Source organism: Corallococcus sp. AB018 (genome assembly GCF_003986945.1).
GTDB lineage: Bacteria > Myxococcota > Myxococcia > Myxococcales > Myxococcaceae > Corallococcus > Corallococcus exiguus.
In genome coordinates this window covers 1-55,878 of record NZ_RAWR01000031.1, presented here as the reverse complement: position 1 = coordinate 55,878, position 55,878 = coordinate 1, and the positions used below count along the sequence as shown (strand labels likewise).

The window sequence follows — 55,878 nt, the reverse complement described above, 5'->3', positions numbered from 1 at the left end:
AGCCGTAGAAGTCGTAGACGAGCGGCGGAGCGGCCATCGCCGTGACGTGCACGCGCGCGTCCGTCTCCCAGTGCGCGGACACCACCACCAGCGCCTTCACCGCGCCCACGCCGTCACCGAAGCGCTTGAGCGCCTGGGGATACTCGTCCGCGTCCAGCGCCGTCATGGGCGAGCCGTGCGAGACGAACAGCGCCGGCGCCACCTGCCGGACGACCGAGGGCCCAGGCCCCATCACTCCCGCCACCCCGGCGGCCGCCACGCCCTGCAGCACCTCGCGTCTGTCCACCCCGGTAGGCATCGTGGCGGCTTGTACTGCAACCCCAGGACCAACGCAGCCGACACGGCAACCACTGATAATTGCTCGACATCCCATTCCAGCGCTGTGAAACGACTCTCAGATTGATAGAGATGCACCTCAGACTGAAACACCTGGGAGAGACGTCGTGGCGGGTCTGGAAGGTTTGGACTTGAAGGAGCTCCTGGCGCTCGAGCCGAAGGGCGGAGTCATCCGCTTCGCCGGGCAGCGGGCTCTGTTGATGGATCCGGTGGCGCTGGGCCTCCTGCGCAAGGAGCTCATCGGGATGCTGGGGATGACGGCCGCGCGCGGCATCTTCACGCGGCTGGGCTACGCGCACGGCTGGCGCACCGCGGAGGCGATGAAGACCGCGGTGCCGTGGACGGATGAAGCGGAGTGGCGCCGCTCGGGTGGCCGGCTGCACACGCTGATGGGCCAGGTGCGCGTGGAGCGCATCGAGCGCACGGACAAGGACGGACCGGAGCCCTTCGCGGAAGCGCAGTGGAGCGACTCCTATGAGGCCGAGCAGCACCTGCTCCACCTGGGCCAGGCCGAGGAGCCCGTGTGCTGGAGCCTCACCGGCTTCGCGTCCGGCTACCTGAGCTACTGCAACAACAAGCCCATCTACTGCGCGGAACTCAAGTGCGTGGGCAAGGGCGACGCGTTCTGCCACATCGTGGGCCGCCCGGAGGCGGAGTGGAGCGCCGAGTGCACGGAGTTCCTGCGCTTCTATGAAACGCAGTGCATGGAGGGCGTGCTCGGGCAGGTGACGGAGGCGCTGCGGCAGGCGGAGCGCAAGCTGCGCGCGAAGCGTCAGTCGCTGGCGCGCGTGTCCGGCGTGACGGAGGACCCGACGGGCATGGTGGCGCGCTCGGAGTCCATGCAGCGCGTGCTCAACCTGGCGCGCAGGTCCGCCAAGGTGGACACCACGGTGCTCGTCACCGGCGAGAGCGGCGTGGGCAAGGAGAGAATCGCCCGGCTCATCCACGACGAGTCCGGCCGCGCGCACAAGGCCTTCATCGCCGTGAACTGCGCCGCGGTGACGGAGAGCCTCCTGGAGAGCGAGCTGTTCGGCCACGCGAAGGGCGCCTTCACCGGCGCCACGCACGACCGGCCCGGCCTCTTCGAGGCGGCGCACGGCGGCACCCTCTTCCTGGATGAAGTGGGCGAGGTGCCTCCCGCCATGCAGGCCAAGCTCCTGCGCGCCCTCCAGGAGCGCGAGGTGCGCCGCGTGGGGGAGAACACCAGCCGCAAGGTGGACGTGCGCGTGGTGGCCGCCACCAACCGCGAGCTGGCCGAGGAGGTCCGCCTGGGCCGCTTCCGCCAGGACCTCTTCTACCGCCTGCGCGTCATCGAGCTGCGCATCCCGCCCCTGCGCGAACGCCGTGAGGACATCCTCCCCCTGGCGCGGCTGCTGCTGGCGGAGACCGGCGAGAGGCTGGGCCGCCGCGTGAATGGCCTGGCCCCGGACGCGGCGGATCAACTGCTGCGCTACACCTGGCCGGGCAACGTGCGCGAGCTGGGCAACGCCGTCGAGCGCGCGGTGGCGCTGAGCGAAGGCCCGCGAATGGAGCGCGACGACTTGCCGGAAGAGGTGCGCGCCGCGCCGCCCAGCCTGGTCCCCACCGGCAACCCGCGCCGGCTGGAGGACATGGAGAAGGAATACATCCTCGCGGTGCTGGCGCAGAACGGCGGCAACCGCTCACGCACCGCGGAGCAGTTGGACATCGGCGTGGCCACGCTCTACCGGAAGCTCAAGCAGTACGGCCACCCGGAGGCCGCGCACTGAAGGCGCGCGGCCTTCAGGCCTTCAGTTGAGGAACTGGTCGCGGTCCGACGGGCGGTCGCGGTCCACCACGCGCAGGTGCTTGGAGCGGTCGCGCAGCTGCCGCTGCAGGCGCCAGTGCTGCAACTGGAGCATCAGCCGCTTGGGGCTCGCGCCGCGCACGTACACGAACACCAGCACCAGGCCGAAGATCTCCGGCGCCACCGCGCGCCAGGAGCCCGCGGTCAGCATGTTCAGCACCGTGAAGCCCGCGCCAATGGCCGCGAACCAGTTGCCCGTCAGCGGGATGCCCCAGAAGTTCGCCTGCCCCTTGCCGATGACGAGCCCGTACGCCACCCACATCACCGCCGTCATCACGGAGCCGCCCGCGTAGATGCTCATGGGCATCACCAGGGCCAGCGCCGTGGTGATGAGGCCCGCGACGAACGGGATGCCCACCGCGACCAGCAAGAGCCGCTTGCCGCCCCAGGTGGACTCCAGGAAGCCACCGATGGACCAGATGATGAGGCCGCCGAAGAGGATGCCCAGCGGGCCCGTGGCCACGAAGGCGTAGGTGACCAGCTCCCAGACGCGGAAGCGCAGAATCACGTCCGCCGGGTTGAGCAGCAGCAGCCCGCCCTGCCCGCGTGAGGTCGCCAGGAACAGGGCGGAGATGCCCACGAACGCGATGGCAAGCTTGGCGGCCATCGAATCCAGGCTCGGGAACATGTCGCCGAAACCGCCGCCGCCTCGATTGAAGCCCCGCATGGGTCGCATAGAGGCCCAAAGGTGGTGGAACCCCGCCCGGTCCGCAACCCCAAATCCAGAAACGATGAAGGGCGCCCCACCCTGGTGTCACCAGGGAGAAGCGCCCTCGCATCCCACGCCTTCGCTGTACCTGCCGGGCCGCTAGACCTTGTGGCGGTAGAAGAGCGTGATGGTCAGACAGTGAAACTCCTTGTCCGAGGACTGCGTGACGATCTTGTCCACGATCTCCACGGCGGAGTTCTCCTTCAGCCACTTGGTGATGTTCTCACCCATGTTCTCGCGATCGCGCGCGAGCGTGGTGGAGAACACCTTGACTCCCGTGAAGCTGATAACGGCCATTCCACCCTCGTGTCACCAGAGATTACAAATGTTTACCCCGAGTCGGGGGCGCCATCAAGAAACGGGCCCGACAATCCGGCCTGGGAGCCGCCTCCCCCCTCGGGGAGTCCATCGGGGAGGGGGGCCCGCCCTCCGTCCACCCGCCGACAGTGCGGCGGGGGGCGTGGGCGCATGGCCCCGGCTTTCAGCGACCGGCGGCGGCGCGCCGGGCCTGACAGGTGACTTCATCCTTGCAGGCGGGACCGATGCCCTCCGGGTGGGCCGTCAGGGGCGTCTTGTCGCTCTCCTCCACACCGCACACCACGCAACGGCGCTTGCGGTTGCGGCGCTCGGCACGGCGCTGCTCGGCGATGGCCTTGGCCCGCTCGCGGGCCGTCTTCGCGTCCACCTCGTTGCTCATCTCACCACGTCCCGTCCGGATGTCGTCTGCCCCGTACCCCGTCGCCACGTGCGCTCCTAGAGCGCCTCGACCAGCACCGCGATGCCCTGGCCGCCACCGATGCAGGCGGACCCGATACCATAGCGGGCGCCCCGGCGCTTCAGCTCGTACGCCAGCGTCATGGTGATGCGGGCCCCGGAGGCGCCCAGCGGGTGGCCCACGGCGATGGCGCCGCCGTTGACGTTGGTGGCGTCGCGTGGCAGGCCCAGCTCCTTCTCCACCGCCAGGTACTGGGGCGCGAAGGCCTCGTTGACCTCGAAGAGGTCCACGTCCGACAGCTTCGCGTCCGCGCGCTGGAGCAGGTTGCGGATGGCCGGCGCGGGGCCAATGCCCATGATTTTCGGGTCGCAGCCGGACACGCCCCAGTTGACGAGCCGCGCCACGGGCTTGAGGCCGTGCTTCTCCACGAAGCTCCGGGTGGCCATGACCATGGAGCCCGCGCCGTCGCAGATGCCGCTGGCCGCGCCCGCGTGCACCACGCCGTCCTTCTTGAACACCTTGGGCAGCTTGCGCAGCCCCTCCACCGTGGTCTCCGGGCGGTTGTGCTCGTCCTTGGAAACCACCGTGTCGCCCTTCTTGCCCTTGAGCGTCACCGGCGCGATTTCATCCGCCAGCCGGCCCGCCTCCTGCGCCGCGGCGAAGCGCTTCTGGGTGAGCACCGCGTACTGGTCCACGTCGTCCTGCGTGAGGCCGTAGTCCACCGCCAGCTGCTCGGCGGTGAGCGCCATGGCCTGGCCGGTGTAGCTGTCCGTGAGGGCCGTCCAGAGCATGTCCTCCAGGCCGCCCTTGCCCAGGGGGATGCCCCAGCGCGCGCCGCGGATGACGTGGGGCGCCTGGCTCATGGACTCCGTGCCGCCCGCGAGGACGGCCTCCGCGCCGCCCGTCAGCATCATCTCCGCGGCCGTGACGAAGGCCTGGAAGCCGGAGCCGCACAGCCGGTTGACGCCCAGCGCGGGCACCGGCACCGGCACGCCCGTGCGCAGGCCCACGTGGCGCGGCAGGTAGATGGCGTCCGAGCTCGTCTGGACGACGTTGCCGTAGACGACATGCTCGATGAGCTCCGGGGAGACGCCCGCCTGGGCCAGGGCCGCCTTCGCGGACTCCACGGCCAGGTCGGTGGCGCTCAGGTCCTTGAGGCTGCCGCCGTAGGTACCGAACGGGGTGCGCTTGCCGGACAGGAAGTAGATTTCCTCGTTCTTGGACACGCTCTTCATGGTGCTCGTCTCCCTACTCTTCCGGGGCGCGCGGTGCACGCACGACGTGACGCGGAATAGCGTCCAGGGGGCCGTCAGCCCGCGCGCCGTCCCAGGAAGGCGCTGGCGACGATGGCAAGCGCGATGGCCGTCCACAACAGGCCCTGGAGGTTCTGGCGGCGGATTTCCTTGCGCCCCAGGCCCTGGTACCAGGCCCTGGCCGCCTGGACCCGCCCCTCCCAGGTGAAGCCCTCCGGACCCGCCGCTTCCAGGCCCTCCAGCCGTCGCACATGCGCGCGCAACAGGCGCTCCGGTGCGGCGTCCTCCAGCGACCCGGAGCGGTAGCCGGGCACGTCCAGCGCGGGGCGGCGGTAGCTGGCCGTCACCACGAAGCCCCCGGAGGCCAGGGGGGTGAGCAGGTAGAGCCGGGGCAGCAGGTCTCCCCCCTCGTGGAGGGTGGCGAAGACGCGCTCGCCCGGGTGCGCCCAGTCGTAGGAGCGGGTGGCCTTCTGGAGGAGCGGCTTCTCCTCGTGGCTGCCCACCGGCGTGAAGCCCAGCGCCTGGAGCTGGCCCGCCAGGGGGCTCAAGGAATCCGGCAGGTCCATCTGGTCCGCCGGGGCCTCCGGCTCCACCCGGACGGAGTGGGGGAAGAGGTAGAGCAGCGCGCGCCAGAAGTTGAGGAACAGGAGCACGCCGGCCAGCACCAGGCCGGCGACGGCCACTCCCAGCTGCCCGAGCACGTTCACGGGCGCGGCTTTCCGCCCTGGCGCCGGTCCGCGGTGGCGGGCAGGTGCTGCCACTTCGCCAGCTCCGCGGGGGTGAGCGGGTCGCGGCCCTCCAGGAAGCGCTCCAGGTGGCCCAGCGAGTCCACGCCCCAGAACATCTCGTCGTCCACCAGCACGGACGGCACGCCGAAGGCGCCCTGGGCGAGCGCCGCCTCTGTGTTCTTGCGCAGGCGGTCCTTCACCTCCGGCAGCTGGGCCCGCTCGAGCAGCGCCCGCGCGTCGAAGCCCGCGTCCGTCAGCACCGCGCCCACCTGCTCCGGCGTCTCGATGCCCCGGCCCTGCCCCCACGCGGCCGAGTAGAGCGCGGTGGTGAGCCGCGTGCGCTCCGCCACGTCGTCCACCGCCGCCGTCACGCGCAGGGACAACAGCGGGTTGAACGGGTGCGAGGGCGGCAGGGTGAAGGGCGCGCCCTGCTCATGCGCGATGCGGAACGTCTGCTTGAAGACGTAGACGCGCTTGGCGGGGATCTCCGCCGGCCCCACGGAGCCCACGGCGTTGAGCAGCCCCGCGAGCAGCACCGGCACGGGATCCAGCACCCGGCCGTGACGCTCCGCGATGGCGGGCATGCGCAGCCAGGCGAGGTAGGCGTACGGGGACAGGTAGTCCAGGCAGAAGCGCAGGGGGGAGGAGGCCATGCGCCCATCCTAAGCACGACCCGGCCGTCAGGCGCTCTGCTTCACGTCCTCGTGCTGGCGCGACAGCGGGCCGCGCAGCGACTGGGCAAGCTGTTGCAGGTGCGTGGCCCGGGCGGTGGTGAAGGCCCGCTCGGCGATCTCCAGCTCCCGCATCGCCTCTTCCGGCGTGCCGTGCCGCTCCGCGTGCTGCATGTACACAAGGCCCATCTGGAGCACGTTACCGGTGGACTCCGCCAGCAGGCGCGCGTGGCGCAGGTGCGCATCCCCCTCCTCCTGGGACACCAGCGGCGCCAGGGCGCGGCGGGCCAGGATTTCATCCCAGGGGTTGGCGAAGCGCGGGTCCAGCGCGCGCTCCAACGCGGCCTCGGCGGCGGCGAGCGCGGCGGGCAGCCGGCCCTGCTCCCTCTCGAAGCGCGACTGGTACACGCGCACCAGCGTCTCCATGCGCAGGCCGCCCTTCTGAGCGGCTTCCAGGGCGCGGGGCAGCGACTCGCGCGCGGCGGCCGCGTCCTCGAAGAGCACGTCGCGGCACGCCTGGTACACCTGCACGTGCGCGCGCAGCCAGCGGTCCTCGGGCAGCACGAGTGAGAGCGCCTCGCCGCGCGACACCACCGCGGCGACGAGCTCGTGCTCGCCTCGCTCCAGGTAGTACGGCGGCGTGAAGAGGGCCAGGTTGCGCTCCATCAACCGCGGACTGCCCAGCCGCCGGACGAGCTCCGTCTTCTGCGCGAGCGCGGACGCGAACGCGGCGCCGTCGCCGGTGAAGGCCGCGCGCGCCACCTGCGCGAAGAGGTGGTAGGCGCGCACGTCGGTGAAGCCCTGCGCTTCCGCCAGGTGCAGCCCGTCCTTCAGCAGCGCTTCGTCCAGCGGCTCGCCGCGCAGGGCCAGGTTCACGTTGAGCAGGTAGCCGCCCATGCCCAGCGCCCACGCCAGCCGCCGGGGCGGACGCCCCACCGCGTCGCGGAACGCGTGCAGCCGCTGCACCTGCTTGCGCTGCTCGGCCACCCCGCCCGCCCAGTGGCCGGTGTACGCGCACAGCGTCGAGCGCGCCACGGACAGCCCCGCCCGGTACGGCGAGTCCTCCGGGTGCTCGGCGGCCACGCCCGCGATGAGCGCCTCCAACTCATCCGTGCGCCCCAGGATGGCCAGCGCCATGCCCTGGAGGATTTGAAGCTCGGAGCGCTTCCAGAAGACGTCCACCGGCGTCATCCGCCCGTCCGCCGACACCTCGCGGAAGAGCGGGATGAGCAGCTCCTCGCGCTCCGCGGGCGTGGCCACGCGCGCGGACTCCAGCCGGGAGAGCGCCTCGCGCCGTCCGGCCTCCACGTCCACCGTGGCCGCCCAGTGCGCGAAGAGCCGCTCCGCGTACGCCACCGACGTCGGCGGGTCGCTGGAGTAGCCCACCTCCACCAGCGACACCCACGTGCGCAGCAACTGCTCCGAGCGGCCCGGGTAATCCGGCGCGGACTCCAGGAGCCCCGCCGCTTCCTTCAGCAGCAGCGTGGCCTCCAGCAGCGCCTCCGCCTCGATGGCTGCCTGGCCCGCCTCCAGCAGCGGCTGGATGGCCTCCGCGGGCGCGTCCGAGCGAGCGAAGTGCCAGCCCACCGCGCGCACCACGCCCGAGCGCCCCGAGGGCAGCGCCTGGAGCACCCGCGCCACCTGGCCGTGGTACGTCCGGCGCTCCGCCTCCGGCGTGCTGTCGTAGACGGCCTGGTGCACGGTGTCGTGCGTGAAGACGTACCGGCCCTCCACGTCCTGGAGGAACTGCCGCTCCACGATGCCGTCCAGCACGGCGAACAGCTCCGCCTCCGGCAGGCCGGACAGCGCGCGCAACAGCGGCAGGTCCAGCATCCGGCCCGCGGGCGCCAGCTTGCGCAACAGCGACACCTGCTCCGGCGGCGCGTTGGCCAGGCGCACCAGCACCGCCTCCTGGATGCTCGCGGGAAGCCTCCGCGTGCCCAGCCCTTCTTCCGCTTCCCAGCGCCCGCCCACGCGCTTGAGCGCGCCCGCCTCCACCAGCATGCGCAGGCATTCCGTGGCGAAGAAGGCGTTGCCGCCGGTGGTCTCGTGCAGCCGCTGCACGAAGCCCTCCGGCACGTCCAGCCCCGGCAGCACCAGCCCCACCAACTTCGCCACGTGCTCGGCGGACAGGGGCTCCAGGTCCATGCGGGACGTGAGCTTCTCGTCCACCGTCTGGAACGCGAGGCTCAGGCGCGACAGCTCCTGCGAGCGGAACGTGCCCACCACCACGCCGCGCGTGCCGTGCAGCGCGCGGATCAGGACGTTGAGCGCCTCCAGCGACGCGCTGTCCGCCCACTGCAGGTCCTCGAAGCAGAGCACGAAGGACTGCCGCCCGCCGAGCGTGTGGGTCCACTCCGTCAGCGCCTCGAAGAAGGCGGCCTTCTCCGCGGAGCCGTCGCGCGGCAGCTGTTCGTCCTGGTCGCCCTCCAGCACCTCCGGCGACAAGAGGCGCGCGAGCGGAGCCTTCACCCGCTCCATCAAGTCCGAGGGCGTTTGCGGCACCAGGCAGCGCAGGGCCTGCGCCACCGGCGCCAGCGGGGACAGCCCTTCCGCGCGGCACTGGCCCCGGCCGAAGGGCAGCTCCGCCAGCTTCGCCTGGAGCTCGAACTCCTGGAGCAGCCGCGTCTTGCCCACGCCCGCGGGGCCGCCCACCAGCATCGCGCGCGACTGGCCCCAGTCCGCCTCCGCCAGGCCGTTCATCAGCCCTTCCAGCTCCGCCTCGCGCCCCACCACCTCCGGCACGTGCAGGTAGCTGGCGCGCGCGGACAGCGGCTCCTCGGGGACGGGCTCGCCGCTGGCGTGGCAGAGCGCCTCCAGCAGCTCGCCCGCGTCCTGGAAGCGCTCGCGCGGGTCCTTCGCCATCAGGAGGAGGATGATCTCCTCCAGCTGCGGATCCACCGGGCAGAGCGTGGAGGGGCGCGGCGGCGGACGCGTCAGGTGATCCGCCAGCAGCACCGCGGGGCTGTTGCGCTTGAAGGGCAGCTTGCGGGTGGCCAGGTACCAGGCCATCACGCCCAGCGAGTACAGGTCCGCGCGCCCGTCGATGCTCGCGCCGCGCTGCCACTCCGGCGCCAGGTACTCCAGCGTGCCCTTCAGCTTGCCGGGGCTGGGCGTGCCCAGCTGGTGCATCACGCCGAAGTCCATCAGCTTCACCGCGCCGGACTCGGTGATGCGCACGTTGCTGGCCTTGATGTCGCAGTGCACGTACAGGCGCGAGTGGATGAACGCCAGCACCTGCGCCATCTGGATCAACACGCGATACAGCGTGCGCGTGTCCAGCGGCGCGTCCCGCACCAGCGTGCTCAGGTCCTTGCCGCCCACCACCTCCATGGTGATGAAGCGGTTGCCGGCCTCCGTCATGCCCCAGTCGAAGACCTTGAGCGTGGACGGGTGCTGGAGCTTCTTCATGGCGAAGAACTCGTGCCGGAACAGCAGCACCAGCTCCTCCACCTTCGCCGCGGACAGCTCCGCGGGGACGTGCATCTCCTTGAGCGCCACGCGCCGGCGCTCCTGCAGGTCGTCCGCCAGCCAGATGCGGCCCATGCCGCCTTCGCCCAGCAGCGACTCCACGCGGTAGCGCCCGGTGACGACGACGCCCGGAATCAGCGAGCGCCGCTCTCCGATGCCCGAGCCCGGCAACGTGATGGGCGTACGCGCCCGATCCCCCCAGGTGCTCGGAGGGCGGGTGCGTTCATCCAATACCGTTGTCTTCTCGTCGTCGCTCACGAGCCAAAGGGCTGGCCGTTTCGAGGCCTGGATCTGGATTCCAGAATCCAGACGTAGCGAGGAATAGCACGTTTCAGTGACACCGCCTCCGGGACATCCGAGCAGGTGCACGCTCTGCTGCCATTCTCTGTTTCACCGCCTCGCTGGAAGAAGACACGGAATCAAGCCCGGACGCCTGCTGGGGAGCCACTTCCCCACCCGCTCCCACGACACGCCCGCACGCGTGCACACCGTTCCTTCGAACCCCTGGGCCCGTCGCCCGGGGGAGGAGGGGGAAGCGGCATGCGTGCATGGAAGTGGGGCGGCGCCACGGTGGCACTCGCGGCCGTGAGCGCCTGGATGGCCTGCGGCCAGTCCGGCCCGGGCGAAACGCAAGGGTTGGAGAAGGCTGAAGCCGCGACGGTGACGCTGGGCGACGGACACTGCGCGGGCGTGGTGGTGGGCCAGGGCCGCCATGTCCTCACCGCAGCCCACTGCGTCGCACCGGACGCGGGCGAGGAGCGGACGAACTTCGAGGACGGCCGGCAGCTGAATGGCCGCTACGTGTTCGTGGATCGCGGCCGGGACATGGCGGTGCTGGAGCTGGAGGCGAAGGCGCCGGTGGCGCCGCTGGAGGTGGCGGAAGGGCTGCCCATCCCTGGCGCGATGCTCGTCTTCACCGGACGCCACGACCGGCCCGGTGAACCGCAGCGGGTGATGGTGGAGCGCTGGGGCCGCTGCCCTTCGCTGCCGGACGTGCCCAACGCGCTCTTCACCACGATGCACGGCGTGCCGGGGGACTCCGGCGCGCCGCTGGTGGACGAACAACTGCGCGTGGTGGGCCTGGTGCATGGCGGCGCGCGGTGCAGCATCGCCGCGCCCACCGGGGACGTGGCGCCAGAGGTCCAACGCCTGTCGCGAGAGGACACGCAGCCGCTGGCCCGACGGCCGACTTCCGCACCGCGCTGACGCGGCGGGACGGCGCACATCGCCCTTCCCGCACCTGGACGGCCAGGCAGGCGGCGTGCGCACGCGCCGTCATTGCCCCGTCGATCCGGTGCGGCCCACCTTCCCATCGGAGGTGGCACCATGGCTTCGGACAAGGGCTCCAAGAACTTCCAACCGCGCAACCGGGGGCAGATGGAGGACGCGCTGGACCGCGGCGCCGCCGAGCTGGCCCGCGAACGCTCCCAGGCCGCGACCCGCGAGGACGAGAACCCGGGCCCGCTGGAGGAGACGCGCTGGGAAGCGGAGGTGGAGCGCGGCGCGGAATGGCAGGACCAAGAGGTGCCCGAGCGTGAGGCGCGGGGCGACGAGGAGCCGGACTCCGAGGTTTCCCGGCGGGGGCTCGTGAATCCGCCGCCCGAGGGTTAGCGGCGTTGGCGGCAAACCCGTGAGGTGGAGGCTTTCGGGAATTCTCACGGGTGAAGGGGGGCCTCTTGCCCGGTGCGCACGGCGGGGGGATGCTGTGCGCGCCGTTCCCCCTTGCCGTTCGTCGTTGCCTCCCCAGGAGTCGATGCACCGTGAAGCCCAAGGTCCTCATCGTGGAGAACTCCTGGACCATGCGAGAGACGCTGAGGCTGCTCTTGTCGGGTGAGTTCGACTGCACGGTGGCCGCGGATGGAGAGACGGGGCTCGCGCACGCGCTGGCGCAGCCGCCAGACGTGCTCCTGTCGGACGTGAACATGGAGGGCATCGACGGCTACGAGCTGTGCCGCCGCGTGCGCGCGGAGCCCGCCCTGGCGCACCTGCCGGTGATGTTCGTCAGCGGCTACCCGCCCCGTACGGAGCTGGAGCCCGGGCAGCCCCAGCCTGACGCGTACCTGGTCAAGCCGGTGAAGCCGCCGTACCTCATCGCGCAGCTGCATGCCGTGCTGCAGCGCGCGAGGGGCGCCACCGCCAAGGCCGCGGGCGAGGGCTGAGCCGGACGCCCGCCGGGGCCTGGTGTCTCGGCGAGGACGCCGCACGCTTCTGTCACTGACCTGGGACACGGGGAGGGCTATACCTTGCCCGAACTTTCCATCCTCTCGTCCCGAGGTTCCCGCGTGCTCAACGCCACTCCCCGCGTCCCGGCTCCCAAGAACGAGCCCGTCCTCTCCTACGCTCCCGGCACTCCGGAGCGCGCGGAGCTCCAGTCCACCCTCAAGAGCATGAGCGGGGAGCGCATCGAGATCCCCGTCGTCATCGGTGGCAAGCACGTGAAGTCCGGCAAGACGGACACCGTGCGCATGCCGCACCGGCACCAGCACGTGCTGGCCACCCTGCACGAGGCCGACGCGGGCCACGTGGAGCAGGCCATCCAGAACGCCATGAGCGTGAAGGAGGACTGGGCGCGGATGCCCTTCCACGCTCGCGCGGCCATCTTCCTGCGCGCCGCGGAGCTGCTCGCCACGCGCTACCGCCCGCTGCTCAACGCGTCCTCCATGGCCGGCCAGTCGAAGACGGCGCACCAGGCGGAGATCGACGCGTCGTGCGAGCTCATCGACTTCCTTCGCTACAACGTCCACTTCGCGCAGCAGATCCTGGCCATCCAGCCGGAGAACTCGCCGCAGATGTGGAACATGACGGACTACCGGCCGCTGGACGGGTTCGTCTTCGCCATCGCGCCGTTCAACTTCACCTCCATCGCGCTGAACCTCTGTCTGTCGCCCGCGCTGATGGGCAACGTGGTGCTGTGGAAGCCATCCTCCACGCAGGCGCTGAGCGCCTGGTACAGCCTGGAGCTGATGCGCGAGGCGGGCCTGCCCGACGGCGTCATCAACATGCTGCCCGGCGACGGCCCCACGGTGGGCAACCCGGTGCTGGCGAGCCCCCACCTGGGCGGCATCCACTTCACCGGCTCCACGCCCACGTTCAACAACCTGTGGAAGACGGTGGGAGAGAACATCGGCCGCTACAAGCAGTACCCGCGGCTGGTGGGTGAGACGGGCGGCAAGGACTTCATCTTCGCGCACCCGTCCGCGGCGGACGACCTGGAGGCGCTCGCGGTCGCCATCGTGCGCGGCGGCTACGAGTACCAGGGCCAGAAGTGCAGCGCGGCCAGCCGCGTCTACGTGCCGGAGTCCCTGTGGCCCAAGCTGAAGCCCCGCCTCCAGGCGCTCATCAGCGAAATCAAGATGGGCGACGTGGCGGACTTCCGGAACTTCATGGGCGCCGTCATCGACGAGCGCTCGTTCAAGAAGGTGTCCTCGTACATCGAGCTGGCGAAGTCCGGCGGTGACGCGACCATCGTCGCGGGCGGCGGCACGGACAAGAGCGAGGGCTGGTTCGTGCAGCCCACGCTGGTGCAGTGCGACAGCCCGCGCCACCGCATCATGACGGAGGAGATCTTCGCGCCGCTGGTCGGCCTGTACGTCTACCCGGACGCGAAGCTGGAGGAGACGCTGAAGGAGTGCGACCAGTCCGCGAGCTACGCGCTGACGGGCGCCATCTTCGCGCGCGACCGCAAGGCCATCGAGCACATGATGAGCGCCCTGCGCAACGCGGCGGGCAACTTCTACATCAACGACAAGCCCACGGGCGCGGTGGTGGGCCAGCAGCCGTTCGGCGGCAGCCGGGCGTCCGGCACCAACGACAAGTCCGGGTCGATGATCAACCTGTTCCGCTGGAGCAGCCCGCGCACCATCAAGGAGAACTTCGCGCCGCCGGTGAAGGTCCCCTACCCCTTCATGGACAGCGACCCGAAGGAAGGGGCCATCTAGTTCCATGAGCGGACCGTTCCCGGGCATCGCGGGGCTGGAGACGTATGCGCTGGAGGACGGCGGCTGCCGCGTGGAGATCATCCCCACGCGCGGCGCGCTCGTCACGCGCATGGTGGTGGACGGCGAGGACGTGCTCTATCTGGACGAGAGCACCGTCGCCGACCTCACGAAGAGCGTGCGCGGGGGCATCCCCGTGCTCTTTCCCAACGCCGGTCCCCTGCCCGGGGACACGTATCCGGCGGACCGCAAGGCGTACTCGCTGCCGCAGCACGGCTTCGCCCGGAAGCTGCCGTGGACGGTGCGCCAGGCGGAGGACTCGCTGCTGGTGCTGGGGCTGACGTCGTCGGAGGAGACGCTGCGCCAGTACCCGTGGGCCTTCGACGCGCAGCTGGCGTTCTCGCTGGCGGGCCGGAGGCTCACGGTGGACTTCGACGTGGAGAACCGGGACACGCGGCCCCTGCCGCTGCACCTGGGCTACCACCCGTACTTCCGCGTGCCTCAAGGGAACAAGGCGCAGGCGCGCGTGGAGACGGACGCCACGCACGCGTGGGACAACCGCGCGAAGCACGAGGTGCCCTTCACCGGCCTGGACCTCACCGCGCAGGAGGTGGACATGCACCTGCGCGACCACTCCGCGCCGGGCACGGTGCTGGAGCGCGGGCCGGGCCTGTCCCCCGTGAAGCTGTCGTGGAGCCAGGAGTTCCGCCTGCTCGTCGTGTGGACGCTGCAGGGCAAGGACTTCGTCTGCGTGGAGCCGTGGACGGCCGCCGCCGGGGCGCTGGCCACCGGCGAGGGTTTGTTGCACGTGGACCCGGGCGAGCGCGTGTCGCTCGCGTTCGACATCGAGGCCTGACGCGCGCTTCAGGCGTGCGGGATGAGGGGCAGGCTCAGCGGGCCGCGCACGGTGAGGGAGGTGTTCCACTTCACCGGGCCCGTGGGCGTGAAGCGCGTGAAGCGGGACAGCAGCACCTCCAGCCCCACGCGCGCCTCCAGCCGTGCCAGCGGCGCGCCCAGGCAGAAGTGGATGCCGTGGCCGAAGGGCATGTTGTTCACGCCCTCGCGGTCCATGTCGAAGGTGTCCGGGTCCTTGAAGCGCTCGCCGTCGCGGCACGCGGAGCCGATCATCAGCGCCACGCGCGCGCCCTCCGGAATCACCACGCCCGCGACTTGTGTCTCCTTCGTGGTGACGCGCACCAGGCCGTGCACGGAGGGCTCGTAGCGCAGCACCTCCTCCACGAAGCGCCCCACCTGCGCCGGGTTCTCGCGCAGCCGGGCCACCAGGTGCGGCTGCTCCATCAGCATGCGCACGCAGTGGCTGACGAGTTGCACGGTGGTCTCCAGCCCCGCCACCACCAACAGGAACAGGAAGCTCATCAGCTCCGCGTCGCTGAGCGCTTCGCCCTCCACGCGCGTCTTCACCAGGTCCGACACCATGTCGTCCTGCGGATGGCGGCGGCGCTCGGCGACGACGTCGGACAGGTAGTCCTCCATCTCGCGCACGGTGGCCTTGATGGATTCGTGCCGGTGGGTGTCCTTCTCCGTCGTGCCGGACACGCTGGACAGGTCCACCGACCAGCGCTTGTAGCGGGCCGTCATGGTGGGGTCCAAGGCGAAGAGTTCGCCAATCACGCTCGCGGGCAGCGGCATGGCGAAGGCGTCCACGAGGTCCACCTCGCGCTCGGGGGTCAGCCGTTCCGCGAGTATCCGCGCGAAGCTCCGGATGCGCGGCTCCAGCCGGTTCACCGCCGCGGGCGTCCACGCGCGGCTCACCAGTGTGCGCAGCCGCATGTGATGCGGCGGGTCCATGACGATCATCGACTCGGAGAAGGGGTTGTGACCCAGCCACGGCGGCGCGGTGGTCGTGCGCACCCCAGCGGAGGAGAACACCTGCGGGTTCTTGAAGGCCGCGGCCACGTCCTCGAAGCGGGTGATGGCCCACAGCCCAGCGGGTTCCACCTGACACACCGGCGCGGTGCGGCGCAGCTCCGCGTAGACGGGGTAGGGATTCGCCCGGACTTCCGGCGCCAGCAGGTTCACGCGTCCAGTCATGAAAGAATTTCCTTTCCCGACTGGAAATCTATACCCGGTATGCTGGCTGTGAACAGAGGCGTCGCCTCCCCCTCCCTCGAGTCACCATGTCCCGCTTCGTCCTCGCCGCCGTTCTCGCCCTGGGTCTGTCCGCGTGTTCCGACGACCCCGATGAAGTCATTCCCGACTCCGGCACGAACCCCACCGCCGACGCGGGCACGGATGCCGGCACGGGCACGGACGCGGGCACCGACGTGGATGCGGGCACGGACGCCGGGACGGACGTGGATGCGGGCACGGGCAGTTCGCACGGCTCCGGGAAGCTCGCGTGCAGCAAGACGGGCACGGTGAGCACGGACGCGGGCACGCTGACGTACTGCGTGGCGCAGGTGGGCGCGACGGAGGTGAAGTACATCGAGCCGAAGCAGGGCATCGCGCCCGAGCCCATGCGGCTGGCCATCTACCTGCACGGCGACGGCGCGAACGCGTACAACGGCAGCAACCCGCGCTCGCTGTACACGCACGGCGGTTGGACGTACGGGCACAACACGCTCTACGTGACGGCGCTCGCGCCCAACAAGTGCGCGTGGTGGACGGTGCCGGAGCGCACGGACTGCTCCACGGAGGCGCCCATCGAAGCGCGCGACCTGGAGGGCAAGAACGCGGCGGAGCTGGTGTCGCTCATCGAGGCGCTGCGCAAGGGCTGGGACATCCAGGACGGCCCCATCCTCTTCGGCGGTTCGTCGGGCGGATCCATCGAGCTGACGGCCAGCTTCCTGCCGCGCTACGGAGACCGCTACCCGGGTATCTACGCGCTGAGCTGCGGCGGTGAGAAGCCGTGGTCGGGCAGCATGAACTGGGACGCGTCGAACGCGGCGCTGCGCGGCGGCACGAAGTTCTGGTTCACCTACGGCGACCAGGACTACCTCCTCCAGGACATCCAGGCGGCGGAGGCGTACCTGGGCGGGCTCGGGTTCCCGGTGAATGACAAGGTCATCGCGGGCGCGGCGCACTGCGCGCAGCCGTTCGACCAGGTCGGCCGCGTCACGGAAGTGTGGAACGAGGCCACCGCGCAGTAGGCATCCTCCCCTGCTCCGCTTCTCGCGGTGATTCCATCGCAAGAAGCGGAGTGCGCGGAGTGAGTGCGGTCGATAGCGTCGCGAGCATCCTCTTGATGGAGACCGGATGCGCCTCTACGACTATCTGCCTTCCGCGAATGGCTACAAGGTCCGCACGCTGCTGAAGCAGCTGGGGCTCGCGTACGAGCTGGTGCCGGTGGACATCTTCGCGGGGGAGAGCCACACGGCGGACTTCCACGCGAAGAACCCGGACGGCCGCATCCCCGTGCTGGAGCCGGAGCCGGGGCAATTCCTCGCGGAGTCCAACGCCATCCTGTTGTTCCTGGCGGAGGGCACGCGCTTCTTGCCCGAGGACCGCTTCGCTCGCGCGCAGGTGCACCAGTGGATGTTCTTCGAACAGAACACCGTGGAGCCGAACCTCGGCACCGCGCGCTTCTGGCTGCTCACGGGCCGGCAGCCGCCGGAGTCCGACGTCCTCCGGAGCCGCGTGCAGGGCGGTGAGCGCGCGCTGGCCGCGATGGAGCGGCACCTGGGCAGGCACACGTTCCTGGTGGAGGAGCGCTACACCGTCGCGGACCTCTGCCTCTTCGCGTACACGCACCTGGCGCCGGAGGCGGGCGTGGACCTGACGCCCTACCCTGCCGTCCGCGCGTGGCTGGAGCGAGTGAAGGCCCTGCCCGGCTTCCTGGGCCCCGTGCCGCCCTACTCCGCGAACGTGCGCGTGCCCTGACGCGGACGACTCCTGCGCTGCGGCGACAGCCTCACGGACCTCCGCGTCCGTGAGCCGCACCGTGGGCGCTCCCGTGCTCACGGTTGGGGGCGCCACCACAGGCCCTTCAGCCCCGCCTGCTCACACGCCTGCCGCGCTTCCTCGGTGTAGCAGTAGTAAAGCAACTCGGGGACGAAGAACACGGGCGGGAAGCCTCCGGGGGGCGGGCGGAGCACGAGCGGCTCGGCACCATCCTCGCCTAGGAATTCTTCTCCGCACCGATGGAAGGGCACGCCCTTCACGAGGGTGCGCTCCCGGTCGAGGCAGTCTGTCTGATCCAGCAACTGGAGGATGACGAAGTCCTCGTTCTTCAGCGCGGGGTCCGTCACCGAATGCCAGGTCCGCCTCCGCGGGTATCCGCTGTACACGAGGTGCCTGATGCGTTCCGTGTAGATGACCGTGGGGATGAGGCGGTGGCGAAACGGGCCCACTGACTCGAGTACGCGCACCATGCGCCGGGAGAGCAGCAACCACCCCATGGGGGCGGTGAACAGGTGATCGAGCCCGGCAATCCGCTCCAGGTCGCCATGGTACTCCATGACCCCAGGCGTTCCCTGCTGGCGCTGATAGTCGATGCCAGGTTCGAAGAACGTCACGGACTCGAAGCCGTCGAATTCGATGAGATGCGCGTCGTAGAGATCCGCTCCCTCCTCGATGTGGGAGGCATCCGTCGCCAATGCATACATCATGTGGTGTGTGACTCCCCGTGGGAGGACAGCTCCAGCAAGGCCAGCTTCTTCCCCGTGAGCACCCTACCGTCGCGCTGCTCCTGGATCACCTTGATGACCGGCTCCTTCAGGCTTCCGGATTCGATGGCCCGGCGCAATTCGTTCTCGACCTTGAGGAGGGTCTCCTCGATGACCTTGGGCGTCCAACTGGAGGAGCCCTTTTTGGACAGATCCTTCCAGGCGGCCTCAAGCTGAGCACGCACGAATCTGCTGTAGATGGGATGGCTGCCCGAGTGGATGAGCTGGCCTTCCACGTTGAGCCCGGGGTGCATGTCGAGGATGTTCGACCCGCGGTCAATCGTATAGCCCTTGAGCCGCTCCAGGGCCGTGCGGATCAACGGGTGGGTCTGGGCGATCTCGTCGGGAATGAGGTGGTGCATGGGATGACCCGCGGAGATCCGGACCTCCGCCGCCGCCCGCGCCGCCGGGCCCTGGGTCTTCTCCACCCAGTCCAGGTAGTTCTTCCGGTACCGGGTGAAGACGCTCAGGCGGAGCGCACCCTTACCGACCTTGAGCACCACCATCCCGTCCTGGGTCACCGTGAGCGCCCCGTACTCGTCGCCCAAGGCCTTTCCGTCCGGACGGCGCAGCCGGTAGGGCTGGGAGTCCGAACTCAACTTCTCCAGGCGGTATCCGGCGGCCTGGAGTTCCCGCTTGAACGCGTCGAACTCCGGCGTCCCTTCCTGCGGGATGCGGCGTCCGACGAAGTCCTTGAGCTTGTCCCAGTTGGGGAGCTTCTCCAGCAGCTTCTCCAACTCGGCGTCGCTGAGCGTGCGCTCGGTCAGGGTGGGCTCGGAGTCCGACTTGGACGTCCCGCCCTCCTCGACGGCCTTTGACAGCAACGGCGTGCCGGAACCCCAGGGATTGAAGGGCAGCGGGACAGACGGAGCGGCGGTGATGGAGCCCGGCTGGAACACGGGGACGCCTGCGTAGGCACCGCCGGGACCCGCCGCCGCCATCATGTAGATGCGGGGTGGGGTGATTCTCACGGACGTCATCAGCTTGAGCCCACGTCCCGCGTTGGTCTTCACGCCCATCAGCGCCAGCGCGGCCATCGCGATACTCACCAGCATCCGAAGGAACGACTTGCTGGCCTCCTTGAGCTTCTCCGCGGAGCCGTTGGCCTCCCAGGCCTGCGTGAGCCACAGCTGCGCATGCTTCAGGGCCTCCCCTCCGGCCTCGACGAGGCCATACGCTCCGAACGCTGCCAGGCCCAGCTGGATGAGCGCCGCCGCCAGCTGCCCTACGCCCGTGGGTGTCGCCGCCAGGAAGGTGGACAGCGCCTCCGCGGCGATGAAGCCCACCACCATCGCGGAGATCTCCAGCCAGTTGTCCAGGATGGCCTTGCCGTACTGGCCGGTGACCTCTCCGAAGAACTGGTCCGCCTGCCTCACGGAGGTGATGACGTCCTCCAGGTGCCGGGCAGCCTTGCGCGCCATGGCCATCGCCTCGTGGGTGATGGAGCCGCTCGACACGAGTCCCTGGAGCTGGTTGGCGAAGGCGATGCTCACCAGCCAGATGCGCTCACCCGCGACCAGCCGCACGTCACCGTCGATGCGTTGGACCCCCTTGCGGCCACTCTTCACGTTCACGTGATGAATGACATTCTCGTAGAAGCGCAGGTCTCGCCCCGGCTGGATGGCCTGCCGGTAGAGGCGCGCGGCGATGGGCTCCAGGCGGTCCCCTGGACGGACTTGATAGAGCGTAGCCGCTGGCTCCGGCAGCTGGGTCGTGATGCGCAAGGTCTGCAGATAGCCTTGCAGCAGGTATCCCCCCACCACGGTGGAGACATAGGACCAGCCAGGCGCCTGGGCATGGTCCCGGATGACGCACACCCGCGTGCCCGGAGGCAGGGGCGCCACAGTCAGGCAGGTGGAACCCTTCATCTCCGCGGGGAGCGTCCGCAGGTTGGCGCCGTCCCCCTGGTCGATGAACCCAAACGGAATCGTCATGTCCCCTCCCGACTCGGGACTGAGAGGATTCCCCCCCCCGGACCGGAGGTGAAGGACCGGCCGGGTGGGAATGACAATGACTTACAGCCGCTGCGCGGCGGGTAACCGCTCACTGCGGGAGCGGCTTGAAGGCACCCCGTCCGTGGCCGCATGGTTCGAGCGCGTGAAGGCCCAGCCCGGCTTCCTGGGCCCCGTGCCGCCCTACTCCGCGAACGCGCACGTTCGCTGACTACTCCTGCTCAGCGGCCACGGCCTCGCGGACCTCCGCGTCCGTGAGCCGCACCGTGGGCGCGTCCGCCTTCGCCTCCATGAGCCGCTTCGCCAGCAACTCCGTCACGGGCGCGAGCACGCTGAAGTGCGTGGCTCCCGGCACCGCGAGGAACGACAGCGGCGCGCCCTTCGCCGCCACGCGCAGCGGTTCGAACGCATCCATGTTGCCGTGGTCCGAGCCATCGATGACCTGCGTGGGCACGCGCAGGTGCTCCACGTAGCTCACTGGATTTCGCAGCCACAGCTCCGTCCCCCGGGCCTGTCCCAGCAGCGGGACATAGTGCGCGTACTCGGACACGTCGTGCGTCGGACCGAACGCATAAGCCCCCTTCAACCGGGGTGACAGGACCGCCGCCATCAACGCCACCGTGCCGCCCGTGCTGTGCCCCGCCACGTAGATGCGCGCGGGATCCACGTCCGGACGCTGCGCCACGAAGTCGATGGCCGCGACCACGTCATCCACCTCGCCCAGGAAGTACTCCCGCGCGCCGGGGTTGTCGTCCGACCCGCGCAGCGACGGCAGCATCAACACCAGCCCGGCTTCGCGGAAGGCTCGCGCGCTCTGATCATTGCTCCGGGGCGAAGGCGCCCACGCGAAGCCGTCGATCCCGAAGTCCATGCCGCCGTGGATCCACACCACCGCCGGCCGCTTCGCGCCCTCGCGCACGGGCGTGACGTAGGCCGCGTTGCTGCCCAGCGGCGAGGGATAGCGCACCAGCTCGAAGAGTTCCTTCGGCGGCGTGGGCGCGGGAGCGCGCTGCGTGGGCTCCACCTTCAACTGCGTGCGGAAGCTCTTGCGAATGTTCACGGACGTGGGCGGCGCGGGCTTGGAGCACGCGGCGAGGAACAGACAGGCCAACAGGAGGACAGGACGGGAGGACGTCATTCTGGGAATACGCAGTGAATCGGTGTCACGGGTCCGCGACACATGCGGTGCTGTTCTGGAGGGTGGCTTGACAGCTCGCGCCATCGCGTCTACTTCTTCTCGCAGAATGTTCGTCATCTCCGCCATGTGCATGTGTTCGATGCCTGTTCCGGGTGGGCCCAAGCCCGCCGCGGCCGGCTGACGCACAGCCTGCCTCTGGCGAGCCAACCGGAGCCCACCCACCCGCGAGGGTCGGTGGGCTTCGTCGTTCCGGGCCTCCGCTCTCGCACCCCTGCCGAGGAGCGTCGCAGCGCCCGCCGTGTCCTGAAGTCCTCCCCACCGCCCGCAGTGCCCTGACGTCCCCACCACCCGTCCGCCTTCACGCACGCGCGTTCCTTCCGGAGCGACGCGAACAGGAGTCCCTTGCCATGAGCACGCCCAACAACGAACGCCCGCTGCACCCCGACACACTCGCGCTGCACGCCGGCTATTCGCCCGACCCCACCACGGGCGCTCGCGCGGTGCCCATCTACCAGACGACGAGCTACCGCTTCCGCGACGCGGACCACGCCGCCGCGCTCTTCGGCCTCAAGGAGTTCGGCAACATCTACACGCGCATCATGAACCCCACGACGGACGTCTTCGAGAAGCGCATCGCCGCGCTCGAAGGTGGCGTGGGCGCGCTCGCGGTCGCGTCCGGACAGGCCGCGCAGACGCTGGGCATCCTCAACATCCTCAAGACGGGGGATGAAATCGTCTCCGGCGCCAGCCTCTACGGCGGCACGTACAACCTCTTCAAGGTGACGCTCCCGCGCCTGGGCATCACCACGAAGTTCGTGGACGCGGGCAACGCGGACGCGTTCCGCCAGGCCATTGGCCCGAAGACGAAGGCGCTCTACCTGGAGTCCCTGGGCAATCCGCGCCTGGACGTGCCGGACTTCGACGCCATTGGCGCCGTGGCGCGCGAGGCGGGCCTGCCCCTCTTCGTGGACAACACCGCGCTGTCCCCGGCCCTCTTCAACCCGCTGCGCCACGGCGCGAACATCGTGCTGCACAGCGCGACGAAGTACATCGGCGGCCACGGCACCTCCATTGGCGGCGTCATCGTGGACGGCGGCAACTTCCCCTGGGAGAACGGCAAGTTCCCGGAGCTGACCGAGCCCAACCCCGGCTACCACGGCCTGCGCCTGCGTGAAGCCTTCGGGCCCGCGGCCTTCATCCTCAAGGCCCGCCTGGAGGGCCTGCGCGACCTGGGCCCCGCGCTCAGCCCCTTCAACGCGCACGCGTTCATCCTGGGCCTGGAGACGCTGCGGCTGCGGCTGGAGCGCCACTCGCAGAACGCGCTCGCGGTGGCGAAGTGGCTCAAGCAGCACAAGAAGGTGGAGTGGGTGCGCTACCCGGGCCTGGAGGACGACCCCTCGTTCCTCAACGCGAAGAAGTACCTGCAGGGCGGCTTCGGCGGGCTCGTCACCTTCGGCGTGAAGGGCGGGCTGTCCGCCGGGCGCAAGGTGATTGACGGCGTGAAGCTGTGGAGCCTGCTCGCGAACATCGGTGACACGCGCTCGCTCATCATCCACCCCGCGTCCACCACGCACGAACAGCTCACCCCGGCGGAGCGCGCCAGCACGGGCGTCACCGACGACCTGGTGCGCCTGTCCGTGGGCATCGAGCACCTGGACGACATCGTGGCCGATCTCGATCAGGCCCTGAGCGCGGTCTGACGCCATGCGACCCGTGAGGCCTGGCCAGGAAATCCCCCCGCGCGCGGAGACCCCGCGCGTCTTCGACATATCGCTGCCGGACCTGCCGCTGGAGGCCGGCGCCCGCGTGGCGCCCCACCTCGTGCGCGGCTGGTGGTGGGGGCCCCCGGAGGACCTCGCGTGGTTGCAGTCCCGCGCCCGAGTGCATTCCGAGGAAGCGGCGCGCGAAGGCCGGCTGCGCGTGGTGCGGAGGACCGCCTCCGAGCTGCGCGACGCCGCCATCGACGCGCGCCGCACCGGTCCCCGCCGCACGCCGGATCCGGTGCCCACCGTGCTGCTGGTGCACGCGCTCACCGGAGACATGAACGCCGGTGGAGAAGGCGGCTGGTGGGCCCCCGTCATCGGGCCTGGCCGGCCGCTGGACCCTTCGCGCGTGCGGCTGTTGTGCTTCAACAACCTGGGCTCCTGCTACGGCACCTCCGGCCCCGCGGACGAGGGCTTCCCGCAGCGCACCGACGACACGCGCTTCGGCCCGGCGCCGGTGCTGTCCAAGGGAGACCTGCGCCTGGATGAGCGGAGCCTGCCCGCGACCCTTACGCCGTGGGACCAGGCGCGCTCCATCCTCGCGGCGCTGGACGCGCTGGGCGTGGACGAGGTGGCGCTCGTCACCGGCGGTTCGCTGGGCGGCATGGTGGTGCTGTGCCTTGCGGCGCTGGCACCGGAGCGCTTCCAACGCATGGTGCCCATCGCGACGGCGGAGGCCGCGTCCGCGTGGGTGGTGGGCTGGAACCACGTGGCCCGGCAGGCCGTCCTGCTGGACCCCGAGTACCCCGAGTCCCCCCGGCGCGGCCTGGAGCTGGCGCGGCAGCTGGCGACGCTCACCTATCGCGCGGAGGCCGGACTGGAGGCGCTCCAGCCGCGTCCGCAGGCGTGGTCGTCACGCGCGCTGTACCCGGTGGAGAGCTACCTGGAGTACCAGGGCGCGAAGCTGGAGGCGCGCTTCGACGCGCGAGCGTACCTGGCGCTGCTGGGCGCCATGGATCATCACGACCTCACGCGCGTGCCCACGCCAAACGGTGGGCCCGGCGTGGACCGCATCCGCGCGAGCACGCTCACCATCGGCATCGACCGGGACGCGCTCTTCCCGCCCGAGCACATGAAGAACCTGTCCCGCCGCCTGCGCGCGCAGGGACTGCATGCCGAATACGCGGCCCTGTGCAGCGTGCACGGCCACGACGGCTTCCTCATCGAATGGGACGCGCTCGCGCCCCTGCTGGTCCGCGCGCTGGCCCTGCCTCCGGGCGTGGGCCGCGACGCCCGCATTTCATCCACTGCCGGCGTCCGCGCCCGGAAGACTTCATGACCGCCCCTGTGAGCATCACCCGTTACGCCCCCTTCCTGCTCGACACCGCCCAGGGACTCGCGTCCGTGGCCACGCACCTGTCGCGCCGCGACGCGGGCAACACGCGCGCAGCCATCGTGTCCTCACCACCCTGGCTCGCGGCGGGGCTGGAGTCCGCGCTGTCCATCGCGTTGAAGGGCAACTCCACGCTGGCCCGGCAGGAGCTGGATGGCCTGCTCGCGCGCGGCCTGTTGATGCTGGAGGAGGCCGAGCGCCGGTTGGGTGCGCCCCCGGGCTCCACGTCGGTGGAGGCGGACGGCACGCGCACACTCGCGTCCCTGCTGGAGCCCGCACGCCGCGCGCTGGATGGCGCGAGTCTGGTGCGCGAGCGGCGGCCCGCGCTGGAGGACGTGGTGCGTGGCACCGGCGAGCGGCTGACGGCGGCGCTGCTGGCGAAGTTGCTCGGTGCGCGCGGCGTGCCGTCGCTCGAGGTGGACGCGGCGGACTGGACGGTGACGGAGGGTGAGCCTGGGCAGGCACGAGTGAACCGCGAGCACACTCGCGCCCGGGTGGCCACGCTGCGGCCTTCGTGGGAGGGGCGGCTGACGTTGCACGCGGGTGGCCGGGGGACGGCGGTGGATGGCCGCTCCACGACGCTGGGCGTGGAGGGCGCGGACGAGACGGCGGCCGTGCTGTCCGTGCTGCTGGGCACGCCGCTGACGCTGTGGACGGACGTGCCCGGCGTGATGACGGCGGATCCACTGCACGTGGCGGATGCGCGGCCGGTGCCGCACCTGAGCTACACGGAGGCGCTGGAGCTGGTGTACCTGGGCCTGCCCACACTGCACCCGCGCGCGCTGTCCACGCTGCGCGACGCGGACATCCCGCTGCGCGTGCGTCACCTGCAACAGCCTGACGAACCCGGCACGCTCATCGACGTGCGCGGCGCGGGCAACGGCACCGTGCCCACGTGCGTGGTGTCCCTGGAGGATCTGGCGCTGCTGGGCCTGGAGGGAGGCACGGAGGAAGCGGCGCGGCCGGTGGGGCCTCGCGCGTTGCAGGCGCTGGAGGCCGCGGGCATCGACGCGTGGATGGCGGCGCAGTCGTCGCCGGGGCGCTCAGTGGCGGTGGTGCTGAGACGGGCGCACGCGGCCCGCGCGGAGGAAGTGCTGCGGCGGGAGCTGGCACCGGAGCTGGAGCGCGGAGCCTTGCAGCCGCCGCAGGTGCGCGCGCCGGTGACGCAGGTGGCGCTGGTGGCCGAGGCCATGGGGCAGGGCGCCAACGTGGCGGGACGGTTGTTCCAACCGTTGGGCGCGCTGGGCATCAACGTGCGCGCCATCGCGCAGACGGCGAGCGCCCGCTCCATCTCGTTCATCGTGGATGGGGCGGAGACGGCGCTGACGGTGCGTACGGTGCACGCGGCCTTCCACTTCTCGCATGAAGAGGTGAGCCTGCTGGTGCTGGGCCATGGCGTGGTGGGCAGCCAACTTCTGGAGCAGCTGCGCACGTTGCAGGAGACGCTGGCGCAGGAGCACGGCATCCAGCTCAATCTGGTAGGGCTCGCGGACAGTCGGCGGGTGCTCTTCTCACCGGAGGGCATCCCGCTGAAGCAGTGGCGCGAGCGCATCGAATCCGTGCCCGAAGGCGCGTCACCGCCCGTGGTTCGCGCGCTGCTGGAGCCGCTGCGCCGGTTGCCCGTGCCGGTGCTGGTGGACTGCACGGCGGCATCGGGCATGGAGGAGCTGTACCTGGAGGCGTTCCGCAGCGGCATCCACGTGGTGGCGGCGAACAAGAAGCCGCTGACGCAGCCGCTCGAGGTCTGGGAGCGGCTGCGGAGCACGGCGCACCTGAACCACCGCGCCTACCACTACGAGACGACGGTGGGCGCGGGACTGCCGGTCATCCAGACGCTGAAGGACCTGGTGCGCACGGGGGACCGGGTGCACGGCGTGGAGGGTTCGTTCTCCGGGACGCTCGGCTACTTGAGCCAGCAGTTGATGGATGGGGTGCCGCTGTCGAAGGCGGTGCGCACCGCGCGCGAGAAGGGCTTCACGGAGCCACACCCTCGCGAGGACCTGGCGGGCACGGATGCCGCGCGCAAGGCGCTCATCCTCGCGCGTGAGCAGGGCTTGAACCTGTCGCTGGAGGACGTGGAGGTGGAGCCCTTCGTCCCGCGCGAGTACCTGGAAGAGGCGGACGTGGAGCGCTTCCTCACGGGGCTGGAGAAGCTGGACCGGACGTTCACCTCGCGCATCGAGGGACTGCGCGCGGAGGGCAAGGTGCTGCGCTACCTGGCGCGCATCGACCCGACGGCGAAGGACGGGCCGGTGCTGCGGGTGGGCCCGGTGGCGGTGCCGAAGGAGCATCCGGCGACGCGGCTGCGCGGCTCGGAGGCGTTCGTGGCCTTCTCCACCGAGCGCTACGCGGACTACCCGCTGCTGGTCCAGGGCGCGGGGGCAGGCGGCCCTGTCACTGCGGCGGGCGTCCTCGCGGACATCCTGAAGATCGCCCAGAACCTGCGGGGGCGGTGAGGCTCAGTAGCCCACGTAGCCGCTGCCGCCATTCATCGCCTGGATGCCCGGCGTGTTCGACACGGAGCCGTAGCGGTCCACCGAGTAGCGAACGGCCGCGACGATGTTGTCCACCGGGTTGCGGATGTTGTCGTGGCCCGGGACCTTGTACGCGTCGAACGTCGGCTGGATGGTCTGCATCAGGCCGATGGAGGGGTGGCCGTCCTTGGCGTTCTGGTCCCAGAGGTTGATGGCGTTCGGGTCGCCGCTGGACTCGTGCTGGATGATCTTCGCGATGTCCTGCGGGTTCATCTTCTCCACCGGGACGCCGTTGGCCTTGAGGATGTCCATGGCCTGCTTGATCCAATCGCCCACTTCGCCCTTCGGGACGTCGCCCGAGGGGCTGGCCGACTGAGTGGCGCCGGACGACTGAGCGGCTCCGGTCTGGAACGAGTCACCCGCGCCAGGCGCACCGCCCGTGCTGGACGCACCGTCGACGCTGGGGGCGCCGCCCATCTGGGTCTGGAGCAGCTGGACGAGCTGCTGCAGCTGCTTCACCACGTCCTCGAGCCCCTCCGCGAACTGCTTCCACTGCGCGCCCTTCGCGGGGCCCGCGCTGAAGCCATCCTGCTGGAACTGGGACGCCAGGTTCGAACCCGGCTTCTGGCAGGAGCCGCCCTGCACGCGGCCGCCGGACACGGCATCCGGACGGGAAGCGAAGTCCTGCGAGGGGACGCGGAAGGAAGCGGCGCGGGCGGAGGTGGGCGCGATGGCCATGGGATTTCCTCGGGAGCTTGAGTGCGGCTGACGAGGAACACCTACAGCAGGGGACATGCCAACCCATGGGCTGACACCTGCTTGAGGCCAAGTGCTTGAGTTCCTTGAGGCAGCGCGAGGCGCGGTGGGACGAACCGGGGCCCGTCCCTGGTGACTGGAGTCACCGCTCGCCAACAGCGGTCACCAGTCGCGATGCGCCCTACTTCGTGCGCCCGGAGGGCTTCCGACGCCCGGCCCGCGAGGGCTTCACGGTCTTCTTCGCGACCGGAGCCTTCTTCGCGACCGGAGCCTTCTTCGCGACCGGAGCCTTCTTCACGGCCCGAGGCAGCTTCGTGGCCACGGCCTTCTTCGTGCCTCGCGCGGGGCCGTGCTTCTTCAGCAAGGCCGCGCCCTGCTCCGCGAGGCCCTGCTCCAGCGAGGGAGGCTTCTTCGCGCCCTTCTTCCCCGGGGGCTCGCGCGTCAGAGCCCCTTCGCGGGTCACCTCCACGGTCCTTCCGGAGAAGGCGCTCCAGCCCTCCAGTGCACGCGTCCAGCGCGCCAGCAGCGCTTCACGAGTGTCCGCGTCCGGCAGTCCTTCCGCGTGCAGCGCCACGGTGACGCCATGCACCGACGGCAGCACGCGAAGCTGCACGGTGCGCGCCCGGGGCCACTCGTCACGCTCCAGTCGCAGGCGGAGCTGCTTGGGAGGAACCTGACGCACCACCTGGATGCGCGTCCCGTCCACGAGCGCGACCTGCTCGCCTTCCGTCAGCGCCTGGGCGCAGGCCCCCACCCAGCGGACCAACCCTGACGCCTCGCCCCAGGCGGCCCAGGCCATCTCCGAGCCCACCGCGAAGGAGCGCCGTACTCCTGCCTGATATCCACCATTCGCCGTCCGACCTGTCGACATGGACCTTTCCTGTCTGTCTGATCTGGCTTCCCCCATCCGAGAGGAACCGATGCGCCACCTTCCGCCTGGCCTGCTGTGCATGGGAGCCCTGCTGTTGACCGCATGTGGCGCGGACAGCACCGGGGGTTCCCCCGCGACGAACCTGGCGACGACCGAGCAAGCCATCCTCCCGGACTGCGCGACCGACCCGCATCACTCCGTCAACTTCTACAGCGACCACACCCGGACGACCGAGGTCGGATGGCGAGGCTGCACCTGCGATGGAGAGGAGATCAACCTGGGGCAGGCCACGTCCTGGTACACGGTCAGCTACACGCCGTTGTCCTGTCCCTGAAGCACGGCGGCCGCCCCCTCCCGCCAGGAGGAGGGCTCACCCCGTGGGGCGGTAGCCCGGCATGAGGAAGTTGTCGTGGTCCGCGTACGCCGGCGCGTCCGCCTCACCGGTGAAGGCGCGCAGGGTGCAGTACTCCGGATACGACGCCTGGACGGTGATCTGATCCCCCACCTGGAGGACCACGTCACCGTTCGGGTGCAGCGTCTCCTCCTCGCCCCGGATGAGCGACAGGGCCAGCCCGCCGAAGCGGTCGCGCACCTGGGAGATGTTCATCCCCGGCAGTCCGTCCCGCACCACGAACAGCGACACCACCATCAGGTGCTTGCCGATGCGGAACGAGTGGACGAGCCGCGGATCCAACGCCGCCAGCGCCATGGCGGGCGCGGCCAGCGAGGAGCTGGAGAGGGCCTCCGCCTTGAACGTGTCGCGCACCTTCGCGCCCAGGTCGTCGTCGAACAGGCGGATGACCACGCGGATGCCGGGGTTCAACCGCCGCGCGTCCAGCGCGATGTTCAGGTTCGCCAGGTCGTCGTCCGTGGCGCAGACGATGGCGGACGCCTTCTTCACGTGCGTGCGCGGCAGGCACAGCGGGCTGCGCGTGTCGTCGATGAGCAGCGGGATGTTCTCGTCGCGCAGCGCGGACACGAACGTCGCGTCCTCGCGCTTCTCCACCACGACGACGTCCTTGCCCATCTCCCGCAGCTGCGTCACCACGCGGTAGCCCACGCGTCCCGCGCCGCACACGACGACGTGGCCCTTCATCGTTTCGGACACCACGGTGACCCACTCCTTGTCGTTCTTGTGCCGCGCGAAGAAGAGGTACGCGAAGCGCACCACGCCATCCACCACCAGCGCGATGCTGACCGGCGGGATGAGGATGTTGAGCGTCTCCACGAACCAGTCGCTCACGTAGGGCAGCGACGGCTGGCCGAAGAGCAGGAAGTAGACGTGGTGCAGCGCCTCTCCGTAGGAGATGCGGTCCCCGCCCGGCCCCACGTAGCGCCAGTGGTACAGCGCCGGCCCCACCCCGAAGATGACCGCCGCGAGCAGCAACGTGCTGCGGAACCTCCGCGACAGCGCGCGCAGGTACCGCAGGTCCATCATCAGGCGCGCGGCAGGGCTCTTCATGCGCGCGGGAGTCTACGCCGCCGGGGTGATGTCCGTGGAGGCTTCCGCCTTCGCACGGCGTTTCTCGATGAGCCACACCGCCAACACGCCCAGCTCGTAGCAGAGCAGCATGGGGCCGGCCATGAGCGACAGGTTCACCACGTCACCCGTGGGCGTCAGCACCGCCGCCGCGATGAGGCACACCACGAACGCGTGGCGCTGGTAGCGGATGAGGAAGCTCGACTGCACCACCCCGACGATTCCCAGCAGCGCCATCACCAGCGGCAATTCGAAGATGACGCCGAAGGCGAGGATGAGCAGCAGCACCAGCGACAGCTGCTCGTTCATCGTCAGCATGGGCCGCGTCCAGCGCGCGGCCTCGGCTTCCGCGTGGCCCTTGGCCAGCTCCTTCTGCAGCCGCCACAGGCCGGACATCTCCTCCGCGCGAGTGGGCGCCACGCCCGCGAGCAGGCTGGCCGCCTGGTCCATGGCGGCCTCCGACGCGACGTAGTCCTGCTTGCCGAAGGCCGTCACCGCCTCCACGCGCTTCTCCACCGCCTGGCGCAGCACGCCGCGCGCGGGCACGCCCAGCCCATCCGCGGCGGCGTCCAGCAGGTCGCCCAGGCCCTTGAGGCGCGCGGTGAGCTCCACGCTCTTCGCGGACGCCACCTCCGGGTCCTTCACCTGGCCCTCACCGGCGGCCGTCAGCACGGCGCTGGTCTCCTTGGCCACGTGGCCGGCGCGCTCCACTTCGCCAATGCGCAGGAAGCGCAGCGCGTCCTCGCCGCCCATGCGCGCGGTGTCCAGGCGCTGCTCCAGGGCGAGCGTCTCCTCCTCGTTGAGGAGGAACTTGAACATGGAGGGCAGCACCAGGAAGTAGCAGAACATCGAGCCCACGATGAACGCGACGGAGCCCAGCACCACGAAGGGCGACGCGTACTTGCGCTCCTCCGGGTAGAGGCCCGGCGCCACGAAGCCCCAGATCTGCCAGAGGATGACGGGCGTGGTGAGGAAGATGCCGCAGTACACGCCCACCTTCATCAGCACGTTGATTTCTTCGATGCCGGATGTGTAGACGAGCGAGCGCCCTTCCGGGGGCAGCGCGTCCAGCACCGGCCGCATCAACACGCCGAAGATGGGCTTGGCGAAGATGAGCGACACGGCGCCCAGCACGAGCACCGCGAGCGAACACTTCACGAGCCGCGAGCGCAGCTCCGTGAGGTGCTCCGCCAGGCTCATCCGGAAATCCGACAGGTCAACCCCTTGGCGATTCAGGGCTCAGCTCCGTTTCGGCGCGTTGCGCGCCACCGTGCCCGGGATGGGGGCGAGTTGCGGAAGGCCGTTCTCGTCCTGCGCCGGCGCCGCACCCGTCTGCTCCGCGGCCTGCGTGCCGGTGGCGGGCTCAGCGTCCACGGCGGCCTCGGCGGGCGCGGGCACGTTCTCGGGGTCCACCGTCGCGGTGAGCGCGGGGGCGGGCTCGGCGAGCACGTTGGCGGGGGCGGCGCCCGGAAGGGAGGACGGGGCGAGCTCCGGCGGAGGGGACGGCACGCGCGTGCCCGGACGCGTCGGGGGCATGCGGTTGAACTCCTCGTCCATCGAGTAGAACTCGCGCTCCACCACGTTGCGCACGTCGTCCGTCTGCCGGCGGAACTCGCGCATGAACTTGCCAATGGCCCGCGCCAGCTCAGGCAGCCGCTGGGGGCCGAGCACGATCAGCGCGGCCACCAGGATGAACACCATTTCGCCTGCGCCGATGTTGAACATGGAGGGTCGTCTTCCCCTTGGAGGGAACGTCCCGGGGTTATCGCGCCCACAGGCGGCCCGCGCAACCGTCAGCGACCATCCAGCGTCCGTCTGGCCTCGTGTCCAGGAGGCGGGCGGCCGGGCTCCCTGGAACTCCTGGGGCACATTGCCCCATCAGCCGTGGGGATTGGCCTCGGGGGACAGCGGCGCGGCCATCCCCTGCGCCGGGGGCACCGCCAGGGCCCGGGCCTGCTCGCGCGAGCGCACCCGCCCCTCCACCACCCGCAACATGACGGGGACACCCACCGCCAGCCCGATGGACACCCAGGCGATGGTGTCCATGCCGCCGAGCGTCCCGTCCGGCAGGTCCACCAGCAGGCGTGACGACAGGAAGGCGCCCAGCGCGGAGGCCATGTGCTGGGTGGCGGACTGCAGCGACATGAAGCGGGCGCGCACCGGGTTGTCCGGCACGCGCGAGGTGAGCGTGTTGTACGCCACGTTGCGCACGCCCATGGCCAGCATGAAGACCATGAACAGCAGGGGGATGGGCAGCCACGCGGGGTAGTGGATGAAGCCCACGTACGTGGTGAGGGCCGCCAGCACCACGCCCACCGTGCCGATGCGGTAGGAGCCGAAGCGGTCCACCAGCGGGCCCGTCATCCGCAGCGTGAAGAAGCTCACGATGCCGCCCGCGGCGTAGATGATCCACAGGTTCTCGCGCGGGTAGGCCAGGTTCTGCTGGAGATAGGCGGAGATGTTGGGGATGACGATGAAGCCGCTCATCATCACCAGCGCCGTCATCAGGTAGGACAGCTGCACGTCGGTGTTGCCCAAAAGCTCCGCCACGCCCGGGGCCCGGTCCGCGCTGCCGCCGGGCCGCAGGTGCCCGCGCACGGGCGGCAGGAGCCCGAGCGCGGCCAGCACCAGCACCAGCCCCAGCGCCGCCACCACGAAGAAGGGCGTCCGCCAGCTGCCCAGCTCCGCGACCTTCAAGGCCAGGGGCACGCCCAGCACGGAGGCCACGGAGAAGGACGCCATCACCGCGCCCAGCGCCCGGCCCCGGCGCTCCACCGGGATGAGGTCCGCGATGATGGACAGGGACAGCGCCGTCGCCGGCCCGCCGAAGAGCCCCGCGCACACCCGCGCCAGCAGCAGCGTGGACAGCCCCACCGCGAATCCCCCCGCCGCGGTGGCCGCGACGAGCCCCAGCATGCACACGGCCAGCGCCTTGCGCCGGTCGAAGCGGTCCAGGAAGTAGCCGCCCAGGAGCCCCGCCACGCTCGCGGCGGCGGTGTAGCTGCCGCCAATGGTCCCGATGTGCGAGGACTCGATGCCCAGCCCCTTCGCGAAGTCCGGGCCCAGCGGCATCACCATCACGAAGTCGAGGATGTTGACGAACTGCACCGCGCCGATGAGCAACACCACGGCGCGCTCGGACACGGAACGGGGAGAGGCGGACTCGGACGACTCGGGCATGGAGGCTTTCAACGGGGAACGGCTGGTGCGTCAGACGCGGAAGCGGCGCACCTCGGCGCGGAGGATTTCCGCCTGGCGCGTGAGGTTGTCGATGGCCTCTTCCAGCTGGCGCACCGAGCGCGTCTGGTGCTCGGACACGCCCTTGATGGTCTCCACGGCCTTGAGCACCTGCTCGCTGCCCTTGGTCTGCTCCTTCTGGGCGCGGTTCAGGTGGGTGACCATCTCGTTGATGCTTTCGATGGAGCGGGTGATCTGCTTGCTGCCGTGTGCCTGCTCCTGGCTGGAGCGCTGCACGTGCTGGGTGAGCGTCTTCATCCGCTCCGCGCTCTTCATGATCTGCTCGCCGCCCCGGGCCTGCTCGTTGGAGGCCTGGGAGATCATCGACACGGTGGCGGAGATGCGGTGGATGGCGGCCGTCACCTGCTTGCTGCCGCGCGCCTGCTCCACCGTTGCGCGGGCAATGGCCTTCACCATCTGCGTGGACTTCTGGGTGCTGTCGTTGATCTTCCGCAGGGCGCCTTCCGCCTCGCGGCCCAGCTGCACGCCCTCCTCCACGCTCTTGACGCCCTGGTTCATCACCACCACGGCGTTGCGGCTCTCCTCCTGCACGCCGCGGATGAGCTCGGCGATCTCCTTGGTGGACGCGCCGGTGCGCTCGGCCAGGTCCTTGATCTCCTCCGCCACCACCGCGAAGCCCTTGCCGTGCTCGCCCGCCTGCGCGGCGATGATGGCGGCGTTGAGGGCCAGGAGGTTCGTCTGCTCCGCCACGTCGTCGATGACGTTGAGGATGTTGCCAATCTCGCTGATGCGCCGGCCCAGGCTGTCGATGACGCCCGCGGCGGTGCGGCTGGTGTCCTTGATGCGGTCGATGCCGGAGAGCGTCTTGCGCAGGGCCTCCACACCCGTCTGCGCGTCCTCGAAGACCTGTTCGGACAGGCGGGCCGTCTCGTTGGCGTTGGCGTCGACCTGACCGATGGCGGCGTCCATCTCACTGATGGCGGAGGAGGTGTCCTCCGTGGACGCGGAGAGGTCCTCGATGTTCTTGGCCACCTCCTTGATGGAGTACGTCATCTGCTCGATGGCGCTGGTGGTCTCCTCCACGCTGGCGGCCATGGCCTGGACGTTCTCCGCCACCTCGTCGTTGGTGGCGGCCATCTCCATGATGGAGGAGCTGCTCTCCTCCGCGCTCTGGTAGAGGACCTCCACGTTCTCCGCGATGCCGCGCAAGCTGGCCATCATCTCCACCATGGAAGAGGACGTCTCCTCCACGCGCGACTGCACGGTGCCCGCGCCGGAGGACACGGTGGTGCCGGTGCGGTGGATCTGCTCGATGACGCCGGCCACCACGTCGGACACGCCTCGCACGCGGCCCAGCGTGTCGCGCCAGGACTGGGCCATGCGGTTGAGGGCCTCCGCCAGCTGGCCCAGTTCGTCCCTGTTGTTGCGCACGTCCGCGCGGCCGGTGAGGTCGGCCTCCGCCAGCTTGCTCGCCATGGACATCATCGCGTCCAGCGGGTGGAGGATGAACGCGCGCGAGATGAGGAACGCCACCACGAGGAAGAGCACCAGGCCCACGAGGAAGGCCAGCAGCACCGTGTGGCGCAGGGCCGTGAGCACTCCCTCCAGCCGCGCCCCATCCACCACCACGACGACTTCACCGGGCACGCCGCCCGCGAGCGTCACCGGCCGGGTCACCGCCCAGCTGTCGTTCTCGAACTCCACCTGCTCCAGAGACGGGAGCGGGCGCTGTTGGAGGCGCTTCTCCAGGCCCTGGGTGAACCACGCAGGCGCTGTCGCCGGGGAGGTGGCGCGGGGCACGCCCTGGGCGTCCAGCACCGCCACGACGCTGAAGTCGTCGTCCTGGAGATAGAGCCCTTCCAGGTTGGGGACCGGCTGGGTGCCCGCCTGCTTTTCGACGAGTGCCGTTACCTCCCTGGCCTTGTTCTGGGCGCGCGAAGCCATGCGCTCCCTCAGGTGGTTGCCCACCTGGCGGGGAACGACGAAGTAGAGCGTCCCCAGGATGACGGCCAGCGCGAGGCCGAACGAACCCAGGAGGATGCCCCGGAGACCGGGTTTCTTGAGGCGACGTGGCAAGGCCCGCGCACTGTAGGGAGGGTGGCCCGTCCAGGGCAAGGAACGGACTTCCCCGCCTGCCAGGGACGGACGCTGGGTTCCCGGGGACAGGATGCGTAAGGTCCAGGGGATGACCGCGACGCTGCTGCTCACCGACCCGCTCTTCCTCCAGCATGAAGCCGGAGAGGGCCACCCCGAGTCGCCCGCACGCTTGCGGCGCATCCTCCAGATGCTGGCGCGAAATCCGGTCGCGGGCACGGTGATGACCCATCCCCGCTCCGCCACGGACGCGGAGATCCTGGCGGTGCACACCCCGGCGCACCTGGAGGCGCTGGAGAAGCTGGGCGGCCGCTTCGAGCGCATCGACGAGGACACGGCGGTGTCCCCGGACAGCATCGACGCGGCGAGGCTGGCGGCGGGCGCGGCGGTGCAGGCCGTGGAGGCGGTGATGGCGGGGACGGCGAAGAACGCGTTCGCGCTGGTGCGTCCGCCCGGTCACCACGCGGAGCCGGACCGGGCGATGGGCTTCTGCCTCTACAACAACGTCGCCATCGCGGCGGAGGCCGGGCGGCGGCTGGGAGCCGAGCGAGTGCTGGTGCTGGACTGGGACGTGCACCACGGCAACGGCACGCAGGCGGCGTTCTGGGGGCGCAGGGACGTGCTCTACCAATCGGTGCACCAGTTCCCCTACTACCCGGGCAGCGGCGCCGCGCCGGAGGTGGGGCGCGGAGAGGGCCAGGGCTTCACGGTCAACTGCGGCCTGCCGGGCGGCAACACGGACGCGGACTACGGGATGATCTTCGAAGAGCTGCTGCTCCCCGTGGCGCAGGCGTACCGGCCGGACCTGGTGCTGGTGTCCGCGGGGTTCGACCCGCACCGCGCGGATCCGATTGGCGGCATGGACGTCACCGAGCGCGGCTTCGCGGCGATGTGCACCGCCGTGCGCAAGCTGGCGGAGGAGGTCTCCGGCGGGAAGCTGGCACTGGTGCTGGAGGGTGGCTATTCGCTGGAGGGGCTGTCGAACTCCGTGCACGCGTGCATCGAAGTGCTGGCGGGGCGCGATGACAGCTTCGCTTCCGGCACCGTGAACGCGGACGCGCGGGCGGCGCTGGCGACGAGCCGCGAGGCGCTCAAGCCGTTCTGGGCCAGCGTGCGCTGAAGACCGCTCAGTAAAGCGTGTCGTCGGCCATGGACATGCCAGACAGTTCCACCAGGAACGCTCCCAGGTCATGGATGGCACGCGCGGGCCCTTCCGGGTCCGGGCTGAGGATGCTCACCATCCGGTAGCGCCCTTCCCGTGCCCCCTCGAAGAGCCACTCCGCCCCGTCGAAGTACGAGAGGTTCCGAGACGCGAAGAAGCGATCGATGGACCAGAAGTGGGCCGCATCCAATCGCTGTTGCACGGCCTGCCACTGGGTGGGCGTGAGCAGGATGTGCCGGTCGACAGCCAAATGCCCCTTCTTGAGTGCCGGCTCTCTTCACGTGCAGGGTATGGACAAGGCCTCGGTGCTCGATGCGGATGACGAAGGGATCCACGTGAAGCGGTAGACCTCGGCGCCGGGTGCCAGGGGGAGCAGCGGTCCTTCCTTCAAGGCCCGCGGCATGCCGGAGCACCAGCAGTGCATGAACTCCTGGCTGCGCGCATCCTCGAACTCCACCTCCAGGCCGGGCATCAGGGACAGGTCCGGGAAGCGCTCCGCCGCCGTCTGGGGACCGGCGGGCTCCGGGTCTACTTCTTGGGCAGGACCGACTTGCCCTTCACTTTCAGGTCCACCAGCTTCCACTGCCCCGGCTCCTTCTCCAGCAACTCCTCGAACTGCTCCGCAGTCAGAGTCCTTGGCGGCTTGCTGGGCTGCTGCGGCTGCGAGTTCGGCTCGCTTGTCGGTGTTGAGGTTCTTGTCGGCTTCGCCATAAGAGGTACCTACTCCCTTCCTGAAAGCGGGGATGACTTCCAGCCTCTCCTCGTTGTGCTCCGCGATGAGGCGGACGTTGTTCTGCAGGAACTTCTCCAGCTTGCCCAGCCAAGCCTCCACCTCCTCCCCCGCGCACGAGGAGCGCAACAACTCCACGGTGCGCGCATGGAAACCCCGTGCGCGGGGATGGAGCGAAGTGCCTGCGTGCTTCTCGATGAACCGCGAGCGCATGCCCTGATGGGCGAGGAACAACGCCGTCGAGAGGCCCACGAGGCCACCTCCGACGATGAGCACCGGGACCGGATGCACCTGCGAGGACGGGGCTTGCATGCCCGGACACATAGGGCCCGGCCGCTCACCGCGTCCAGGCTTCTTCAGCCGCCGGACTGACGGCCTTCAATCGCGCACAGGAGCACCGCCGCGGCGATTCCCAGACGCCGGTCCAACCGGCGCTGCGTGTCCACGGAGAAGTCCAGGTCGATCTTCTGGATGAACGGGTTGAAGTGCTGCCGGAAGCTGAACACCTGCTCGCTGCCCAGGGTCCCGGTGAAGGTCTGCGGGATGAGGTTGGTGAGGAAGCGCCGCACGAGCGCCAGCAGCATGCTGTCCTCCTCCACCTTGCCCACCTCCTGCCCGTCCGCGTCCAGGATGAGCCAGGTGTCGCGCAGGATGGAGCTCAGGGCCTTGCGGCGCAGCGCGCCCACGCGCTCTCCCGTCGCCGCGTCGGTGACGTCGTAGGTGGCGCCGAAGTCCAGGATGCTGCGGGCCTGGATGGTGATCAGCTCCTCCTGCATGTCCTCGCCGCTGTAGACGCGCAGGTCCTCCTTCAGCTTGAAGGCCTTCATCTTCGAGTAGAAGGCGACGTTGCCTGCCTCGTCGTAGATGTGGAACGCGCCGCCGAACAGCTTGAAGAACTTCCGGCGGAGCATGAAGCGGGTCTGGCCGAAGCGCCCGGAGGCAAGCTCACTCCGGGGACGGGTCTGGAGAGCGGAGGACATGACTCCCTCCCTAGCGCGAAGCGGCGCGCGGAGCCAGGGGCCTACGGAATGCCCTGCTGCTGCTTGCTCTTCGCCACCAGCTCATTGGCCTTGGCGTGGATGTTGTCGAACTGCGTGCGGTAGACGTCCGAGTGGCTCTTGCCCGTCTTCGCGTCCGGGACGTTCTGGCGCGCCCAGTCGCTGTCGAAGCTGGGGTCCGCGCCCTCCAGCCGCTTGCCGAACCGGTCCATCTCCTTGGGCCAGCCCTGGTTCTGGATGCCGTCCTTCATCACCTCATGGTGGCGCTTGATGCCGTCGTACTCGATGCGCTCCATGCTCTTGGCGAAGTTCTCCCGCCGGGCGGGCAGGCTGCCGCCCACTTGCGGCTTGCCCAGCGCCGCGTTGACCTCGTTCTGGAAGGCGTCGCCCGTGACCTTGCTGAACTTCTTCTGCTGGGCGGCGTTCGTCATCTCGAACGCCATGACGCCAGCGCGCTTGGGGCCCGTGAGGTCCGGTCGCAGGCCAATCTGCTTCGGGCCCGAGTAGAACATGCCGCCCTGGACCTGGTCCTTGGTGACGACATTGAGGGTCTTGCCATCGGACGCCTGCGAGGCGTCGTTCGCCAGCGCCGCGTACTTCGGATTCTTCAGCATCTCCTCATGCGCCATCTTGTCGTAGGCGGCATGCATGGAGGGGTCCGTGGGCGGCTTCCGCACCTGCTGCTGCGGCAGGGTCTCCTGGGTCCGCTGCTTCTTCACCGCGGGCCCTTCCACCTCCGGCTTGCGGATGGGCGAGGTGAGGTCGTCGTGCTTGCGCTTCGGAGGCAGAGAGGGGCCAGAGCCTGCTTTGAAGATGCCACGGGCCATGGGGAGCGCTCCTGGGAGGGGAAGCGCAGGATAGCGTGAAATCCCCCACCAGGACACGCCGCGTCATTTCCCGCGCGTCAGGCCTCGCGCCGCTCGTGCTGCTTGAAGGCGTCCATCTGCGCTGCCAGCGCGCGCTGGAACGCAGGCCGTGCCTCACAGCGTTCCTTGTAGGCCTTGAGCGTGGGATGCGCGTCGAGCACCTCGGTGTGCCGCAGGATGCGCAGCACCGTGGTCATCATCAGGTCGCCCGCGGTGAAGCGGTCCTCCAGGTACTCACGGCTCCCCAGCGACGTGGCCAGTTCGCCCAGGCGGTGGTGGATCCGCGCCTCCACTTCGGGCCGGTGGAGCTTCGCCCACTGGGCATCCGGCGCGAACAGGTCGATCTCCGCGAGCTGCTGGAGGTGGATCTCCACCGAGTTCAACGCCGCGAACACCCACGTGAGCGCGCGCGCCCGGCCCGCCTCGTCCTTGGGGAAGAGCACTTCGCTCTTCAACGCGATGTGGACCACGATGGCGCCCGATTCGAAGAGCGTCAGGCCGTCCTCCTGGAACACCGGCACCTGCCCGAAGGGCTGCTGCTCGCGGTAGTCCGCGGACTTCTGCACCTGGGGGTCGATGAGCCGCGCCTCGTACGGCAGGCCCGCCTCCTCCAGCGCCCACCTCACCCGGAGGTCACGGACCACGCCCTGCGCGAACGGCGGCACCCACTTGAATGCACTGACAGTGATCATGCGCGGCAGCCTCGCGCCACTGCGACAGGCATGACCACCATCATGCATGACGCATGTCGCCTGAGTGACCAGACGGATGCGCCGCTGGCCGGCCCCCCCGAGAGGACGATGCTCCTGTCGGTTCGGGTGGCCACCTCGTGCGCATGGGCACCGCTCGGAGCCGCACCCCATGGCTCACCCGCGTCAGTCCCTTCGTCGCTTCGCTGCGCGGCTATGACGGGACGCGCCTGAAGAAGGACCTGGTGGGCGCGCTCACGGTGACGGCGCTGCACATCCCGGAGGGCATGGCCTACGCGCAGCTGGCGGGGATGCCTCCGCAGGCGGCGCTGTATTCCACCCCGGCGGCGCTGGCGTTGTATGCGCTGTTCGGCAGCTCGAGGCAGCTCATCATCGCGGTGTCCGCCAGCGTGTCGGTGCTCTCCGCCGCCACGGTGGGCGCCATGGCGCAGCAGGGCACGCCGCGCTTCGTGGCGCTCACGGCCGCGCTGGCGCTGATGGCGGGCGCGGTGGCGGCGCTGGCGGGCGTGCTGAAGCTGGGGCGCGTGGCGCAGTTCTTCTCCTCCTCCGTGCTGAGCGGCTTCGTGTTCGGGCTGGCGCTCATCATCGCCATCAAGCAGGTGCCCAAGCTGCTGGGCATCGAGGGTGCGAAGGGAGGCTTCTTCGAACGGCTGGGCTACATCCTCACCCACCTGGGACAGACGCACGCGCTGACGCTCGCGGTGGGGGCGGCGAGCATCGCGGCGCTGCTGCTCCTGGGGCGCGTGTCCCGGCGCATTCCGGCGGCGCTCGCGGTGCTGGTGTTGGGCATCGCGGTGTCGTCGCTGTTGCACCTGGATGCGAAGGGGGTGGCCATCGTGGGACCCATCCCCGCGGGCCTGGTGCCGCCCCAGTTTCCGGATGTGAAATTCAGCGACCTGGTGAAGCTGATACCGGGCGCGTGCGGCATCGCGCTGGTGGCGTTCGCGGAGGCCATTGGCCCGGCGCGCATGTTCGCCGCGAAGCACGGCTACGACGTGGACCCCAACCGGGAGCTGGTGGGCCTGGGCGCGGCGAACCTGGGCGGAGGTCTGTTCCGGGGTTTCAGCATGGGATGCAGCCTGTCCAAGTCCGCCGCGAATGATCAGGCGGGCTCCACCACGCAGGTGTCCTCGCTGGTGACGGCGGGGCTGACGCTGCTGGTGGCGCTGTTCCTCACGGGCCTGTTCCGCGCGCTGCCGGAGGCCACGCTGGGGGCCATCGTGGTGGTGGCCATCCTGGGGATGATGGACGTGAAGGAGCTGGTACGGCTGGCGCGCCTGCGCCGCGCGGACTTCCTGAGCGCGGCGGTGGCGCTCGTGGGCGTGCTGGCCTTCGACGTGCTGCCCGGGCTGCTCATCGCGGTGGGCCTGTCGCTGTTCCTCACGGTGTACCGCGCCAGCCGGCCGCGCCTGAGCGAGCTGGGGCGGGTACCTGGGACGCTGGACCTGGCGGCCACGCACCGAGAAGCCTCCGCCATCACCCTGCCCGGCCTGGACGTCTTCCGGCCGGAGGAAGGGCTGTTCTTCGCCAACGCCACGTCGCTGAGGGATGAGGTGTTGAAGCGCGTGCGCGACGCGAAGGTGCCGGTGCGAGAGGTGTTGCTGGACCTGGAGCTGACGGACGACCTGGACGTGCCGGGCGCGGACATGCTGGCGGGACTGCACGAGGACCTGTCCCACCGGCGCATCACGCTGTCGCTGGCGCGCGTGCACGCACCGGCGCAGAGGCTGCTGGAGCGCACGGGAGTGCTGGCGAAGGTGGGAAGGCAGAACGTGTATCCGCACGTGCATGCAGGCGTGGAGGCGTGGATGGCGCGCCACGAGTCCCAGGCCTGGCAGGAGTGGCGCCTCATCCAGGACGGCCTGTACCTGGTGCGCTCGCGCGTGGACGAAGCGGGCGCGACACTGCACGGCGAGGAGCGGCACAGACAGGAGGACCTGCTCATCCGGCTGGATGAGGCGGACACGCGCATGCGGGAGTTGCTTCGGAACCTGCCGCATCCACCGGCCGATGACGACTCGCGGGGGCCCGTGCACTGAGCGATAGGGAGCGATGAGCCAAGCGGCTACGATTTGCTCCAATGCATTGCCATGCCGGCATCATGTTGGGAGTCCTGCTCTCTGCTTGCGCCACGACGCCGCCAACGGTCGCTGGGGCCCGCGGCCCAGGTCTCTCGAATCTCCAACGAGCAGCGAAACTGCCCTGGACCGATGAAGGCCAATGCGTCGTCAGAGAGGCAGCTCGTCCGTGGCCCACGGTCGTGGAGCGCTGTTTTCAGCAACTCGACCAGGACCGGCTCCGGTTTCGCGACACCACGGGACGGTGCACCGTGGCCTCCGCGGACGCGGCGGCGCTGGGAATTGGGGTTTGCGTCCTGGCCGCACCTGAGATCGCCGTGGGGGCAGTGCTCATCATTGGCGCGGTGGTGGTCGCTGCCGCCATTCAGGAGGCACTGGACGCATACGAGTTCCGCCAGCTGTATCCCGAGGAGACGCGGGCTGTGCCAGAAACACAGGTGGCCATCCATAGTTCCCTGCCCAAGCGAAAGCCTCAACCCCAACCCTCTTCCGGATGGGATGCACTCGTCGACGGCAAGAACTTCGATGGGCTTCAAGGCGCGACGCGCATGCTGTGGGAGGTCAAGACCAACGACATCGAGACCTACAGCCCGTTCGTTCGCCAGGCCGAGCTTCAGAAGCAGGTCGATGAGGCAAAACGCGAGCGCGCTCTCGCGGAGGCTTGCGGATTCCAGTTCTCGATTGGCGTCCGCACTGAAGCCCACAAGAAGCTCCTCGAAGCACTGTTGCCAGACTTCAACATCGTCCTCATGACGTGGTGCTGACATGGCCTTCATGCACAACACCTTGACCGTGCGCATCCACGCGCCTGCCATGATAGGTGCCGACCGTCGACCCTTGGAGATGGCCCTTGGCGTGGAACGCGCGCTCCCTGGCACACGCCTGGACTGGACCGTTTCCGACGAGCAGCAGGTCGTGAGGATTCCGCAACGAGACGCCTGGCTCGCCAAGGCCAGGAGCGGCGGCGGCTTTCAGCTTCTCTGCAACAACGATGAGGGGCGCCCCGTGACACTCTTCGGCGTGGATGGGCCTGAAAGGCTTGGGCCCGGGGGCCATGCGTTGCTCGAGGTCCACGCCGAACTGCCTCTGGAAACATCCAGTCTCGCCACTGCCCTGCTGGAGAACGTCGCGGAAGCGGCTCATGGCTACTGGGGACATGCGACGCCATTCGACGCAGCCGTCCAAGCCTCACGGCAGGTCCGGGACCCGGTACGCAAGCCAGGCAGCCCTCCTCATGGACTTCCAGCGCTCAAACTCACAGAGCAACTCCGTGCACCTGAAATCCCGCATTACCTCGGGTGGCTGAACTACTGGTCCGAAGCCGCCGCGCAGGCCATCGGTTTCCCGGACGCTGCTCGCGACGCGGAGCTGCTGTCTCGCTCACGGCGCACGCCTGCTGGCGGATGGGTGGTCCAGCTCACGGAGGCTCCGCTCGACTACGACAACCCCGAGCACATCGAAGCACTCCGGCGGGCCTACGAGCGGTTCCCTGTCATCGGCGGACGCGACTCACGCTGAGCGCCTGGGTGCCCGCCTGCCCCCGACTCCTGGAACGATGCCCGAGCCCATTTCCGTGAACACCTCGTGCCCAGGAGGTCTTGAATGGCAAGCAAGGCGAAGCCCTCGGGCAACGGACATGGGAAGCAGACGAAGCAGAAGCCCAACATCCTGGTCATCTGGGGTGATGACATCGGCTTCTGGAACATCAGCGCCTACAACCAGGGGATGATGGGCTACCGCACGCCCAACATCGACCGCATCGCGAAACAAGGCGCGATGATGACGGACTGCTACGGCCAGCAGAGCTGCACCGCGGGCCGCGCGGCGTTCATCACCGGCATGAACCCGCTGCGCACGGGGCTCACCACCATTGGCATGCCGGGCGCGAAGTACGGCCTGCAGGACTCCGACCCCACCATCGCGGAGATGCTCAAGCCGCTGGGGTACACCTGCGGCCAGTTCGGCAAGAACCACCTGGGCGACTCCAATCCCTACCTGCCCACCAACCACGGCTTCGACGAGTTCTTCGGCAACCTCTACCACCTCAACGCGGAGAACGAGCCGGAGTGCCCGGACTACCCCAAGGACCCGTCCTTCAAGGCCCACTTCGGGCCTCGCGGCGTGCTGCACAGCTGGGCCACGAACCGCAAGGACGTCACCGAGGAGCCGCGCTGGGGCATCGTGGGCAGCCAGCGCATCGAGGACACCGGTCCGCTCACCACCAAGCGCATGGAGACCGTGGACGGTGAGTTCCTGAAGGGGTCGCTGGACTTCATGGATCGTGCCGTGAAGGACGGCAAGCCGTTCTTCCTCTGGCACAACACCACGCGCACGCACGTCTGGACGTTCCTCCAGGAGAAGTACCGGAACGCCACGGGCTACGGCCTCTACGCGGACGCGATGCGGGAGCTGGACGACATCGTCGGGGTGCTCCTGGCCAAGCTGGATGAGCTGGGCATCGCGGACAACACGCTGGTCGTGTTCTCCACCGACAACGGCGTGGAGAAGATGGGCTGGCCGGACGGTGGCAACAGCCCGTTCCGCGGGGAGAAGGGCTCCACGTGGGAGGGGGGCGTGCGGGTGCCGTGCCTGGTGCGCTGGCCGGGCGTGGTGGAGCCGGGGCGCGTCATCAACGACATCTTCGCGCACGAGGACTGGATGCCCACGATGGTGGCGGCGGCGGGCGGCCCCACGGACCTGGTGGAGAAGTGCAAGCACGGCCACAAGGTGGGGCCCAAGACCTTCCGGGTCCACCTGGACGGGTATGACCAGAACGGGCTCCTGGCCGGCACGGAGGAGGGCCGCCGGAACGAGTTCATCTACGTGCTCGACAGCGGCGACCTGGCGGCGGTCCGGTTCAAGGACTGGAAGATCATCTTCAGCTACCAGGACGGCGAAGGCCCGGACATGTGGTTCAGCGGCAAGCGCTTCAACCCATCGTGGCCCTACCTCATCAACCTGCGCTCGGACCCGTTCGAGTACGGGCCCCACTCCGGCCTGTACACATCCTGGTACGGCGAGCGCATGTTCACGTTCGTCCCGGCACAGATGCTGGTGAAGCAGTTCGCGGAGAGCCTCATCGAGTTCCTGCCCAGCCAGGCCCCGGGCAGCCTGAGCATCGGGCCGATGAAGGCGCGCGTGAAACAGCAGATGGAGGAGGCGCGCAAGAAGAAGGAGGAGCCCAGCATCAGCGACCAGGTCATGTCCCTGGCCGATGACGTGGAGCACTTCATCCACCGCTTCCAGCAGTCGCACCATTAGCCCAACCCACCGCCACCGTCGGACGGAACATCGACGACGGTGGCGGTGCGGCCCCGCTACTTCGGTCCTGGAGGTCCCAGTTCATCCGGGAGGGGCGTCCGGAGGAACTTCAGGCCCTTGGGCAACTGGATGACCTGGAAGCCCCGGCCGTCAATCCTGACAAGTGCACCATCGACGGCTTCTCCACTGGCCAGCCACGAGTCGGCATCCGTCTGGGTCGCGAAGTCTCTCGCGATGGGGACATGCGCCGAGGAGTCGGAGAACTCCTGGTGATATTCGAGGAACCCATCCAGCTTCTTGATGCGGCGGAGGTAGAGCAACGCGACAGCCGCCAGTTGGACAGCAGCCTCTTCCTTGGAACCGGGCGGATGGCTCTTGCTCACGGCATCCAGGATTTTCAGCGTCGATTCCATCTCGAACTTTTCGGATGCAGTCATGGCCTCGTCCTGTCCGCGATCACTAGAGCGCAAGTGGCGCGAGAATCAACGCTCCTGTTCCGCCAGTGGCGACGACGAACGCCACGCCCCCGATGATGACGACCGTCCCAATCACCAACTCCGTTCGGTGCGTCCTCAACCAATTCAGCGCACCGTCGAGATTCGAAAACCGAAGTTCCGAGACATCGCTCTTCCGTGACGCCCGCGCCACGTCCTCGATGCAGTCCATGTAACGTGCGCGGCACTCCTCCGTGCACTACTCGTGGTGCTTGCCAGAGCCCCACTTGATGCTCGTCGGCGGAGGAGCGGTGTTCCAGCATCGGTCGAAGCACGCGACATGCTCGGCATCACAGTCGCGTCCGCCGGCGCCGCCGACTCCACCTGCGTCTTCCGCGATGAGATAGACACGCCGCTCTGGCTTCTGGGCATGGGAGCATCCGCCAGCGACAGCGGCGGCAAGCAGAACCCATGCGCCAAGAGCGCTGGACAGGGCTGACTTCCGGTCTCGGATATTGCTGGCCATCCATGCTCCAACACGCGCGTCAACGTGCTGACACCCTACCCGGCCTCTGGTGCGAGTGTCATTCCGCCCACCGGGCCGGATGTTCTCCGTTGGAGGACTTCAAGCCATGCACCGGAATGACAGCCTCGACGCCACTGCCGACGTGGAGCCCACTGACACCGCCGCGCGCCCCGGCCGTGCTCCTTTCCCGGACATGGTTTGGATTCCCGGTGGCACGTACTGGATGGGCTCCGACCACCACTATCCCGAAGAGGCCCCCGCTCATCAGGTGACCGTCTCAGGCTTCTGGATGGACCGCTTCACCGTGACGAACGAACAGTTCGCCCGCTTTGTCGAAGCCACCGGCTACGTCACCGTCGCCCAGCGCCCGCTCAATCCCGCGGACTACCCCGGCGCTACACCGGAGACGCTCGTCCCCGGCTCGCTCGTCTTTCGAAAGGCCCAGGGCCCCGTGGACCTGGGCAACGTGGCCAACTGGTGGAGCTATGTCCCCGAGGCCTGCTGGAAACACCCCGAAGGCCGCCGCTCCTCCGTGAAACACCGCCGCGCCCACCCCGTCGTCCACATCGCCTATGAAGACGCGGAGGCCTTTGCCACCTGGGCCGGCAAGACGCTCCCCACCGAGGCGGAGTGGGAGCGCGCTGCTCGCGGCGGACTGGACCGCAACGAGTTCTGCTGGGGCAATGAGTTCACCCCGAACGGCGAACACCTGGCCAACACCTGGCAGGGCTACTTCCCGTGGCAGAACCTCCGCGAGGACGGCCACGACGGCACCTGCTCCGTCGGCGCCTTCCCGCCCAATGGCTACGGCCTGCATGAGATGGCCGGCAACGTCTGGGAATGGACCGCCGACTGGTACCAGGAGCGCCACCAGGGCAACAAAGGCAAGGCGTGCTGCATCCCCGTCAACCCGCGCGGCCCCTCCACCGCGAAGGGCAGCCAGGACCCCTTCACGCCCGCCATCACCATCTCGCGCCGCGTCCTCAAGGGAGGCAGCCACCTGTGCGCGCCCAACTACTGCCGCCGCTACCGCCCCGCCGCGCGCTCGCCCCAGGCCGTGGACAGCGGCGCCAGCCACATCGGGTTCCGCTGCATCGTGCGCCCGTAGCCGCTACGCGCTGCCAGCGCTGGGAGGAACCGGCGAGCCGCGGTCCACGAGGTCGCGCGGCGGCACCACGACCGTGGCGAACATCAGCCCCAGCACCAACTGGAGCGCCACCAGCAGCACGTTGAACAACCGGGGGTCCTGCGCGCCCGCGGTGCCCGCTCCGAGCAGCGCGACGATGGCTTCCGTGCCGATGAAGCCCGGCGCCAGCTGCAACATCCCCGGCATGATGACCGTCATGGGCATCCGCTCCTTCCCGCGCCCGTAGAGCAGCCCCGCCACGCCCAGCACGAACGCGGACACCAGCGGGCTGCCCCGGTCCCCGAACAGCATCTTCGTCAGCTCCTGCGTCCCGTAGGCGAGCAGCACGCCGCCGACAATCCACGCCACGTCGCGCGGCCGCCCGGACATGCACACCGACAGCGCCACCCCGCCCACCGCCACCACGATGAACGTCAGGAGCAGCGGCAGCGCGTGCTGCTCGAAGGGCGGCGGCAGCGGCCCGCCGAAGCGCCAGAGCGTCCCCGCCGCCGCGATGCCCACTCCCAGCATCAGGAAGCGCAAGAGGCCGTACATGAGCCGGGACAGGCCCGCCTCCACCGCCTCCAGGGCCAGCTCCAGCGAGCCCAGCGTCACCACCATCGCGGGCACCAGCAGCGTCACCCCGCCGAACAGCGCCCGCACGGCGTTGAAGGGCGGCAGGAGGAGCGTGAGCCCGAGCGCCACCAGCGTCCCCAGGAACGCGGCGAGGAAGCTCTTCTGCAAGTCCACCCGATGCGAGTTCAGCGTGCCGAAGTGGATGACACCCGCGCTGAGGCCCACGAAGAAGGCCGCGAGCATCTCCCACCACGCCCCGCCCACTCGCGCCGCCACCGCCGCGCCGTAGACGCCGTAGGCCACGAACACGAGCCACTCGGGATACAGCGCGTGCGGGGTCAGGATGCGGTCCAGCTCCGCGCGGGCCTCGGGCAGTCGCACGTGCCCTTCGGAGATGGCATCCGACAGCCGTAGGAGCGCCGCGGCCCGGCCCAGATTCCAGTGCGGGGTGAAGGGCAGCCTCTCGAAGACCACGTGCGGGCGCCGCGATGACACCACCTCCGTCATCGCCAGGCTCTGGAGCGTGAAGACCTGCACGTCCATTCCCCACGCCTTCGCCACCTGGCGCACGCGCGCTTCCACCAGCAGCGACGGCTGGTAGGCCAGGTGCAGCGCCTTCGCCAGCTCTAGCAGGAAGGCGGAGGCAGCATCCTCGTCCACCGCGCCGCCGTGCTCCCGCGTCATGGGGAATCCGCCTTGGGGGCTTCGTCCACGCTGCCCTTGCCGCTGGTGGCCTGCGTGTCCTTGAACGAGAAGCTGGCGCCGATCAGCAGCGTGGCCTGGAAGTAGCGGACGTCCAGGGTGCGCATGGGGGCGGACAGGCCCAGTTGCTGGAACGTTTCCGCGAGGCGGTCGGTCTGCTTGCTTCCCCACGCCAGGTTGCCGCCCAGCGTGAAGCGTGAGCGGCCCAGCAAGAAGTGGATGCCCGAGGCGACGTGGTACAGGTCCCAGCCGCCGAGCAGCGCGTTCGTCCCCGGCGTCGAATCCAACGCGCTGAAGTCCGTGTGACCGCTCAGATACACCCGCACCCGCTCCCCCAGCGCCTGCTCCACGCCCAGCGCCCCGTTCAGCAAGGGCTTGAGCGCGAAGTCGTAGCCGCCGTTGATGGTCTCGGTGGTGCCGCGCGGCACGATGGGCTCGGCGTCCACCAGGGAGAGGGACGAGACGCGCGCGTAGCCCTCCAGGGACGCGTACACCGCGGTCGACTCGCCGAAGCTCCGGCTGACCCCGAACGCCGCGGACCAGGAGTTGCGGAAGTGCGCCGGCAGGTCCTCCTGGAAGTTGAACACGGGCGCGGGAGCGTTCGAGTCCACTCCCTGGGATTGGACGGCGCGCTCGTACCCCACCGAGCCCCGGCCCCACAGCGCCAGGCTCGGCGTCGTCACGGCGAGCCCCACGGCCCAGGGGCCGTGCTGGTAGCTGGCGCCCACCTTCAACAACACCCGGACGTGGTCGAACTCCAGGTCGCGGCCCAGGGTCGCCAGCAGCTGCTGGCCGGCGGCACCGGAGCCCTGCGCCAGCGTCTGGAAGCGCAGCTCCTGACGCCGGGTCGCGACGAACGGCGTCAGCCCCAGGCCCAGGTGCTCCGTGACGGGGTAGGCCCAGGAGAGGCCCGTCCAGAACTCGCTCACGGTCTGGTCCAGGCGCACGTCCGTGGACAGCAGGTCCAGGCCCTGCACCCCGGCCAGGTCCGTGCCCAGCCGCGTGCCTCGCGACTGCAGGCTGTAGGAGAAGCCCTGGCGCGTGAGCAGCGAGTAGGCCATCCGGGACTTCCCCAGGAACCCGAAGCGCAGCGAGCCGGCGATCAACGACGGCAGCACGTCCACGTTGGAGTCGGTCAGGTCTTGCCCCGTGCCCTGCCCGTCCTTCACGCTCACGCGCACGTATTCCCACACGCTGCCGGTCAGCTCCAACTCCGGCGCGCCCAGGAGCGCGAGCGCGCCGGGGTTGTAATAGACGGCGCTGATGTCGTTCGGGTTGCCCACGAAGGAGCCGCCCAGCAGCCACGCCCGGTTGCCGAACTGCCGCGTGGTGTAGTGCGCGTCCTGCGCCAGCGCCGTCACGGACAGCAGCAGTCCCAGCACCGCGCCCGCGACCGTGACATCCCGGGCCCTGGATTGGATTGGCGTCATGGCGTCAGTGCACCTGTGGCGAGGAGACGGGCTCGCCGCCCACGGCGGTCCGCGCGTCGTCTCGCGATTCGAGGTAGGCGCGAACGGCCGCGCCCACGGTGGGATAGAGCCGGTCCTCGCCAATCCGCGCGGCCAGCCCCGAGCGCTTCAGCACCCGGCGCATCGGCGCGCGCGCCTGGGCCACCGCGAAGACGATGCCTTCGTCCGTGAGCTCGTAGCGAACCGTCTCCAGGCTCTCGGCGGCGGTGATGTCCAGGTCGAACACGGAGGACGCGTCCAGCACGAACCACTGCACCGGGAGGCGCGAGTCGGCCACCAGCCGGCGCACCTGTTCACGCAGGAAGCGGGCGTTGGCGAAGAAGAGGGGCGCGTCGAAGCGGTAGACGACGAGGCCAGGAATCGTCTCCGCGTCCGCGTGGCCCTCCACGTCGTGCCAGCCGGGCATGCCCTCGCGCTCGCCCAGCACTGCGTCGTGCGGGTGCGCCGCGCGGCGGATGAGGTCCACCAGCGCCAGCGCCACCGCGATGAGGATGCCCTGGAGGATGCCCAGGAAGAGCACGCCCAGCATCGTCACCACCGCGAGCACCGCCTCCACCGGCCGCACGCGCCAGAGCCGGAGGATGGGCTTCACCTCCAGCAGGTACACCGCCGCGACGATGACGATGGCCCCCAGCGTCACCAGGGGCAGCTTCGCCAGCAGCGGCGTGAAGAACAGCGAGAACCCCAGCACCACCACGGCCGCGACCACGCCGACCAGCTGCGTGCGCCCCTTCATGGACGCGTTGACCGCCGTGCGCGAGTCACTGCCCGTCACGGGGAAGCCCTGCGTGAGGCCGGAGAGCAGGTTGGCCGCCGCCTGGCCGAAGAACTCCTGATGGGTGTCCAGCCGGTAGCCGAAGCGGTCCGCGTAGATGCGGCCCGTGAGCACGGAGCTGGCGTAGTTCACCAGCGCGATGCTGAAGGCCGCCGGAAGGAGCGTGCGCACGTCCTCGAAGCGCCACGAGGGAAGGCCGAAGGCGGGCGCCGCCGCGGCGATGGGCCCCACCACCTTCACGCCGCCGTGCTCCAGCTGGAACGCCCAGGTCACCCACGTGGTGAGCACCACCATCACCAGCGGCGCGGGCCAGCGCGGCAGGAAGCGGCGCATGGCCACCAGCGCCGCGACGATGCCCAGTCCCAACACCAGCGTGGGCACATGCGTGCGGCCCATGTTCGCCGCCACCTCGTGCAGCTGCCCCGCGAACTCGTTCGACTTGCGCTCCAGCCCGAACATCCGGGCCAGCTGGCTGCCAATGATGATGAGCGCCGCGCCGTTGACGTAGCCGATGAGGATGGGCCGCGACAGGAAGTCCGCCAGCGCCCCCGCGCGGCACAGTCCACCCAGGAGGCTCACCCCGCCCACCATCAACGCGAGGAGTGCCGCCAGGGATGCCAGCCGCTCCGGCCCGCCGCCCGCCACCATGGGGCCCAGCGCCGTCGCGGTGAGGATGGCCGCGCCTGCCTCCGGCCCCAGCAGCAGGTGGCGCGACGGACCGAACAGCGCGTAGGCCAACATCGCGAAGACGCCCGCGTACAGGCCCGCCGCGGGGCGCACGCCGACAATCTGCGCGTAGGCCAGTCCCTGGGGGATGAGCATCGCGCCCACGGTGAGCGCGGACAGGAGGTCCGCGCGCAGCCACCGCCGCTCATAGGTCCGCGCCTGCTCGACACCCGGGAGGAACCGGCTCAGGACATGGACGGCCGTGACCGCGGTGCGCTTCATGGCCCTTCCCCCGTGCCTCCTGGCCTCCTGGACGCAAGGAAGGGTGGAGGCCCTCGGGCCCCGCGGCATCACCCACCGGGGTGCGTTGCGCGCATCGGCTTCACGACAGGGAAGGGCTCACGTGCCCGCGGAGGCCCGCCTGCCCGACGGCATTGACGGCCCGCCGCCGCGCTCGGACGCCTGGTGGCGCTGGTTCCAGAGCAGGTACGGAATCAGGGCCACGGTGCGGATGAAGAGGTACAGCCCCATGACGCCCAGCAGGCTCTTCATGGGATAGGTGCTGCCGCCCAGGCAGAAGGCGAAGGCGGGGTTGCCGAAGACGGCGGAGATGGCCAGCGCCGTGCGGTCCCCGGGCCGGGGCCGGCCGGCCACGTGTCCCAGGGCCGTGGCCCCCAGCGTCACCACCACCATCGCGACGATCGCCCAGAAGCTGAGGCGCTTCAACAGCGGGAAGCTGGCCACGACCAACGCCAGCGCGGCCACGGACAGGGCGACATTGAAGTAGAGCTTCACCGGCTTGCGCAGCCGGTGCGCCCAGCCGGGCGCCACCTTCTGGAAGCCGATGCCGATCGCGAAGGGCACGAGGAACGGGAGGATGACCCTGCCCAGGAGCACGCCGTACGGTGGCGACTGGATGGCCACCGGGAACAGCCGCTCCAACAGCTTCAGGGACAGCGGCATCAGCACGATGGCGACGAGCGACAGGGTGACGGACAGCGCCAGGGTCAGCGCCAGGTTGCCCTTCTGCTTGGACACGACGTTGAGCGCCATGGGCAGCCCCGGGCAGAACGCCATCAGCGAGATGACGCCGGCCGCGACAGGCGGCACTGGCAGCACCTTCACCACGATGAGGGACAGCAAGGGCACGCCGACGAGGCACACCCCCAGCCCCCGCGCGAACGCCGGATCGCGCACACCCCGGCCCAGGTCCGCCAGGTGCCACGACAGGCCCTGCGACAATCCGAGCGCGACGATGAAGGTCGAAATCATCAGCCCGATGAAGGTGTGCAAGGCGTCCATCACCGTCCCTCCTCCGGGAAGATGCGCTTCCAGTCCTGGCGCATGCTGACCACGGTCCAGCCGTCCTCGCGCGCGGCCTTCAGTGACGCGCCGTTCTTCTCCTGGTAGGCGAACTCGCGCTCCGCGTCGTCGTGGTTGATGAGCAACGAGAAGCCGGGGCGCGGCTGCTCCTTCGTGTACTGGAGCATCTGGATGTCGCCGCCCGACCGCACGTTGCCCGCCGCGAACACCGGCCGCCTCCCGATGTGCTGCTCGATTCCCACCGGCTTGCCGGCCTTGTCATTGAGGTGGTCCAGGCGGGCCTCGCGCCGCAGCACCGGGTGGCCGTTCCCCTCGTCGAACTTCTCTTTCAGGCTGCTGCCGATGACCTGCTGGGGCGGGATGCCGTAGGTGCCCTCGGAGACGACGCGCATGAAGTCCGTGCCACCGCCCGAGGAGATCCACGTCTGGAAGCCGTTGGCGCGCAGGTACTGGAGCAACTCCAGCATGGGTGCGTAGGCAAGCTGCGTGTAGGGCACACCCAGCTTCGGGTGGCGTGCGGTCTGGAAGAAGGCGCGGGCCTCGCGGGCGAGCTCATCCGGTGTCTTGCCCCCGTAGGTGGCGGCGAACAACTCCATCAACTGGGGCTCCTCCATGGAGGACAGCAGGGCCACGTCCCCTTCCAGCACGGCCTTGAAGGGCTGCCGCTTCGCGAGCGACGCGTCCTCCTTCACGGCCGCCTTGACCTGCTCCAACAGGAAGGCGCCCTGCACGACGGGCTTCTCCTGCCAGAGCGTGCCGTCGTTGTCGAAGGTGGCGATGCGCTCCTCCGGGGGGATGTAACCGGGGCCGCCCTCGGTGGTGGCGCGGGTGACGAAGGCGAGGATGGACTGCTTCACCGGGCCGTCATTCCAGGACGGCAGCGGATCCGCCGCCAGTGCCTGGAGGGGGATGGCGACCAGCAGCGCCAGCGCCCACGGCAGGCAGGCCGGGCCCTTCCACATGCGTCGCATCAAGGTCGCCTCCTGTCCGGTGCAATCCCAGACATGAGGTTGGGAACGAAGGAGTCACTCCACAACGCGGCGTGGAGGGCGCGGGAGGAGGGCCCGCTGGGCCCGGCCGTCCGTGAGGAGGCGACGTCTGACGAAGGGGGAAACGGCGCGGCACAGGCCCCCCATGAGTCCAAGCAGCAAGCAGCGCGTTCGGACTCCCGCCATCAAGTCCTCCCCCTGCCTGTGCCGCGCCCGGGGATGAAGCTGGTGAGGAAGTGGAGGAGGTCGCCACGGAACGAGGGTCGCACGGGGATGTCCGCTGACGCGGGACCGTGCCTGCTGTCACACGAGTTCGCGGCGGCGCAGGGCGCGCCACTCCGCGGCGGCGAGGACGACGAGCACGAGCACCAGCAGCAGGAACGAGCCGCGCCACTGCGCGCCGGGAATGCCGCCTACGTTGACGCCCAGCAGGCCGGTGATGAAGGACAGGGGCAGGAAGACGCCGGAGATGATGGTGAGCATGTAGAGGATGCGCTGGCTGCGGGCGTCCGACCGGGCCCTGACGTCCTCGTGGAGGATGCGGGCGCGCTCCACCAGGGCGTCCATCTCCTTGAGGGCGCCGCTGGCCCGCTCGGCCATCTGGCGCAGCTCCAGTTCCTGGGCGCGGACCCACTCCACGGTGAGCAGGCTGACGCGCAGGATGGCGTCGCGGGCCAGGGAGACGAAGCGGCGCTGTTCCACGAGGGTGCGGCGCAACCGGCGCAGGTCCGTCGGCACCTCGATGGCGTCGTCGCGGCGCTCCTCGAAGCGGGTCTCCAGGCCCGACAACGTGTCGTCCAGTTCGGTGGTGCGCAGCGCGGCGGTGGAGAGCGCGGCGGTGGCGAAGGAGAGGAAGAGGTCCGTGCCCCGAGGCCCCCGGCCATGGGCGAGCTGTTCGCGGACGGCCACGATGGCGGGCTGATTCGTGGGCGCCACGGTGACGCAGCGGTCCGCCGTCATCCACGCGCGCAGCTGACGCGGTGACGACACGTTCGTGGGAGCGGAGTCCGGATGCAGCAGGAGCAGGACGAGCTCGTTCTCGTTGAGCACGTCGATGCGCACGCGGCCCGTGTCGGCCAGGAGCGGTTCGCGCACCCGGGGAGGCAGGTAGAAGACGGCCTCCAGCACGCGGGGCAGGTCCGGCAGGTCCGGAGGCAGGTGGACCCAGAGCATGCCATCCGAAGCCCGCCAGCTCCGCGTCTCCTCCAGGGTGAGCGAGCGCGCACCCCCGCTGCCATCCAGGAGCAGCGCGAAGGCGTTCTCGAACCCGTCCATGGAAGGAAGGTGGCGAGGGAGTGGACAGGGACCAAGGTCCCGGGCAGCGCAACAGCCTGGCGCCCGCTCACCCCGGGTCGAGCGACCAGGTGCCTTCGGCCCAGCGCTGGAGATTCAAGGTGGCGCCAATGGCCGCCAGACCACCCTCCGCGGCGATGGCTTCCAGAACCGCTTTCGACTCCTCCGTTCGGTAACGCAGCAGGAATGATGCTGTCATGCCCCGCACGTCCACACGGGGATGCTTCAGCAGGACAGAAAGCGCCTCCCGTCCGGCATCTCCCTGCGAAAGCAGCGCCTCCAATGCAGCCCCGTACTTCCGGGCGTGCTTGTTGCCCTTCCTGGAGTCACCGTCCCGGATGCAGTCGCCTTGTGCCGCCACATGGTGTGCGAACTGTTCGACGAGCGTCTTGGTATCCATCACCAGCAACCCATCCGGACATTCTCGATGGCTTGCAGCCCGAAGTCACACTCCGCAGCGAAGCGTCGTGTCTCACGCGTGGCGCCAACGAGACGACAGCACTGTCAGCGCGATGAGCGCACCGCCCGCACCAGCAAGCACCCTCAGGGGCCGTCGTAGCTGCTCCCCCAGGGCCTCCAGCGCTCCGGCCGTGATCTCCCGGCTCGTGCGCCGCACCAGGTCCTGATTGCATGGCGCCTCTCGCCAGCGGAGTTCCTCCTGCGTGAGCGCGCCCCCCGCTCCCCGGACAGTCGCCGCCGCGGTGCGCTCGGCGAGCGTCGCCAGGGTTGCGCCCAGCGCTTCTCCAGAGGCCTTCGGATTCGTCGCCAGCTCCTCGTGGAGGCCCGCCGCCAGGCCCCGCACCAACCCCTGCCCTGCCTGCTCCACCAACCCCAACAGCCAGGCGGAGTCCTCGCGCAGCGTGGACT

53 protein-coding genes and 1 pseudogene (1 of these 54 only partly in view) are annotated in these 55,878 nt (G+C 69.6%); 20 read left to right on the top strand and 34 right to left on the bottom strand.

Annotated elements, in window-relative coordinates:
• On the bottom strand, positions 1–298 hold the 5' end (the start) of the coding sequence (locus D7Y11_RS09370) for a dioxygenase (RefSeq protein WP_121780450.1). Its footprint begins 578 nt before the window's first position; the window shows 298 of its 876 coding nt (coding positions 1–298); its start codon is at positions 296–298; the stop codon falls past the left edge of the window.
• 145 nt (positions 299–443) lie between these two features.
• Between D7Y11_RS09370 and D7Y11_RS09365 the strand changes: the two genes are divergently transcribed.
• Positions 444–2,084 carry a sigma-54-dependent Fis family transcriptional regulator gene (locus D7Y11_RS09365; protein WP_126933520.1) on the top strand — a complete coding sequence of 547 codons (1,641 nt, stop codon included), beginning with the start codon at positions 444–446 and terminating at the stop codon, positions 2,082–2,084.
• Between the two features lie 21 nt (positions 2,085–2,105).
• Here D7Y11_RS09365 and D7Y11_RS09360 read toward each other — a convergent pair whose 3' ends face one another.
• The 7 genes from D7Y11_RS09360 to D7Y11_RS09330 form a co-directional block, all read right to left on the bottom strand.
• A complete protein-coding gene (locus tag D7Y11_RS09360) occupies positions 2,106–2,837 on the bottom strand; it encodes a rhomboid family intramembrane serine protease (protein WP_121754159.1) in 732 nt (243 codons plus the stop codon).
• Between the two features lie 132 nt (positions 2,838–2,969).
• Positions 2,970–3,167 (bottom strand): hypothetical protein, encoded by a 198-nt coding sequence (locus D7Y11_RS09355; protein ID WP_120581322.1) that lies wholly within the window; start codon positions 3,165–3,167, stop codon positions 2,970–2,972.
• A 184-nt stretch (positions 3,168–3,351) separates the two neighbouring features.
• On the bottom strand, positions 3,352–3,567 hold the full coding sequence (locus tag D7Y11_RS09350) for a hypothetical protein (protein WP_014399195.1): 216 nt from the start codon (positions 3,565–3,567) through the stop codon (positions 3,352–3,354).
• Positions 3,568–3,623: 56 nt separating this feature from the next.
• Positions 3,624–4,820 (bottom strand): acetyl-CoA C-acetyltransferase, encoded by a 1,197-nt coding sequence (locus D7Y11_RS09345; RefSeq protein ID WP_126933519.1) that lies wholly within the window; start codon positions 4,818–4,820, stop codon positions 3,624–3,626.
• 74 nt (positions 4,821–4,894) lie between these two features.
• Positions 4,895–5,545: a hypothetical protein gene (locus tag D7Y11_RS09340; protein ID WP_120596014.1), complete on the bottom strand. Its 651-nt coding sequence runs from the start codon at positions 5,543–5,545 to the stop codon at positions 4,895–4,897.
• A complete protein-coding gene (locus tag D7Y11_RS09335) occupies positions 5,542–6,219 on the bottom strand; it encodes a 2-hydroxychromene-2-carboxylate isomerase (RefSeq protein ID WP_126933518.1) in 678 nt (225 codons plus the stop codon). Before D7Y11_RS09335 ends, D7Y11_RS09340 begins: the two co-directional genes overlap by 4 nt.
• Positions 6,220–6,246: 27 nt before the next feature.
• The gene (locus D7Y11_RS09330; RefSeq protein WP_126933521.1) at positions 6,247–9,846 is read right to left on the bottom strand and encodes a serine/threonine-protein kinase; all 3,600 of its coding nucleotides are present in this window, start codon (positions 9,844–9,846) and stop codon (positions 6,247–6,249) included.
• 402 nt (positions 9,847–10,248) lie between these two features.
• Between D7Y11_RS09330 and D7Y11_RS09325 the strand changes: the two genes are divergently transcribed.
• The 5 genes from D7Y11_RS09325 to D7Y11_RS09305 all read left to right on the top strand — a co-directional run bounded on the left by D7Y11_RS09325 (position 10,249) and on the right by D7Y11_RS09305 (position 14,499).
• On the top strand, positions 10,249–10,914 hold the full coding sequence (locus D7Y11_RS09325) for a serine protease (protein ID WP_126933517.1): 666 nt from the start codon (positions 10,249–10,251) through the stop codon (positions 10,912–10,914).
• Positions 10,915–11,034: 120 nt separating this feature from the next.
• Positions 11,035–11,319: a hypothetical protein gene (locus tag D7Y11_RS09320; RefSeq protein ID WP_120578670.1), complete on the top strand. Its 285-nt coding sequence runs from the start codon at positions 11,035–11,037 to the stop codon at positions 11,317–11,319.
• A gap of 149 nt (positions 11,320–11,468) precedes the next feature.
• Positions 11,469–11,867 carry a PleD family two-component system response regulator gene (locus D7Y11_RS09315; RefSeq protein WP_121754156.1) on the top strand — a complete coding sequence of 133 codons (399 nt, stop codon included), beginning with the start codon at positions 11,469–11,471 and terminating at the stop codon, positions 11,865–11,867.
• Between the two features lie 123 nt (positions 11,868–11,990).
• Positions 11,991–13,646 (top strand): L-glutamate gamma-semialdehyde dehydrogenase, encoded by a 1,656-nt coding sequence (gene pruA / locus D7Y11_RS09310; protein ID WP_120596019.1) that lies wholly within the window; start codon positions 11,991–11,993, stop codon positions 13,644–13,646.
• Between the two features lie 4 nt (positions 13,647–13,650).
• Entirely contained in the window at positions 13,651–14,499 is an 849-nt protein-coding gene (locus D7Y11_RS09305; protein WP_120578668.1) for an aldose epimerase, read from the top strand.
• Between the two features lie 8 nt (positions 14,500–14,507).
• Here the strand turns inward: D7Y11_RS09305 and D7Y11_RS09300 are convergent, their stop codons facing one another.
• Positions 14,508–15,695 (bottom strand): cytochrome P450, encoded by a 1,188-nt coding sequence (locus tag D7Y11_RS09300; RefSeq protein WP_120578667.1) that lies wholly within the window; start codon positions 15,693–15,695, stop codon positions 14,508–14,510.
• 86 nt (positions 15,696–15,781) lie between these two features.
• Here D7Y11_RS09300 and D7Y11_RS09295 point away from each other — a divergent pair, with 86 nt between their 5' ends.
• Entirely contained in the window at positions 15,782–16,753 is a 972-nt protein-coding gene (locus D7Y11_RS09295; protein WP_120578666.1) for an alpha/beta hydrolase, read from the top strand.
• A 106-nt stretch (positions 16,754–16,859) separates the two neighbouring features.
• On the top strand, positions 16,860–17,483 hold the full coding sequence (locus D7Y11_RS09290; RefSeq protein ID WP_126933516.1) for a glutathione S-transferase family protein: 624 nt from the start codon (positions 16,860–16,862) through the stop codon (positions 17,481–17,483).
• Between the two features lie 77 nt (positions 17,484–17,560).
• On the opposite strand, the gene D7Y11_RS43780 is transcribed toward D7Y11_RS09290, so the two are convergent.
• On the bottom strand, positions 17,561–18,211 hold the full coding sequence (locus D7Y11_RS43780; RefSeq protein ID WP_169831648.1) for a hypothetical protein: 651 nt from the start codon (positions 18,209–18,211) through the stop codon (positions 17,561–17,563).
• Positions 18,208–20,202 carry an AHH domain-containing protein gene (locus D7Y11_RS43775; protein WP_199745984.1) on the bottom strand — a complete coding sequence of 665 codons (1,995 nt, stop codon included), beginning with the start codon at positions 20,200–20,202 and terminating at the stop codon, positions 18,208–18,210. Before D7Y11_RS43775 ends, D7Y11_RS43780 begins: the two co-directional genes overlap by 4 nt.
• A gap of 76 nt (positions 20,203–20,278) precedes the next feature.
• On the opposite strand from D7Y11_RS43775, the gene D7Y11_RS43770 reads away from it, so the two are divergent.
• Positions 20,279–20,431: a hypothetical protein gene (locus D7Y11_RS43770; protein ID WP_199745983.1), complete on the top strand. Its 153-nt coding sequence runs from the start codon at positions 20,279–20,281 to the stop codon at positions 20,429–20,431.
• Here D7Y11_RS43770 and D7Y11_RS09260 read toward each other — a convergent pair whose 3' ends face one another.
• Entirely contained in the window at positions 20,432–21,358 is a 927-nt protein-coding gene (locus D7Y11_RS09260) for a S9 family peptidase (RefSeq protein ID WP_158629105.1), read from the bottom strand.
• Between the two features lie 407 nt (positions 21,359–21,765).
• On the opposite strand from D7Y11_RS09260, the gene D7Y11_RS09255 reads away from it, so the two are divergent.
• Genes D7Y11_RS09255 through D7Y11_RS09245 form a run of 3 tightly spaced genes read left to right on the top strand, consistent with a single transcriptional unit; the run spans position 21,766 to position 26,910 of the window.
• A complete protein-coding gene (locus D7Y11_RS09255) occupies positions 21,766–23,058 on the top strand; it encodes an O-acetylhomoserine aminocarboxypropyltransferase/cysteine synthase family protein (protein WP_120578663.1) in 1,293 nt (430 codons plus the stop codon).
• 4 nt (positions 23,059–23,062) lie between these two features.
• Positions 23,063–24,400 (top strand): alpha/beta fold hydrolase, encoded by a 1,338-nt coding sequence (locus D7Y11_RS09250; protein WP_120578662.1) that lies wholly within the window; start codon positions 23,063–23,065, stop codon positions 24,398–24,400.
• Complete coding sequence (locus tag D7Y11_RS09245; protein ID WP_158641913.1) at positions 24,397–26,910, top strand: bifunctional aspartate kinase/homoserine dehydrogenase I; 2,514 nt, start codon at positions 24,397–24,399, stop codon at positions 26,908–26,910. The genes D7Y11_RS09250 and D7Y11_RS09245 overlap by 4 nt, the downstream gene beginning before the upstream one ends.
• Before the next feature lie 3 nt (positions 26,911–26,913).
• On the opposite strand, the gene D7Y11_RS09240 is transcribed toward D7Y11_RS09245, so the two are convergent.
• Positions 26,914–27,666 (bottom strand): transglycosylase SLT domain-containing protein, encoded by a 753-nt coding sequence (locus D7Y11_RS09240; protein WP_120578660.1) that lies wholly within the window; start codon positions 27,664–27,666, stop codon positions 26,914–26,916.
• 199 nt (positions 27,667–27,865) lie between these two features.
• Positions 27,866–28,555 carry a hypothetical protein gene (locus D7Y11_RS09235; RefSeq protein ID WP_126933514.1) on the bottom strand — a complete coding sequence of 230 codons (690 nt, stop codon included), beginning with the start codon at positions 28,553–28,555 and terminating at the stop codon, positions 27,866–27,868.
• Positions 28,556–28,604: 49 nt separating this feature from the next.
• Here D7Y11_RS09235 and D7Y11_RS09230 point away from each other — a divergent pair, with 49 nt between their 5' ends.
• A complete protein-coding gene (locus tag D7Y11_RS09230) occupies positions 28,605–28,889 on the top strand; it encodes a hypothetical protein (RefSeq protein WP_120578658.1) in 285 nt (94 codons plus the stop codon).
• A gap of 36 nt (positions 28,890–28,925) precedes the next feature.
• Here D7Y11_RS09230 and D7Y11_RS09225 read toward each other — a convergent pair whose 3' ends face one another.
• The 5 genes from D7Y11_RS09225 to D7Y11_RS09205 all read right to left on the bottom strand — a co-directional run bounded on the left by D7Y11_RS09225 (position 28,926) and on the right by D7Y11_RS09205 (position 35,309).
• Positions 28,926–30,017: a TrkA family potassium uptake protein gene (locus D7Y11_RS09225; protein ID WP_120578657.1), complete on the bottom strand. Its 1,092-nt coding sequence runs from the start codon at positions 30,015–30,017 to the stop codon at positions 28,926–28,928.
• Between the two features lie 12 nt (positions 30,018–30,029).
• Positions 30,030–31,235 (bottom strand): twin-arginine translocase subunit TatC, encoded by a 1,206-nt coding sequence (locus D7Y11_RS09220; protein WP_120578656.1) that lies wholly within the window; start codon positions 31,233–31,235, stop codon positions 30,030–30,032.
• Between the two features lie 39 nt (positions 31,236–31,274).
• On the bottom strand, positions 31,275–31,760 hold the full coding sequence (tatB, locus tag D7Y11_RS09215) for a Sec-independent protein translocase protein TatB (protein WP_126933513.1): 486 nt from the start codon (positions 31,758–31,760) through the stop codon (positions 31,275–31,277).
• 153 nt (positions 31,761–31,913) lie between these two features.
• Positions 31,914–33,215 (bottom strand): MFS transporter, encoded by a 1,302-nt coding sequence (locus tag D7Y11_RS09210; RefSeq protein ID WP_126933512.1) that lies wholly within the window; start codon positions 33,213–33,215, stop codon positions 31,914–31,916.
• Positions 33,216–33,245: 30 nt separating this feature from the next.
• Positions 33,246–35,309: a methyl-accepting chemotaxis protein gene (locus D7Y11_RS09205; protein ID WP_120581355.1), complete on the bottom strand. Its 2,064-nt coding sequence runs from the start codon at positions 35,307–35,309 to the stop codon at positions 33,246–33,248.
• Between the two features lie 109 nt (positions 35,310–35,418).
• On the opposite strand from D7Y11_RS09205, the gene D7Y11_RS09200 reads away from it, so the two are divergent.
• Entirely contained in the window at positions 35,419–36,447 is a 1,029-nt protein-coding gene (locus tag D7Y11_RS09200; protein ID WP_233607247.1) for a histone deacetylase, read from the top strand.
• A gap of 7 nt (positions 36,448–36,454) precedes the next feature.
• Here D7Y11_RS09200 and D7Y11_RS09195 read toward each other — a convergent pair whose 3' ends face one another.
• The 5 genes from D7Y11_RS09195 to D7Y11_RS09175 form a co-directional block, all read right to left on the bottom strand.
• Positions 36,455–36,739: a hypothetical protein gene (locus D7Y11_RS09195; RefSeq protein WP_120581353.1), complete on the bottom strand. Its 285-nt coding sequence runs from the start codon at positions 36,737–36,739 to the stop codon at positions 36,455–36,457.
• A gap of 27 nt (positions 36,740–36,766) precedes the next feature.
• On the bottom strand, positions 36,767–37,531 hold the full coding sequence (locus D7Y11_RS09190; protein ID WP_126933511.1) for an FAD-dependent monooxygenase: 765 nt from the start codon (positions 37,529–37,531) through the stop codon (positions 36,767–36,769).
• A 44-nt stretch (positions 37,532–37,575) separates the two neighbouring features.
• Positions 37,576–38,199 (bottom strand): hypothetical protein, encoded by a 624-nt coding sequence (locus D7Y11_RS09185; RefSeq protein WP_120579591.1) that lies wholly within the window; start codon positions 38,197–38,199, stop codon positions 37,576–37,578.
• Positions 38,200–38,240: 41 nt separating this feature from the next.
• Positions 38,241–39,044, bottom strand: coding sequence for a hypothetical protein (locus tag D7Y11_RS09180; RefSeq protein WP_126933510.1), 804 nt, complete (start codon positions 39,042–39,044; stop codon positions 38,241–38,243).
• 77 nt (positions 39,045–39,121) lie between these two features.
• Positions 39,122–39,775, bottom strand: a complete 654-nt coding sequence (locus tag D7Y11_RS09175) for a glutathione S-transferase family protein (protein ID WP_120579593.1) — start codon at positions 39,773–39,775, stop codon at positions 39,122–39,124.
• Between the two features lie 143 nt (positions 39,776–39,918).
• Between D7Y11_RS09175 and D7Y11_RS09170 the strand changes: the two genes are divergently transcribed.
• From D7Y11_RS09170 to D7Y11_RS09155, 4 genes are all read left to right on the top strand, one after another.
• Positions 39,919–41,832, top strand: coding sequence for a SulP family inorganic anion transporter (locus D7Y11_RS09170; RefSeq protein WP_126933509.1), 1,914 nt, complete (start codon positions 39,919–39,921; stop codon positions 41,830–41,832).
• A 290-nt stretch (positions 41,833–42,122) separates the two neighbouring features.
• Positions 42,123–42,635: a DUF6310 domain-containing protein gene (locus D7Y11_RS09165; RefSeq protein ID WP_306770428.1), complete on the top strand. Its 513-nt coding sequence runs from the start codon at positions 42,123–42,125 to the stop codon at positions 42,633–42,635.
• Between the two features lies 1 nt (position 42,636).
• A complete protein-coding gene (locus D7Y11_RS09160; RefSeq protein ID WP_120579595.1) occupies positions 42,637–43,389 on the top strand; it encodes a DUF5953 family protein in 753 nt (250 codons plus the stop codon).
• A gap of 84 nt (positions 43,390–43,473) precedes the next feature.
• Positions 43,474–45,132, top strand: a complete 1,659-nt coding sequence (locus tag D7Y11_RS09155) for an arylsulfatase (protein WP_120579596.1) — start codon at positions 43,474–43,476, stop codon at positions 45,130–45,132.
• Positions 45,133–45,188: 56 nt separating this feature from the next.
• On the opposite strand, the gene D7Y11_RS09150 is transcribed toward D7Y11_RS09155, so the two are convergent.
• Both D7Y11_RS09150 and D7Y11_RS09145 read right to left on the bottom strand, forming a co-directional pair.
• The gene (locus D7Y11_RS09150) at positions 45,189–45,569 is read right to left on the bottom strand and encodes a hypothetical protein (RefSeq protein WP_126933507.1); all 381 of its coding nucleotides are present in this window, start codon (positions 45,567–45,569) and stop codon (positions 45,189–45,191) included.
• A 22-nt stretch (positions 45,570–45,591) separates the two neighbouring features.
• Positions 45,592–45,798: a hypothetical protein gene (locus D7Y11_RS09145; protein ID WP_120579598.1), complete on the bottom strand. Its 207-nt coding sequence runs from the start codon at positions 45,796–45,798 to the stop codon at positions 45,592–45,594.
• Between the two features lie 108 nt (positions 45,799–45,906).
• Here D7Y11_RS09145 and D7Y11_RS43220 point away from each other — a divergent pair, with 108 nt between their 5' ends.
• Together D7Y11_RS43220 and D7Y11_RS09140 are read left to right on the top strand one after the other, a co-directional pair.
• Entirely contained in the window at positions 45,907–46,065 is a 159-nt protein-coding gene (locus D7Y11_RS43220) for a hypothetical protein (protein ID WP_158641912.1), read from the top strand.
• Between the two features lie 133 nt (positions 46,066–46,198).
• A complete protein-coding gene (locus D7Y11_RS09140; RefSeq protein WP_126933506.1) occupies positions 46,199–47,200 on the top strand; it encodes a formylglycine-generating enzyme family protein in 1,002 nt (333 codons plus the stop codon).
• Between the two features lie 3 nt (positions 47,201–47,203).
• Here D7Y11_RS09140 and D7Y11_RS09135 read toward each other — a convergent pair whose 3' ends face one another.
• From D7Y11_RS09135 to D7Y11_RS09100, 8 genes and pseudogenes are all read right to left on the bottom strand, one after another.
• On the bottom strand, positions 47,204–48,478 hold the full coding sequence (locus D7Y11_RS09135; RefSeq protein WP_126933505.1) for a threonine/serine exporter ThrE family protein: 1,275 nt from the start codon (positions 48,476–48,478) through the stop codon (positions 47,204–47,206).
• Positions 48,475–49,926: a hypothetical protein gene (locus D7Y11_RS09130; RefSeq protein WP_126933504.1), complete on the bottom strand. Its 1,452-nt coding sequence runs from the start codon at positions 49,924–49,926 to the stop codon at positions 48,475–48,477. Before D7Y11_RS09130 ends, D7Y11_RS09135 begins: the two co-directional genes overlap by 4 nt.
• 4 nt (positions 49,927–49,930) lie before the next feature.
• Positions 49,931–51,688 carry a SulP family inorganic anion transporter gene (locus D7Y11_RS09125; RefSeq protein WP_126933503.1) on the bottom strand — a complete coding sequence of 586 codons (1,758 nt, stop codon included), beginning with the start codon at positions 51,686–51,688 and terminating at the stop codon, positions 49,931–49,933.
• 117 nt (positions 51,689–51,805) lie between these two features.
• Complete coding sequence (locus D7Y11_RS09120) at positions 51,806–52,708, bottom strand: bile acid:sodium symporter family protein (protein WP_120579603.1); 903 nt, start codon at positions 52,706–52,708, stop codon at positions 51,806–51,808.
• A complete protein-coding gene (locus D7Y11_RS09115; protein WP_120579604.1) occupies positions 52,708–53,700 on the bottom strand; it encodes an HAD family phosphatase in 993 nt (330 codons plus the stop codon). Before D7Y11_RS09115 ends, D7Y11_RS09120 begins: the two co-directional genes overlap by 1 nt.
• Before the next feature lie 321 nt (positions 53,701–54,021).
• Positions 54,022–54,993, bottom strand: coding sequence for a CorA family divalent cation transporter (locus D7Y11_RS09110; RefSeq protein WP_121752583.1), 972 nt, complete (start codon positions 54,991–54,993; stop codon positions 54,022–54,024).
• A gap of 67 nt (positions 54,994–55,060) precedes the next feature.
• On the bottom strand, positions 55,061–55,411 hold the full coding sequence (locus tag D7Y11_RS09105; RefSeq protein ID WP_126933502.1) for a DUF2019 domain-containing protein: 351 nt from the start codon (positions 55,409–55,411) through the stop codon (positions 55,061–55,063).
• Positions 55,412–55,483: 72 nt separating this feature from the next.
• Positions 55,484–55,878 (bottom strand): annotated as a pseudogene (locus D7Y11_RS09100) (hypothetical protein); the annotation flags it as partial.

Coding starts and splice junctions, on each gene's coding strand:
- D7Y11_RS09360 (WP_121754159.1), bottom strand. CDS start 2,837: ATGCGACCCATGCGGGGCTTCAATCGAGGCGGCGGCGGTTTCGGCGAC.
- D7Y11_RS09355 (WP_120581322.1), bottom strand. CDS start 3,167: ATGGCCGTTATCAGCTTCACGGGAGTCAAGGTGTTCTCCACCACGCTC.
- D7Y11_RS09350 (WP_014399195.1), bottom strand. CDS start 3,567: ATGAGCAACGAGGTGGACGCGAAGACGGCCCGCGAGCGGGCCAAGGCC.
- D7Y11_RS09345 (WP_126933519.1), bottom strand. CDS start 4,820: ATGAAGAGCGTGTCCAAGAACGAGGAAATCTACTTCCTGTCCGGCAAG.
- D7Y11_RS09335 (WP_126933518.1), bottom strand. CDS start 6,219: ATGGCCTCCTCCCCCCTGCGCTTCTGCCTGGACTACCTGTCCCCGTAC.
- D7Y11_RS09325 (WP_126933517.1), top strand. CDS start 10,249: ATGCGTGCATGGAAGTGGGGCGGCGCCACGGTGGCACTCGCGGCCGTG.
- D7Y11_RS09320 (WP_120578670.1), top strand. CDS start 11,035: ATGGCTTCGGACAAGGGCTCCAAGAACTTCCAACCGCGCAACCGGGGG.
- D7Y11_RS09305 (WP_120578668.1), top strand. CDS start 13,651: ATGAGCGGACCGTTCCCGGGCATCGCGGGGCTGGAGACGTATGCGCTG.
- D7Y11_RS09300 (WP_120578667.1), bottom strand. CDS start 15,695: ATGACTGGACGCGTGAACCTGCTGGCGCCGGAAGTCCGGGCGAATCCC.
- D7Y11_RS09295 (WP_120578666.1), top strand. CDS start 15,782: ATGTCCCGCTTCGTCCTCGCCGCCGTTCTCGCCCTGGGTCTGTCCGCG.
- D7Y11_RS09290 (WP_126933516.1), top strand. CDS start 16,860: ATGCGCCTCTACGACTATCTGCCTTCCGCGAATGGCTACAAGGTCCGC.
- D7Y11_RS43780 (WP_169831648.1), bottom strand. CDS start 18,211: ATGATGTATGCATTGGCGACGGATGCCTCCCACATCGAGGAGGGAGCG.
- D7Y11_RS43775 (WP_199745984.1), bottom strand. CDS start 20,202: ATGACGATTCCGTTTGGGTTCATCGACCAGGGGGACGGCGCCAACCTG.
- D7Y11_RS43770 (WP_199745983.1), top strand. CDS start 20,279: ATGACTTACAGCCGCTGCGCGGCGGGTAACCGCTCACTGCGGGAGCGG.
- D7Y11_RS09260 (WP_158629105.1), bottom strand. CDS start 21,358: ATGACGTCCTCCCGTCCTGTCCTCCTGTTGGCCTGTCTGTTCCTCGCC.
- D7Y11_RS09255 (WP_120578663.1), top strand. CDS start 21,766: ATGAGCACGCCCAACAACGAACGCCCGCTGCACCCCGACACACTCGCG.
- D7Y11_RS09250 (WP_120578662.1), top strand. CDS start 23,063: ATGCGACCCGTGAGGCCTGGCCAGGAAATCCCCCCGCGCGCGGAGACC.
- D7Y11_RS09245 (WP_158641913.1), top strand. CDS start 24,397: ATGACCGCCCCTGTGAGCATCACCCGTTACGCCCCCTTCCTGCTCGAC.
- D7Y11_RS09240 (WP_120578660.1), bottom strand. CDS start 27,666: ATGGCCATCGCGCCCACCTCCGCCCGCGCCGCTTCCTTCCGCGTCCCC.
- D7Y11_RS09235 (WP_126933514.1), bottom strand. CDS start 28,555: ATGTCGACAGGTCGGACGGCGAATGGTGGATATCAGGCAGGAGTACGG.
- D7Y11_RS09230 (WP_120578658.1), top strand. CDS start 28,605: ATGCGCCACCTTCCGCCTGGCCTGCTGTGCATGGGAGCCCTGCTGTTG.
- D7Y11_RS09225 (WP_120578657.1), bottom strand. CDS start 30,017: ATGAAGAGCCCTGCCGCGCGCCTGATGATGGACCTGCGGTACCTGCGC.
- D7Y11_RS09220 (WP_120578656.1), bottom strand. CDS start 31,235: ATGAGCCTGGCGGAGCACCTCACGGAGCTGCGCTCGCGGCTCGTGAAG.
- tatB (WP_126933513.1), bottom strand. CDS start 31,760: ATGTTCAACATCGGCGCAGGCGAAATGGTGTTCATCCTGGTGGCCGCG.
- D7Y11_RS09210 (WP_126933512.1), bottom strand. CDS start 33,215: ATGCCCGAGTCGTCCGAGTCCGCCTCTCCCCGTTCCGTGTCCGAGCGC.
- D7Y11_RS09200 (WP_233607247.1), top strand. CDS start 35,419: ATGACCGCGACGCTGCTGCTCACCGACCCGCTCTTCCTCCAGCATGAA.
- D7Y11_RS09190 (WP_126933511.1), bottom strand. CDS start 37,531: ATGCAAGCCCCGTCCTCGCAGGTGCATCCGGTCCCGGTGCTCATCGTC.
- D7Y11_RS09185 (WP_120579591.1), bottom strand. CDS start 38,199: ATGTCCTCCGCTCTCCAGACCCGTCCCCGGAGTGAGCTTGCCTCCGGG.
- D7Y11_RS09180 (WP_126933510.1), bottom strand. CDS start 39,044: ATGGCCCGTGGCATCTTCAAAGCAGGCTCTGGCCCCTCTCTGCCTCCG.
- D7Y11_RS09175 (WP_120579593.1), bottom strand. CDS start 39,775: ATGATCACTGTCAGTGCATTCAAGTGGGTGCCGCCGTTCGCGCAGGGC.
- D7Y11_RS09170 (WP_126933509.1), top strand. CDS start 39,919: ATGGGCACCGCTCGGAGCCGCACCCCATGGCTCACCCGCGTCAGTCCC.
- D7Y11_RS09160 (WP_120579595.1), top strand. CDS start 42,637: ATGGCCTTCATGCACAACACCTTGACCGTGCGCATCCACGCGCCTGCC.
- D7Y11_RS09155 (WP_120579596.1), top strand. CDS start 43,474: ATGGCAAGCAAGGCGAAGCCCTCGGGCAACGGACATGGGAAGCAGACG.
- D7Y11_RS09150 (WP_126933507.1), bottom strand. CDS start 45,569: ATGACTGCATCCGAAAAGTTCGAGATGGAATCGACGCTGAAAATCCTG.
- D7Y11_RS09145 (WP_120579598.1), bottom strand. CDS start 45,798: ATGGACTGCATCGAGGACGTGGCGCGGGCGTCACGGAAGAGCGATGTC.
- D7Y11_RS43220 (WP_158641912.1), top strand. CDS start 45,907: ATGCTCGGCATCACAGTCGCGTCCGCCGGCGCCGCCGACTCCACCTGC.
- D7Y11_RS09140 (WP_126933506.1), top strand. CDS start 46,199: ATGCACCGGAATGACAGCCTCGACGCCACTGCCGACGTGGAGCCCACT.
- D7Y11_RS09135 (WP_126933505.1), bottom strand. CDS start 48,478: ATGACGCGGGAGCACGGCGGCGCGGTGGACGAGGATGCTGCCTCCGCC.
- D7Y11_RS09130 (WP_126933504.1), bottom strand. CDS start 49,926: ATGACGCCAATCCAATCCAGGGCCCGGGATGTCACGGTCGCGGGCGCG.
- D7Y11_RS09125 (WP_126933503.1), bottom strand. CDS start 51,688: ATGAAGCGCACCGCGGTCACGGCCGTCCATGTCCTGAGCCGGTTCCTC.
- D7Y11_RS09120 (WP_120579603.1), bottom strand. CDS start 52,708: ATGGACGCCTTGCACACCTTCATCGGGCTGATGATTTCGACCTTCATC.
- D7Y11_RS09115 (WP_120579604.1), bottom strand. CDS start 53,700: ATGCGACGCATGTGGAAGGGCCCGGCCTGCCTGCCGTGGGCGCTGGCG.
- D7Y11_RS09110 (WP_121752583.1), bottom strand. CDS start 54,993: ATGGACGGGTTCGAGAACGCCTTCGCGCTGCTCCTGGATGGCAGCGGG.
- D7Y11_RS09105 (WP_126933502.1), bottom strand. CDS start 55,411: ATGGATACCAAGACGCTCGTCGAACAGTTCGCACACCATGTGGCGGCA.